Annotated in this window: 56 protein-coding genes (2 of these 56 only partly in view); 27 read left to right on the top strand and 29 right to left on the bottom strand. The window is 66.5% G+C overall.

The annotated features are described in order from the left end of the window. Positions 1-906 carry the 5' portion of a DUF4403 family protein gene (locus U1701_RS06360; RefSeq protein WP_332781702.1) on the bottom strand. It extends 582 nt beyond the left edge of the window, so 906 of the gene's 1,488 nt are visible here — the first part of the coding sequence; the start codon lies at positions 904-906; its stop codon lies off the left edge, out of view. A 32-nt stretch (positions 907-938) separates the two neighbouring features. Continuing rightward, positions 939-1,433 (bottom strand): SH3 domain-containing protein, encoded by a 495-nt coding sequence (locus tag U1701_RS06365; RefSeq protein ID WP_332781703.1) that lies wholly within the window; start codon positions 1,431-1,433, stop codon positions 939-941. An 87-nt stretch (positions 1,434-1,520) separates the two neighbouring features. Between U1701_RS06365 and U1701_RS06370 the strand changes: the two genes are divergently transcribed. Beyond that, a complete protein-coding gene (locus tag U1701_RS06370) occupies positions 1,521-2,519 on the top strand; it encodes a 2-hydroxyacid dehydrogenase (RefSeq protein WP_332781704.1) in 999 nt (332 codons plus the stop codon). Positions 2,520-2,567: 48 nt separating this feature from the next. Here U1701_RS06370 and U1701_RS06375 read toward each other — a convergent pair whose 3' ends face one another. From U1701_RS06375 to U1701_RS06385, 3 genes are all read right to left on the bottom strand, one after another. Beyond that, positions 2,568-2,825: a hypothetical protein gene (locus U1701_RS06375; protein WP_332781705.1), complete on the bottom strand. Its 258-nt coding sequence runs from the start codon at positions 2,823-2,825 to the stop codon at positions 2,568-2,570. A gap of 247 nt (positions 2,826-3,072) precedes the next feature. Further along, positions 3,073-4,476 carry an NAD(P)H-dependent flavin oxidoreductase gene (locus tag U1701_RS06380; RefSeq protein ID WP_332781706.1) on the bottom strand — a complete coding sequence of 468 codons (1,404 nt, stop codon included), beginning with the start codon at positions 4,474-4,476 and terminating at the stop codon, positions 3,073-3,075. Between the two features lie 68 nt (positions 4,477-4,544). Next, entirely contained in the window at positions 4,545-5,681 is a 1,137-nt protein-coding gene (locus U1701_RS06385) for a glycosyltransferase (protein WP_332781707.1), read from the bottom strand. 333 nt (positions 5,682-6,014) lie between these two features. On the opposite strand from U1701_RS06385, the gene U1701_RS06390 reads away from it, so the two are divergent. Next, complete coding sequence (locus tag U1701_RS06390) at positions 6,015-6,542, top strand: hypothetical protein (protein ID WP_332781708.1); 528 nt, start codon at positions 6,015-6,017, stop codon at positions 6,540-6,542. Between the two features lie 17 nt (positions 6,543-6,559). On the opposite strand, the gene U1701_RS06395 is transcribed toward U1701_RS06390, so the two are convergent. The 4 genes from U1701_RS06395 to U1701_RS06410 all read right to left on the bottom strand — a co-directional run bounded on the left by U1701_RS06395 (position 6,560) and on the right by U1701_RS06410 (position 9,708). Next, positions 6,560-6,712: a hypothetical protein gene (locus U1701_RS06395; protein ID WP_332781709.1), complete on the bottom strand. Its 153-nt coding sequence runs from the start codon at positions 6,710-6,712 to the stop codon at positions 6,560-6,562. Positions 6,713-6,808: 96 nt separating this feature from the next. Next, positions 6,809-7,918, bottom strand: coding sequence for a glycoside hydrolase family 130 protein (locus U1701_RS06400; RefSeq protein WP_332781710.1), 1,110 nt, complete (start codon positions 7,916-7,918; stop codon positions 6,809-6,811). Between the two features lie 114 nt (positions 7,919-8,032). Further along, entirely contained in the window at positions 8,033-8,785 is a 753-nt protein-coding gene (locus U1701_RS06405) for an SDR family oxidoreductase (protein ID WP_332781711.1), read from the bottom strand. Between the two features lie 32 nt (positions 8,786-8,817). Continuing rightward, positions 8,818-9,708, bottom strand: a complete 891-nt coding sequence (locus U1701_RS06410; RefSeq protein ID WP_332781712.1) for an alpha/beta fold hydrolase — start codon at positions 9,706-9,708, stop codon at positions 8,818-8,820. A gap of 37 nt (positions 9,709-9,745) precedes the next feature. Between U1701_RS06410 and U1701_RS06415 the strand changes: the two genes are divergently transcribed. The 7 genes from U1701_RS06415 to U1701_RS06445 all read left to right on the top strand — a co-directional run bounded on the left by U1701_RS06415 (position 9,746) and on the right by U1701_RS06445 (position 17,075). Beyond that, a complete protein-coding gene (locus tag U1701_RS06415; protein ID WP_332781713.1) occupies positions 9,746-11,104 on the top strand; it encodes a protein adenylyltransferase SelO family protein in 1,359 nt (452 codons plus the stop codon). 61 nt (positions 11,105-11,165) lie between these two features. Then, on the top strand, positions 11,166-12,578 hold the full coding sequence (astD, locus tag U1701_RS06420; protein WP_332781714.1) for a succinylglutamate-semialdehyde dehydrogenase: 1,413 nt from the start codon (positions 11,166-11,168) through the stop codon (positions 12,576-12,578). A gap of 204 nt (positions 12,579-12,782) precedes the next feature. Then, the gene (gene cobA / locus U1701_RS06425) at positions 12,783-13,574 is read left to right on the top strand and encodes a uroporphyrinogen-III C-methyltransferase (RefSeq protein ID WP_332781715.1); all 792 of its coding nucleotides are present in this window, start codon (positions 12,783-12,785) and stop codon (positions 13,572-13,574) included. Beyond that, positions 13,571-13,867, top strand: coding sequence for a DUF2849 domain-containing protein (locus tag U1701_RS06430; protein WP_332781716.1), 297 nt, complete (start codon positions 13,571-13,573; stop codon positions 13,865-13,867). The genes cobA and U1701_RS06430 overlap by 4 nt, the downstream gene beginning before the upstream one ends. 273 nt (positions 13,868-14,140) lie before the next feature. Beyond that, a complete protein-coding gene (locus tag U1701_RS06435; RefSeq protein ID WP_332781717.1) occupies positions 14,141-15,772 on the top strand; it encodes a nitrite/sulfite reductase in 1,632 nt (543 codons plus the stop codon). A 126-nt stretch (positions 15,773-15,898) separates the two neighbouring features. Next, positions 15,899-16,330, top strand: coding sequence for a DUF934 domain-containing protein (locus U1701_RS06440; protein WP_332781718.1), 432 nt, complete (start codon positions 15,899-15,901; stop codon positions 16,328-16,330). Continuing rightward, the gene (locus U1701_RS06445) at positions 16,323-17,075 is read left to right on the top strand and encodes a phosphoadenylyl-sulfate reductase (RefSeq protein ID WP_332781719.1); all 753 of its coding nucleotides are present in this window, start codon (positions 16,323-16,325) and stop codon (positions 17,073-17,075) included. The genes U1701_RS06440 and U1701_RS06445 overlap by 8 nt, the downstream gene beginning before the upstream one ends. Before the next feature lie 122 nt (positions 17,076-17,197). Here the strand turns inward: U1701_RS06445 and U1701_RS06450 are convergent, their stop codons facing one another. Next, positions 17,198-18,685, bottom strand: a complete 1,488-nt coding sequence (locus U1701_RS06450; protein WP_332781720.1) for a replicative DNA helicase — start codon at positions 18,683-18,685, stop codon at positions 17,198-17,200. A gap of 123 nt (positions 18,686-18,808) precedes the next feature. Between U1701_RS06450 and U1701_RS06455 the strand changes: the two genes are divergently transcribed. Genes U1701_RS06455 through U1701_RS06465 form a run of 3 tightly spaced genes read left to right on the top strand, consistent with a single transcriptional unit; the run spans position 18,809 to position 20,422 of the window. After that, complete coding sequence (locus U1701_RS06455) at positions 18,809-19,288, top strand: UPF0262 family protein (RefSeq protein ID WP_332781721.1); 480 nt, start codon at positions 18,809-18,811, stop codon at positions 19,286-19,288. A gap of 13 nt (positions 19,289-19,301) precedes the next feature. Continuing rightward, complete coding sequence (locus tag U1701_RS06460) at positions 19,302-19,976, top strand: GH25 family lysozyme (protein WP_332781722.1); 675 nt, start codon at positions 19,302-19,304, stop codon at positions 19,974-19,976. Then, positions 19,973-20,422: a cytidine deaminase gene (locus U1701_RS06465; protein ID WP_332781723.1), complete on the top strand. Its 450-nt coding sequence runs from the start codon at positions 19,973-19,975 to the stop codon at positions 20,420-20,422. The genes U1701_RS06460 and U1701_RS06465 overlap by 4 nt, the downstream gene beginning before the upstream one ends. A 67-nt stretch (positions 20,423-20,489) precedes the next feature. On the opposite strand, the gene U1701_RS06470 is transcribed toward U1701_RS06465, so the two are convergent. Continuing rightward, entirely contained in the window at positions 20,490-21,566 is a 1,077-nt protein-coding gene (locus U1701_RS06470) for an aldo/keto reductase (protein WP_332781724.1), read from the bottom strand. Between the two features lie 78 nt (positions 21,567-21,644). On the opposite strand from U1701_RS06470, the gene U1701_RS06475 reads away from it, so the two are divergent. Further along, positions 21,645-22,268 carry a TetR/AcrR family transcriptional regulator gene (locus tag U1701_RS06475; RefSeq protein WP_332781933.1) on the top strand — a complete coding sequence of 208 codons (624 nt, stop codon included), beginning with the start codon at positions 21,645-21,647 and terminating at the stop codon, positions 22,266-22,268. Between the two features lie 138 nt (positions 22,269-22,406). Beyond that, positions 22,407-22,961 (top strand): dCTP deaminase, encoded by a 555-nt coding sequence (gene dcd / locus U1701_RS06480; RefSeq protein ID WP_332781725.1) that lies wholly within the window; start codon positions 22,407-22,409, stop codon positions 22,959-22,961. A gap of 102 nt (positions 22,962-23,063) precedes the next feature. Here dcd and U1701_RS06485 read toward each other — a convergent pair whose 3' ends face one another. The 5 genes from U1701_RS06485 to U1701_RS06505 all read right to left on the bottom strand — a co-directional run bounded on the left by U1701_RS06485 (position 23,064) and on the right by U1701_RS06505 (position 26,165). Beyond that, positions 23,064-23,408: a tetratricopeptide repeat protein gene (locus tag U1701_RS06485; RefSeq protein WP_332781726.1), complete on the bottom strand. Its 345-nt coding sequence runs from the start codon at positions 23,406-23,408 to the stop codon at positions 23,064-23,066. Positions 23,409-23,586: 178 nt separating this feature from the next. Continuing rightward, the gene (locus U1701_RS06490; protein ID WP_443025998.1) at positions 23,587-24,015 is read right to left on the bottom strand and encodes an ExbD/TolR family protein; all 429 of its coding nucleotides are present in this window, start codon (positions 24,013-24,015) and stop codon (positions 23,587-23,589) included. Between the two features lie 33 nt (positions 24,016-24,048). After that, positions 24,049-24,528 carry an ExbD/TolR family protein gene (locus tag U1701_RS06495; RefSeq protein WP_332781727.1) on the bottom strand — a complete coding sequence of 160 codons (480 nt, stop codon included), beginning with the start codon at positions 24,526-24,528 and terminating at the stop codon, positions 24,049-24,051. Between the two features lie 90 nt (positions 24,529-24,618). Beyond that, entirely contained in the window at positions 24,619-25,410 is a 792-nt protein-coding gene (locus U1701_RS06500) for a MotA/TolQ/ExbB proton channel family protein (RefSeq protein WP_332781728.1), read from the bottom strand. Positions 25,411-25,484: 74 nt separating this feature from the next. Beyond that, positions 25,485-26,165, bottom strand: coding sequence for an energy transducer TonB (locus U1701_RS06505; RefSeq protein ID WP_332781729.1), 681 nt, complete (start codon positions 26,163-26,165; stop codon positions 25,485-25,487). Positions 26,166-26,341: 176 nt separating this feature from the next. Here U1701_RS06505 and U1701_RS06510 point away from each other — a divergent pair, with 176 nt between their 5' ends. Then, complete coding sequence (locus U1701_RS06510) at positions 26,342-27,256, top strand: hypothetical protein (protein WP_332781730.1); 915 nt, start codon at positions 26,342-26,344, stop codon at positions 27,254-27,256. A 17-nt stretch (positions 27,257-27,273) separates the two neighbouring features. On the opposite strand, the gene U1701_RS06515 is transcribed toward U1701_RS06510, so the two are convergent. Then, on the bottom strand, positions 27,274-27,546 hold the full coding sequence (locus U1701_RS06515) for a Rossmann fold domain-containing protein (RefSeq protein ID WP_332781731.1): 273 nt from the start codon (positions 27,544-27,546) through the stop codon (positions 27,274-27,276). Continuing rightward, positions 27,546-27,917, bottom strand: coding sequence for a dihydroneopterin aldolase (locus U1701_RS06520; RefSeq protein WP_332781732.1), 372 nt, complete (start codon positions 27,915-27,917; stop codon positions 27,546-27,548). The genes U1701_RS06515 and U1701_RS06520 overlap by 1 nt, the downstream gene beginning before the upstream one ends. Before the next feature lie 131 nt (positions 27,918-28,048). Here U1701_RS06520 and U1701_RS06525 point away from each other — a divergent pair, with 131 nt between their 5' ends. Genes U1701_RS06525 through U1701_RS06540 form a run of 4 tightly spaced genes read left to right on the top strand, consistent with a single transcriptional unit; the run spans position 28,049 to position 30,923 of the window. Beyond that, positions 28,049-28,561, top strand: a complete 513-nt coding sequence (locus U1701_RS06525; protein ID WP_332781733.1) for a GNAT family N-acetyltransferase — start codon at positions 28,049-28,051, stop codon at positions 28,559-28,561. Between the two features lie 39 nt (positions 28,562-28,600). After that, positions 28,601-29,167, top strand: a complete 567-nt coding sequence (locus U1701_RS06530) for a DUF1285 domain-containing protein (RefSeq protein WP_332781734.1) — start codon at positions 28,601-28,603, stop codon at positions 29,165-29,167. Beyond that, positions 29,164-29,751, top strand: coding sequence for a CoA pyrophosphatase (locus U1701_RS06535; RefSeq protein WP_332781735.1), 588 nt, complete (start codon positions 29,164-29,166; stop codon positions 29,749-29,751). The genes U1701_RS06530 and U1701_RS06535 overlap by 4 nt, the downstream gene beginning before the upstream one ends. After that, complete coding sequence (locus U1701_RS06540; RefSeq protein WP_332781736.1) at positions 29,748-30,923, top strand: CCA tRNA nucleotidyltransferase; 1,176 nt, start codon at positions 29,748-29,750, stop codon at positions 30,921-30,923. Before U1701_RS06535 ends, U1701_RS06540 begins: the two co-directional genes overlap by 4 nt. Positions 30,924-30,960: 37 nt before the next feature. On the opposite strand, the gene U1701_RS06545 is transcribed toward U1701_RS06540, so the two are convergent. Next, positions 30,961-32,610, bottom strand: a complete 1,650-nt coding sequence (locus U1701_RS06545) for a putative bifunctional diguanylate cyclase/phosphodiesterase (RefSeq protein ID WP_332781737.1) — start codon at positions 32,608-32,610, stop codon at positions 30,961-30,963. A gap of 74 nt (positions 32,611-32,684) precedes the next feature. Next, entirely contained in the window at positions 32,685-34,934 is a 2,250-nt protein-coding gene (gene parC / locus U1701_RS06550; protein ID WP_332781738.1) for a DNA topoisomerase IV subunit A, read from the bottom strand. 159 nt (positions 34,935-35,093) lie between these two features. Between parC and U1701_RS06555 the strand changes: the two genes are divergently transcribed. Continuing rightward, positions 35,094-35,339, top strand: a complete 246-nt coding sequence (locus U1701_RS06555) for a hypothetical protein (protein WP_332781739.1) — start codon at positions 35,094-35,096, stop codon at positions 35,337-35,339. A 69-nt stretch (positions 35,340-35,408) separates the two neighbouring features. Here the strand turns inward: U1701_RS06555 and U1701_RS06560 are convergent, their stop codons facing one another. The 3 genes from U1701_RS06560 to U1701_RS06570 all read right to left on the bottom strand — a co-directional run bounded on the left by U1701_RS06560 (position 35,409) and on the right by U1701_RS06570 (position 38,331). Continuing rightward, positions 35,409-36,830 carry a sugar porter family MFS transporter gene (locus U1701_RS06560; protein WP_443025999.1) on the bottom strand — a complete coding sequence of 474 codons (1,422 nt, stop codon included), beginning with the start codon at positions 36,828-36,830 and terminating at the stop codon, positions 35,409-35,411. A gap of 51 nt (positions 36,831-36,881) precedes the next feature. Then, complete coding sequence (locus U1701_RS06565; protein WP_332781741.1) at positions 36,882-37,169, bottom strand: hypothetical protein; 288 nt, start codon at positions 37,167-37,169, stop codon at positions 36,882-36,884. Positions 37,170-37,248: 79 nt separating this feature from the next. Further along, positions 37,249-38,331 (bottom strand): LacI family DNA-binding transcriptional regulator, encoded by a 1,083-nt coding sequence (locus U1701_RS06570; protein ID WP_332781742.1) that lies wholly within the window; start codon positions 38,329-38,331, stop codon positions 37,249-37,251. Between the two features lie 210 nt (positions 38,332-38,541). Between U1701_RS06570 and U1701_RS06575 the strand changes: the two genes are divergently transcribed. From U1701_RS06575 to U1701_RS06595, 5 genes are read left to right on the top strand one after another with little or no spacing between them, the layout of a single operon-like run. Further along, positions 38,542-39,657, top strand: a complete 1,116-nt coding sequence (locus tag U1701_RS06575) for a glycoside hydrolase family 43 protein (RefSeq protein ID WP_332781743.1) — start codon at positions 38,542-38,544, stop codon at positions 39,655-39,657. Continuing rightward, a complete protein-coding gene (gene xylB, locus U1701_RS06580) occupies positions 39,657-41,102 on the top strand; it encodes a xylulokinase (RefSeq protein ID WP_332781744.1) in 1,446 nt (481 codons plus the stop codon). Before U1701_RS06575 ends, xylB begins: the two co-directional genes overlap by 1 nt. 9 nt (positions 41,103-41,111) lie before the next feature. After that, positions 41,112-42,419 (top strand): xylose isomerase, encoded by a 1,308-nt coding sequence (xylA, locus tag U1701_RS06585; RefSeq protein WP_332781745.1) that lies wholly within the window; start codon positions 41,112-41,114, stop codon positions 42,417-42,419. A gap of 22 nt (positions 42,420-42,441) precedes the next feature. Further along, positions 42,442-43,557: a Gfo/Idh/MocA family protein gene (locus U1701_RS06590; RefSeq protein ID WP_332781746.1), complete on the top strand. Its 1,116-nt coding sequence runs from the start codon at positions 42,442-42,444 to the stop codon at positions 43,555-43,557. Next, a complete protein-coding gene (locus tag U1701_RS06595; protein ID WP_332781747.1) occupies positions 43,554-44,585 on the top strand; it encodes an SMP-30/gluconolactonase/LRE family protein in 1,032 nt (343 codons plus the stop codon). The genes U1701_RS06590 and U1701_RS06595 overlap by 4 nt, the downstream gene beginning before the upstream one ends. Positions 44,586-44,608: 23 nt before the next feature. On the opposite strand, the gene U1701_RS06600 is transcribed toward U1701_RS06595, so the two are convergent. From U1701_RS06600 to U1701_RS06620, 5 genes are all read right to left on the bottom strand, one after another. Beyond that, a complete protein-coding gene (locus U1701_RS06600) occupies positions 44,609-46,090 on the bottom strand; it encodes a tryptophan halogenase family protein (protein WP_332781748.1) in 1,482 nt (493 codons plus the stop codon). 15 nt (positions 46,091-46,105) lie between these two features. Then, positions 46,106-47,110, bottom strand: a complete 1,005-nt coding sequence (locus tag U1701_RS06605) for a cupin-like domain-containing protein (protein ID WP_332781749.1) — start codon at positions 47,108-47,110, stop codon at positions 46,106-46,108. 32 nt (positions 47,111-47,142) lie between these two features. Further along, on the bottom strand, positions 47,143-47,862 hold the full coding sequence (locus U1701_RS06610; protein WP_332781750.1) for a SapC family protein: 720 nt from the start codon (positions 47,860-47,862) through the stop codon (positions 47,143-47,145). A 126-nt stretch (positions 47,863-47,988) separates the two neighbouring features. Beyond that, the gene (locus U1701_RS06615; protein ID WP_332781751.1) at positions 47,989-51,189 is read right to left on the bottom strand and encodes a TonB-dependent receptor; all 3,201 of its coding nucleotides are present in this window, start codon (positions 51,187-51,189) and stop codon (positions 47,989-47,991) included. 214 nt (positions 51,190-51,403) lie between these two features. Then, on the bottom strand, positions 51,404-53,938 hold the full coding sequence (locus U1701_RS06620) for a glycoside hydrolase family 3 protein (RefSeq protein ID WP_443026000.1): 2,535 nt from the start codon (positions 53,936-53,938) through the stop codon (positions 51,404-51,406). 254 nt (positions 53,939-54,192) lie between these two features. Between U1701_RS06620 and U1701_RS06625 the strand changes: the two genes are divergently transcribed. Beyond that, complete coding sequence (locus tag U1701_RS06625; RefSeq protein ID WP_332781753.1) at positions 54,193-54,345, top strand: hypothetical protein; 153 nt, start codon at positions 54,193-54,195, stop codon at positions 54,343-54,345. 15 nt (positions 54,346-54,360) lie between these two features. Here U1701_RS06625 and U1701_RS06630 read toward each other — a convergent pair whose 3' ends face one another. Next, positions 54,361-56,013: an alkaline phosphatase D family protein gene (locus U1701_RS06630; protein ID WP_332781754.1), complete on the bottom strand. Its 1,653-nt coding sequence runs from the start codon at positions 56,011-56,013 to the stop codon at positions 54,361-54,363. 177 nt (positions 56,014-56,190) lie between these two features. On the opposite strand from U1701_RS06630, the gene U1701_RS06635 reads away from it, so the two are divergent. Continuing rightward, a protein-coding gene (locus U1701_RS06635) for a TonB-dependent receptor (protein ID WP_332781755.1) crosses the window boundary here: on the top strand, positions 56,191-56,406 show its start. It continues 2,172 nt past the right edge of the window; only the first 216 of its 2,388 coding nucleotides appear in the window; it begins with the start codon at positions 56,191-56,193; its stop codon lies beyond the right edge, outside the window.

Below are 56,406 nucleotides of genomic sequence, written 5' to 3' on the forward strand. Positions count from 1 at the left end.
CCGCAGTCCCCGGGGTCCGATCGCTCTGGCCAAGAGCGGCAGCGGTGTCGGAACGGGATCCGCGGGCCGATCTCCAACGAACGTTTCGGTCAACGCCTCCGCCGCCAGCATCAATTCGATCCGCCCGCCGCCGATCCGGTAGCCGCCGAACCCTAGCCGTCGCGGCGAAACCCGCATCCAGGCAGGCGGCCGATCGCGGTTGAGCTGGATCGTCGCGAACCCCTTGCGCCACACCGCCGCCAACTGTTCGCGCGTGCGCAGTTTGGCCAGCTCCTTGGGCAGATCGCGCTCGAGTCCGGCGATGACACCTTTTAGCTTGGCGTCCGCCTTGTCGGCGAAGCGAATCCGCTGGCCGAGAAAGTCGATCCCCGGTTCTTCGGTCCAGTCATAGGCGATGTCGACCTTGGCGATCGGCGACCAGTTGCGATCGACCGACAGTTTGGCGGTCGCGCGGACGATCGCCGCGCCGGTGGCGGTCTCCCGACCGATGATCCCGCCGACGTCGCGCGCGCTGATCGTCGCGCGGATCGGGAGGCGAATCGTCAGTACGTCGCCGCTACCGCCTAGTTCGATGGGGCCGCGCGTGACCTCGCCAACGATCCGGCAGCCGAGCGTCGGCGTCACCTTCACCGTGCGCCCGAGCACGCGCACCTGTTTGCCGGGCACGCAACGCGGTTCCGCCTTGTCGATCTGCCACAGCCGGCTCGGCGTCCGCGCATTGAGCTGCGCCGCCAGCAGCGACAGCGGCGACGACACCGGCACCACGATCGTCGAGCTCTGCATCGGCAGTCGCGCTGGCGTTTCGATCCGCGGCGGCGCCGGATTGCCGGTCTTGCGATTGCATCCGCCAAGCGCGGATACGAGTATCAGCGCGATGACGGGCGCGGTCCGACGCTGCAGACGCACGGATCGTGCACGAGCGATCCGCGCACCGGGGTTCACGGCAGCGTTTCGCCTGCTTCGACGCCCCACAGCGCCCCAATCGGCACGAACCCCGCCTGCCCCTTCACGTCGAGCCGGCACCAGCCATTGCCACACGCGCTGAGCCGTCCGACGACACCCGGCGCGGCACGCCACAACAGCTTGCCCGCCATGGTCGGCTGATCGCGCAGTTCGGCGGGTTCGGCGCCGCGCACGATCGCGGTGCGCGTGTTGCGCAGCAGATTGGCCTGCATCCAGCCTTCGGTGCCGTCGGGATCGGCGATCTTGCGCCACTCCTTGAACACCCCGACGACGCGGACCGGCAGGTCGGCACGCTGGTACAGCCAACTCGCCGGATAGGTTCGCGCGGGGCCGGTGCGCATCCGCGCGCGTCCCGCACCGATCGAGGCAAAATAGGGCGGCTTGCGCTTGTCATCGGCCGCGTCGGCGGGTTCGCTCGCGACCGCGACGATCGCAAGGGCCCCCAGTGCGTAAGCTGAAATGCGCGTCATCATGTCCTGTTGCCCCGAGCCTCCTCTACATACCCTCTACCGCCATGGATTGTTGACGCAACCGCGACGCTTCGCCAAGCCTTCCGCATGTCCGATACCCGCCGCTGCCCGAACCCGAAGGTCGTCGTCACGCGCGAACTCGCCGACGCGGTGTTGCAGCGTATGGCTGCGCTGTTCGACACCACCATCACGCGCGGCGAAAGCGCGATGACGCGCGATCAGCTCGCAGCGGCGGTGGCGGACTGCGACGTGCTGGTCCCTACCGTCACCGACGACATCGACGCCGCACTGATCGCAGGCGCCGGACCCAGGCTGAAGCTGATCGCCAATTACGGTGCGGGCGTGAACCATATCGATCTGAAGGCGGCGCGTGCGCGCGGCATCCTCGTCACCAACACGCCGGGCGTACTGACCGACGACACTGCCGATATGACGATGGCGCTGATCCTCTCGGTCCCGCGTCGCCTAGCAGAGGGCGAGAAACTGGTCCGCTCGGGGGAATGGAAGGGGTGGAGCCCCGGCGGGATGCTCGGCCACCGCATCGGCGGCAAGTCGCTCGGCATCGTCGGCATGGGGCGGATCGGTCAGGCCGTGGCGCTGAGGGCGCGCGCGTTCGGGCTGACGATCCATTATCACAACCGACACCGCTTGCCCGCGAGCCGCGAGGCCGAGCTTGGCGCAACCTGGCACGCGACGCTCGACGACATGCTCGCGGGGATCGACATCCTGACGATCCACACCCCGCTGAATGCCGACAGCCGGGACATGCTCGACGCGCGGCGGATCGCGTTGCTGCGGCCGCATGTCTATCTGATCAACGCCTCGCGCGGCGGGATCGTCGACGAGGATGCGCTGGTGGCCGCCCTAGAAGCGGGCCAGCTCGCCGGTGCGGGTCTCGATGTCTGGCGCCACGAACCGCGGATCGACCCGCGGCTGCTCGCGCTCCCCAACGTCGTGATGTTGCCGCACATGGGATCGGCGACGTTCGAAGGCCGCATCGCCACCGGCGACAAGGTCATCCAGAATATCCGGATGTGGGCCGACGGCCACCGCCCGCCCGATCAGGTGCTGGAGGGTTGGGCGTAACCGGACTCGTTACTCGGACCCAGCGTTTCCGTCAGGTCCGAAACCAGCCTAGCGCCCGCGGATCGCGCTGGTCCGTGTCACCGGCCCGGTCATCACCTTCGATCCGAACGCCTTGACGATAGCGGCGGCTTCGGTCGCGTTGGTCAGGACGACGCGCGTACCACCCGACGGGAGGGTCTCGATCGCGCTGATCACCACCTTGTGCTTCTTGCACACCGCGACGACTTGCGCCTCGGCAGCGCGCACATTGATCGCACGCGAAATCTGGACGGGTGCGACGGCATCTTCGTTGGCTTTGAGAGTCACTGGGCAGCGCTCGCAAACACGAGAACATAGGCATTGGTCATGGAAGCATCCCGATGGGAGCGGGAGCGAATAGCGTCTCTCAGTCGCGAGCCGGCTCGTACAGAAGCGCGCGATGACGGTTCTATGGTCCAAAAGCGCAAAATTTGCAACCGCCGCGACTACTCCCACCGCTTCAGGGTCCGCCGAACGGCATCGAACCGCGCCTCTGCGGGGGCACTTCGATACCGCTCGGCGCGAACGGGACCGCTCAGTCGCCCGTCAGGATCCGGTCCATCAGCTGTCCGACGGTCGGCACGAAGCCGTTGGAATAGAACGGATCTTTCTTGAAGTTATAGGCGGCATGTCCCGCGAACATCAGGTTCTGGTCAATATCGCCGCCATGCGCGATATCCTGCAGCGTCTTCTGGATGCAGAAGCTGCGCGGGTCGGCCAGCCGGCCGGTCGAGTTGGTCTCGGTATCCGCCCAGCTCGAGAACGAGCATTGCGACAGACAGCCCATGCAGTCGGATTGGTCCTTGCGGATCATGTCCTTCTCGGTCGGGTTGACGAACACCAGGGTGTTGTCGGGTGTCTTCAACGCGACCGTAAAGCCCTCGCCGAACCACCCGCGCGCGCGCAGCAGGTCGTTGCGGGTCACCCAGAAATTCTTGCCCTTCACGCCGACGTCGAGCTGGAAGACATGGTCGCCCGCCTCCTGCGTCGAGAACGCGATCTGACGCTCGGACCGCCCCTCGAGCATCCGCAGGAACGGGTTGCGCACCGCGCTCGAATAGAAACCGGTCGGCGAGAATTTGTGCAACAGCACGTCGCCGGGCTCGATCGTGGTCAGCGCATCCTTCCACTGCGTCGGGATCGGGCTTTCGCGCGTCAGCAACGGGCGTGTGCCGAACTGGAACGCGATCGTCCCCAGCTCGGGATTGTCGATCCAGTCGTTCCAGTCGCGCAGATACCAGACGCCACCCGCCATGATGATCGGCACGTCGTCGGAAATCCCGCCTTCGCGCATCACGTCGCGCAATTCCTTCACGCGGGGATACGGATCTTGCGGCTTGAGCGGATCCTCGGCGTTGGACAGGCCGTTATGCCCGCCCGCCAGCCACGGATCCTCGTACACCACGGCGGCGAGCCACTCCGCCGCTTTCGAATAGGCGCGCTTCCACAGCGCCCGGAACGCGCGGCCCGACGAGATGATCGGCAGATAATGGACGCCGTAGGACGCCGCGATCTCGGACAGCTTGTACGGCATGCCCGCGCCGCAGGTCACGCCGGCGACCTTGCCGCGCGTGCGATCGAGTACGCCGTGCAGGATCCGCTGCGCGCCGCCCATTTCCCACAGCACGTTGATGTTGATCGCGCCCTTGCCGCCGGCGATCTCGTACGCGCGCTCGACCTGCTGCACGGCACCCTCGATCGCGTACTGGACGAGCTCTTCGTGGCGGTCGCGACGCGTGAGCGCGCTATAGACCTGCGGGATGATCTTGCCGGCGGGGTCGTAGCTGTCCGCGTTGACCGCCGACACGGTGCCGATTCCCCCGGCCGCCGCCCAGGCACCGGCCGACGCATGGTTGGTCGCCGCAACACCCTTGCCGCCTTCCACCAAAGGCCAGACTTCCCGGCCATTATAAACGATCGGCTTCAGGCCCTTGAACACGACAATACCTCTCCCGGAAAAATACGGCCTCCTATAACGCAAGGATGCAACGCGCGAGCAAATACATCCTACGTTAACGCACCGTGCCGTCCGATCGCCCCTTCGTACAGCGTGCGGTAGCGGTCGATCATCACGCCCTCGTCGAACGCGGCGCGCGCTTTCGCCTGGTTCGCCGCCCCGACCGAGGCGCGGAGCGCAGGATCGGACACCAGGGCCTGCAACGCGTCGCGCAACAGCACCTCGTTCGCATGGTTGGTGATGAACGGCGCATTCTCGGGCGCGACCATCTTGGCGACGTCACCGACCGGATAGCTCGCGATCGGAAGGCCCGCGGCCATCGCCTCGACCACCGAGATCGGAAACTGCTCGCTGCGCGACGACAGCGCGAGAATGTCGAAATGGCCGATATAGCGATAGGGCCGGTCGAGGAATCCGGGCAGCACCAGCGTGTCGCGCAACCCCATCGCCGCCGCCGCCTGGACGATGTTCGCGCGTTCGGGCCCTTCGCCGACGATCACCAGTTTCACGCGGCCGGAGACGCCACCGACCGCGCGCACCAGGGCGGTCAGATCCTTGACGTCGCGAAGCCCCGCCAGCGCGCCGATGACGACCTGCTTGGCGTTGGGCACGAAGCCCGGGATAGCCTTGGGCTTGGGCTTCTGCGCGTAATAGGCCGTGCCGATGCCGTTGACGATCCGGTGGACGCGCGCACGCGGCTGTTTCCAGGTCTTGAGCGCAATGTCCTCGAGCACCTCGGACGGCACCGCCAGCGCATGCGCCGCACCCAGCGCCAACCGCCGGTAGAGGTTGCGTTCGATCTTCAGCCCGCCCGCCTCGTCGGCGTTGAACCCGTCTTCGTGATGCACCAGCGGCGGCGCCCCCTTCGCGAATGCGCGCCGCGCCATCACCCCGTCGATCGCACCCCAATTGTAGGTCAGCACCAGATCGAACCGCCGCATATACTGCGCGATCGCCTCGTAGCGCGCGACCGACGGCCGCCCGGTCAGCGGCGGCGGGGACTGCGCGATCTCATAGGCGATGCCCTTGGCGATCGAATCCCGCGCGTCGAGCGCGTCGGGCACGCCGGACACGATGGTATGCCGCGCCCGATCCCCGAACGCATTCATCAACCGAACCGCCCGCGCCTCCTTGCCGCCCAGGCTGAACGAGGAATGGAGATGCAGGATTTTCACGGGTGCGGGCATGACGGCCGCGATGCCAAGTTTCGCGGGGGCGTTCAAGGCGCAAGCCCTCCGGGGGGACGGTCCCGCGCGGCACATGCGAGTCGCGGCTCCGATTCGGTGGTGGAAGTTGAGGACCGTCACGCTACGTACCGCCTCGGTTGCCCTTTCCCGGCGCCGCTCGGCGCGATGCGCGGGCGGGCAAGACGGGCAAGCGCCCATGCCGCGTTCGTGCCAAGCAGGCGCATGTAGGACAGTGAGATCTTCGTGCGTCGGGGACGCGTCTTCACCCCGGCCAAGGCAGGGAGTTTGCTATCGCCCAATTGCGGACATCACGAGATCGGTTATCCTACTCCGATGAGACATCGTACGGCGCTTTTGGGAACCATCGCCGTCGCGCTGTCGATAGCAGATGGCTTTTGGGTATATGACCGCTTTTACCGCCTGAACGCATCTATCACCTATGTCGGTGCGGACTCTCTTGAATTGACCGTTCCAGCGTCACTCCAAGCAGCTACATTTCGGAACGGAAAGTGGGATTCAAATCCATCAACGAAACTTGATTTACCGTTTTATGACCCGCCGCGTGGGCAGAAAAGATTGAAGATGTCCTTTGTGAGTCTTGCGCCACAGGCAACCTACAGTCACGCATTATCTGTTTTTCACGATCTTAAAGCGCGTCAAATCTGTCACGTCGTAGTTCGCGAGAGTGGTAAGCCAACCCCTATCCAGATCGATTTCGGAAAGGGCCAAGAAGATGGCTTGGATCTTCCGGCCATAGTGCTTTGTGGAAGCGGCTACGGGGACTCGGGGTTCATAGGTCAGTTGCCGCCAGATCGGTTAATACATGTCGATCCTGATCATGAAGCGGCGAACGGCAGCTAACTACCAGATCGCGACATTCAGCCCGACTGACGGCGTACGGCAAGCTCGATTGGTATCACCACGAGGGCAATGATTGAGAGCGTGCCACCTTTGCTCAGGCCCAAAGCCGCGCCAGCGATGCCGACTACCGCCGCCAGCACATAAAGCCCCCACCGAAGCTGATTTGTCATGCCCGATGATAGGCCGCTGGGGCGGATTACGCCAACGTCTGCTTTCCTTTCTCGCTGCCCGAAAGCGGCCGGACCGCTCACCACCACAGACCGACATCAACCAGCAAACACATCCTTGCCGATATGCGTGATCCGGCATGCGAGATCGGCCTCGCCGCTCGCCACGACATAGAAGTCGCCTGCGTCGGCGATGCCCGTCGTGAACACGACGTTGTCGACGTACATGCTGTCCTTCAACGGCTCGGTCAGCGCCGGCGCCGCTTCCAGCAGCGGTGTGTGCTCGGTCGCCACCGTCACGCTCGGATCGTCGCGGCCTAGGATCGACCAATAGGTGCGATAGATGCCGACCACGCCCGACGGCTCGACGCCGTGCCACAGCGTTAGCCACCCGCGGTCGGTGAGGATCGGGGGCGATCCGCCGCCCATCCGTGCAGTCGAGACGGTCGCGGCATGCGGGCGGATGCCGGGTTTGTCGTGCGGCTTCCAGTGCAGCGCGTCGGGCGAGCGCGACAGGTTGATCGACGGTCCAGCGCGCCATTCGCTGCCCGGCGGATAGGCGAAATACAGGTCGCCGAGCGGCCGCGTCTGCGCCCAATATTGGCCGCCCACTAGCCCTTCGAAAATCAGCATGTCCTTGTTCTGGTGATCGAGCACGATCCCCTGCAGGTCCCAGTCGAGGCCGTTGTCGGACGTGTACAGCGTGGTCGAATGCCGCTCCGGGCTGACCGAACAGGTGGTCATCAGATAGCGGTCGCCGACCTTCGAAATCCGCGCATCCTCGACGCCGTAGCATTGGTACGACGTCCGCGGTGCGATCGCGCGATCGTAATGCACCGCGACGATCGAGCGCCCCTCGGCGTCGAGTTCGACCGGGAGCAGCCACGACAGCGACGTCAGCGCCATCACCTTCCACCCGCCGCCTGGGATCAAGAATTTGCGCGGATCCTTGGTGTCGACCATTTCGAGCGGCCAGCCGTCCAGGCAGTAGGCGCCGTCATCCCAACGAATTGCGTGGACCTTGCCGTCGAACACCGGCTTGCGCAGCGCTTCGGCGACGCGGACCATCAGCAGCAGATTGCCGTTCGCGAGCCGGGTCATCCCGGGGTTGAAAGCGCCGAGCACATAGGTCTCGGTGTTGATCTTGCCGGCGAGCGGGGAGCGCGCGAGGTCGATGTCGGCGGGGGTGAAAATCAGATGGTCGAGCATCTCTAATTCCTTACCGTTCTCCCGCGAAGGCGGGAGCCCAGGAGTCACGAACGTTGGCGCCTGTTGCCCTGGACTCCCGCCTTCGCGGGAGAACAGTGGGTTCGGGGGCGCCCCCTATTCTTCCAACCCGCGGGGGACGATCGTCAACTGCTGGACCACCGTCCGTGTCGGCTGCGTCAGCAGATAGTGGACGCCGGCCGCGATATCCTCGCCGCGCAGCATCTCGTCGGCGGCGATCATCGCGCGCTGCTTTTCGTCGGGCACATCGGGATATTGCATGTTCGATCCGGTCTTGCCCGGCTCGATCAGCGCGACGCGGATGCCCTTTGGCCCCAGCTCGCGGCGCAGCGCCTCGGAAAAGCCCGCGATCCCGGCCTTGATCCCCGCATAGACGGTGGAACTGGGCCCGAGCACATGCGCGCTCATCGATCCCATCAGGATCAGGTCGCTGACCGGCTTCATCCGCGCCGCCGCGGCATGCGCGCTGAGCAGATAGGCGGTGAAGTCGATCGCGATGATCCGCCGCAGGTCTTCCTCGCTGGTCTGCGTCAGCCCGCCGGCGGCGATCGCGGCGTTGATCACCGCGACATCGATCACGCCCAGATACGCCTCTGCCGCGTCGAAAAAGGCCAGCACGTTGTCCGGATCGGCGAGGTCGATGGTGATCCCGTCGCCCTCCCCCACGTCACGGATCTGCGCCAGCGCATCGGCGAGGTGATCGTCGTCATGCCCGCAGATGAACACCTTCACGCCCTGGGACGCGAGCAGCACCGCGATCGCGCGGCCGATCCCCGTGGTTCCCCCGCTGATGATCGCGCGACGGCCCTTGAGCGCGCGCAGCTGCAGCGCATCGGTGAAATTGGTCATGAACACTCCTGGATAATCCAAACCCCAGCGCGTCAGCCCGCCACGGGTTCCGCGACGCGCGCGAGCAACCGGTCGATCGGTTCCTGCACGACCGGTTCACTGAGCGTCGGCGCGTGGCCGACGCCGGGCACCGTCACCAGCTCGGCCTGGTTGAGCGCGGCGATCATCCGGTCCGCGACGCCGGCGGACAGCAGATCCGATCGCCCGCCGCGCACGATAAGCGTCGGCACGTCGCGCAGCGCGGCCAGCGCCGCCCACATATCCGGCCCCGCGCCGCCGCCCGGCACGCGGAACGGCTCGGCGATCTTCAGATCGTAATCGAGCACGATCCGGCCCGAACTGTTGAGTCGGTAAATCCGCTTGGCCATCGCCAGCCAGTCCTCGATCTCCCACTCGGGATAGATGTCGGCCTGGGCTTCCGACACCGCGCGCGCCGCATGCATCCAGGTCGGGAATATGCTTCCGCGCCCGACATAGCTGCGGATCCGCGCCAGCCCGGTGGGTTCGATATCCGGCCCGATATCGTTGAGGAGTGCGCCCGCGATCCGGCCGGGCTCGAGCCCCGCGAGCAGCATCGTCACGATCCCGCCGAGCGACGTCCCGACCGCGACGAACCGCCCAATCCCGAGCTCGCCCAGCAACGCCTCGACATCCTGGACATAGGTCAGCGGGACATAGGACATCGGGTCCTTGGCGTAGGCGCTCTCACCGCGGCCGCGCAGGTCGACCGCGATCACGCGCCACCGCCCCGCGAGCCGCGCGGCGAGCGCATCGAAATCGCGCGCGTTGCGCGTCAGTCCGGGCAGGCACAGGATCGGCGGGCGTGTATCGTCACCGCCCTGCCCCGCAACCAAGGGGTAATCGCGCGCGTGCAGGCGCAGCCCATCTTTGGACCACCAATATCGGTTTTCGTAAGCGGCCATGGTTGCGTCCTTCGGGTGGCGGACACCATATCGCCGGATGCCCACCCGCCCGCAAGCCTATCGCCCCGAAGCCCGCCTGTTGACGCTCGGAGATCAGTTCTACGACCGCGTCACCGCCGCCGACTTTCCCGAGACCCGCCTGCGTTTCCGGAACGACCGCGCCGCCGCCGAAGTCGGGCTCGACACGCTCGACGACACCGAATGGGTGCAGGCGTTCGGCCGCTTCGTCGCCCTGCCCGACACGCTGCCGCAGCCGTTCGCGCTGCGCTATCACGGCCATCAGTTCCGGTCGTACAATCCCGACATCGGCGACGGCCGCGGCTTCACCTTCGCGCAGCTGCGCGACGCGGACGGGCGGCTGATGGACCTCGGCACCAAGGGGTCGGGCCGGACACCGTGGAGTCGATCCGGCGACGGCCGCCTGACGCTCAAGGGCGGCGTGCGCGAGATCCTCGCGACGGAGATGCTGGAAGCACTCAACGTCCCGACCAGCCGGACGCTGTCGCTGATCGAGACGGGCGAGGCGCTCGAACGCGGCGACGAACCCAGCCCGACGCGCGGCGCGGTGATGGTCCGCCTCAACCACAGCCATGTCCGCATCGGCACGTTCCAGCGCCTCGCCTACGAACGCGACGACGCGGGGCTGAAGACCCTCGTCGGCTACACGCTGCGCAACCTCTACGACGAGGACAGCGATGACCCGGTCCACCTGCTCGATCTGGTGGTCGACCGTACCGCCACGCTCGCCGCCCGCTACATGGCGGCGGGCTTCGTCCACGGCGTGCTCAATTCGGACAACATCAACGTCACCGGCGAGAGCTTCGATTACGGCCCGTGGCGGTTCGCACCGACCTGGGACCCGGGCTTCACCGCTGCCTATTTCGACCATCAGGGGCTTTACGCGTTCGGCCGCCAGCCCGAGGCGATCCACTGGGACGTCATGCAACTCGCGATCAGCCTGCGCGGCATTGCCGACAGCGATCCGCTGGTGGCAGCGCTCGACCGCTTCGGCGACCGCTACATGGCGGCGGTGACCGACGCGATCCTATGGCGTCTAGGCGTCACGCCGCGCGGCGCGGAGGACGATCGCGCGTTGGTGCAACTGGTCGAACGCACGCTGCGCACCACCGGTATCGGCATCGACCGATTCTTCTTCGACGTGTTCGGGGGGGATCTTCCAGCAAGCTACGCCGAACCCTGGGCCGAAGTCCGCACCGCGATCGCGCCCTACGCCCCGCGCAAGGACCGGTCGCACCCCTATTGGTCGGGCGAACCGTGCAGCATGTTGATCGACGAGGTCGAACGTATCTGGTCCGCGATCGACGAGCGCGACGACTGGTCGGTGCTGGCGGCGAAGGTGGCGCGGATCCGCGAAATGGGCGAAGCGCTGGCCTGATATCCTCCCCGGCACGGGGAGGATTTGGTGACATCTTCGCGCTACGCGCTAAAGAACGCGCATGGCCGAAGAGCTCCTCTCCCACGAACCCGCCACCGGCGCGCTTCTATGGCGCCACCCCCTAAGCGACGTCGACGCCGAAGTCGCCGCCGCGCGCGGCGGTTGGGCGACCTGGGCGTCGAAACCGCTCACCTTCCGTGTCGAAGCGCTGCGCCGTTTCGCCAACATTGTCCGCCAGCGTGCCGAAGACTTTGCCGACCTGATCGCGCGCGAGACGGGCAAGCCGTTGTGGGAAGCCCGCACCGAGATCGACACCGTCGTCGCGAAGGTCGACATCTCGGTCACCGCCTATGCCGAGCGCACCGCACAGCGCCGGATGGACGCGCAGATGGGCAGTCGCGTCGCGCTGCGGCACAAGCCGCACGGCGTGCTCGCGGTGCTCGGGCCGTATAATTTTCCCGCGCATTTGCCCAACGGCCACATCGTCCCCGCGCTGATCGCCGGCAACGCGGTGGTGTTCAAGCCGTCCGAAAAGACCCCCGCGACCGGTGCGTTCCTGGTCGACTGCTACCGTGCCGCCGGCGTGCCCGAAGCCTGTATCCGGCTCGTCATCGGCGGCCCCGCCGAGGGCAAGGCGCTTGCCGCGCACCCCGATATCGACGGACTGCTGTTTACCGGCTCGGCGCGCACCGGCCTGGCGCTCAACCGCGCGTTCGCCGACAAACCCGACAAAATCCTCGCGCTCGAGATGGGCGGCAACAACCCGATCATCGTCTGGGACACGCCCGACCTGCACAGCGCCGCGGTGCTGGTGGTCCAGAGCGCCTTCACCACCGCTGGCCAGCGCTGCACCGCGGCGCGCCGGCTGATCGTCGACACCAAGCTCTATGACCCGCTGATCGACATGATCAACACGATGATCGGCCGGATCATCGTCGGCGAACCGCACGCCAACCCGGCGCCGTTCATGGGCCCGGTGATCGACAACGAAGCGGCGGACCAGCTGACCGAAAGCTTCCTTGCGCTGCTGATGCGTGGCGGCCGTGCGATCCGCCATCTCGAACGCCCGGTCGCCGACCGCCCGTTCCTGATCCCCGCGCTGATCGATGTCACCGCGATCACCGATCGCCCCGACCTCGAAATGTTCGGTCCGATCCTCCAGGTGATCCGTGCCGACGATTTCGACGCGGCGATCCAGGAGGCGAACAACACGCGCTATGGCTTGTCGGCGTCGCTGATCAGCCAGACGCCCGCGCTCTACGACCGGTTCTGGGCCAATGCCCGCGCCGGAATCGTCAACTGGAACAAGCCGACCAACGGCGCGTCGTCGGGCGCCCCGTTCGGCGGCATCGGCTGGTCGGGCAACCACCGCCCGAGCGCCTATTACGCGGCGGATTACTGCGCCTATCCAGTGGTCTCCAGCGAGGCCGAAAGCGCGCGCGCGAGCATCGGCATAGGCCTGCGCGACGCCTAGACGGTAAGACGCCGGGTCCGACTTGCGTCCCACCGTCACCCCGGACTCGATCCGGGGTCCCGCTTCTTCTTGCGACCGAAGGAAGCGGGACCCCGGGTCAGGCCCGGGGTGACGAGGTTTTAGCGGAGGCGACACAAGCTCTCCTACCCCCGCCCAAAGCATCATTCCGTTGCACCGCAGCGACCCCGCGCCCATCTCCCGAGCATGGCAAGTCTCCTAGATCCGACCGCCCGCGGGCGGGTGATCCTCGTTGGCGCGGGGCCCGGCGATCCCGGCCTGCTCACCGTCCGCGCGGTCGAGGCGCTGAAGACCGCCGACATCGTCGTCCATGACGGCCTGATCGACCCGCGCGTGCTGGACATCGCGCCGGCGGACGCACAGCGCATCTCCGTCGCCAAGCAGCGCGCGCGCCACACGCTGCCGCAGGACGCGATCAACGCGCTGATCATTGCGCATGTCCGAACCGGCGCGATCGTCGTGCGGCTGAAGGGCGGCGACCCGTTCGTGTTCGGGCGCGGTGGCGAAGAGGTCGAGGCGGTCCGTGCGGCGGGCCTGCCGGTCGAGGTCATCCCCGGCGTCTCGGCGGCGCTCGGCTGCGCGGCGGAAGCGATGCTGCCGCTGACGCACCGCGATCATTCCAGCGCGGTCAGCTTCGTCGCCGGCCAGTGCAAGGGACTCGCCGATCAGGACTGGTCGGGTCTCGCGGGACAGGGTCGCACGCTCGTGATCTACATGGGCGTCGCGACCGCGACCGACATCGCCGACAAGCTGATGGCCGACGGCGTCGCGCCCGACATGCCCGTCGCGGTGCTCGAACGCGGCACGTTGCAGGGCAGCCGCGCGATGCGGACTCTGCTCGCCGATCTGGGCGCGATGGTCGCCCGCGAACGCGTGCTGAGTCCGGCGATCATCGTCGTCGGCGAGGTCGTCGAACTCTCCGACGCACAGGACAAACTGGCCCGTTGGGCACGGGTAGCAGAGGCAGCCGCAGCATGAGACTTCTGACGGGCAACGACCTTCCGAGCGGTGACGTGATCTGGTGGACCGGCACCGGCTGGTCGCGCCATCTCGAGGACGCGGTCGATGTCGGCACCGCGGGCGAATCGATCCTGACCGCGGAGGAAGGCGCGCGTCGCGTCAACGTCCCCTATCTGATCGAAGCGACCGCCACCCCCGACGGCCCCCGCCCCGCCCACATCAAGGACCGAATCCGCGCGCTTGGGCCCACAATGCGGCCGGATCTGACGCTCAAGCCGGCGGATCCGAATGCGGGAAGCTGGGTGATATGATTCACGCAAAGCCTGTCCTGAGCGAAGCCGAAGGGACGCAAAGACGCGAAGAGAAGACGAAAGTGTTTCGCGCAGAGGCGCGGAGACGCGGAGGTGTCACCCCTGCCGCGCAGCGGCCCTCCCTATCGATCGCCGCGCAAGACTCGTCAGCCGCTAACGCGGGACAGTCCACCGCGCGCTACTCCTCTGCGTCTCTGCGCCTCTGCGCGAACCAATCTCTTCTCTTGGCGTCTTCGCGGCTTTGCGTGAACAATCCTTCTGTCGGACATACCAATGTATAAATACGACACCTACGACCAGGCCATCGTCGACCAGCGCGTCGACGAGTTTCGCGACCAGGTCCGCCGTCGCCTGTCGGGCGAGCTGACCGAGGACCAGTTCAAGCCGTTGCGGCTGATGAACGGCCTCTATCTGCAGCTCCACGCGTACATGCTGCGCGTCGCGATCCCGTACGGCACGCTCGACAGCCGCCAGATGCGCATGCTCGGCCACATCGCGCGCAAATACGATCGCGGCTACGGCCATTTCACCACGCGCCAGAACCTCCAGTTCAACTGGATCAAGCTCGCCGACACCCCCGACATCCTCGCCGAACTGGCGACCGTCGAGATGCACGCGATCCAGACCAGCGGGAACTGCATCCGCAACATCAGTTCGGACCAGTTCGCCGGCGCCGCCGCCGACGAGGTCGCCGACCCGCGCGCCTGGGCCGAGCTGATTCGCCAGTGGAGCACCTTCCACCCCGAGTTCACCTACCTGCCGCGCAAGTTCAAATTCGCGGTGATCGCCTCCGACGAGGACCGCGCGGCGATGCGCCTCCACGACATCGGCATCCAGCTGGTCAAGCGGGACGGCGAGCTGGGCGCGAAGATCTTCGTCGGTGGCGGGATGGGCCGCACCCCGATGATATCCCACGAGATCAAGAACTTCGTCGGGTCGGACGACCTGATGAGCTATCTTGAGGCCTGCCTGCGCGTGTACAATCGCTACGGCCGCCGCGACAATATTTACAAGGCGCGGATCAAGATCCTGCTCCACGAGATCGGCCCCGACGAGTATCGCCGCCAGGTCGAGGAGGAATTCGCCGCGGTCAAGACGCTCGGGCTCGACCCGCCGCGCGCCGAACTCGAACGGATCACCGCCTTTTTCGGCGCCCCCGAGTTCGACACCAGCCCCGCGCCCGCGATCGACCGCAGCGATCCCGACTTCGCGGTCTGGCTCGACCAGAACGTCCGCACGCACAAGCAGGATGGTTACGCGATCGTAACGATCAGCCTGAAGCCCGTCGGCGGCATCCCCGGCGACGCGACCGCCGACCAGATCGACCTGATGGCCGATCTCGGCGAACGCTACAGCTTCGACGAACTGCGCGTCAGCCATGCGCAGAACATCGTCCTGCCGCATGTTCGTACGCGTGACCTTCACGACCTTTGGACCGCGCTTGCGGCCGCGGGGCTCGCCGAACCCAATCTCGACCTGATCAGCGACATCATCGCCTGCCCCGGTCTGGATTATTGCAGCCTCGCCAACGCACGCTCGATCCCGCTCGCGCAGAAGATCGCGACGCGTTTCTCCAGCCTCGAACGCCAGCGCGACCTCGGCGAACTGAAGCTCAAGATCAGCGGCTGCATCAACGCCTGTGGCCACCATCACGCCGGCCATATCGGCATCCTCGGCGTCGACAAGAAGGGCACCGAGAATTACCAGCTCTCGCTCGGCGGATCGGGCGCGGAGGATGTCAGCCTCGCCAAGATCACCGGCCCCGGCTTCTCCGAAGACGGCGTGGTCGACGCGATCGAGCGCGTCACCGATCGCTATCTCCAGGTCCGCGAAGGCGGCGAACGCTTCCTCGACACCTATCGCCGCGTCGGCTTCGAGACGTTCAAGGAGGCGATCTATGGGTAACGCACCCTGCCTCGTCACCCCAGCCTCCTCCCTCGTCACCCCAGCGAAGGCTGGGGTCTACCCGTGGAGCGCACCTGGCCCGAACCGAGAGATGCCAGCCTTCGCTGGCATGACGGATATAATCCAATGAGCGACTTCACCCTCCTCCGCTTCCGCGACGACGAGCCGCATGACGAGCCCGCCGTCACGCTCGACGCGTTCATCGGCCAGAGCAACGCGACCGCGGTCCGGCTCGAAGCCGGCGACGACGCGCGCGCCATCCTCCCGCAGATTGATCAGCTAGCGCTGATCGAGGTCAGCTTTCCGGGTTACCGCGACGGCCGCGGTTATTCGTCGGCGCGCATCCTCCGCGAGGCCGGTTATACCGGGGAGCTGCGCGCGGCCGGCGACGTGCTCGTCGACCAGATCCCGCTCATGCGCCGCTGCGGGTTCGACAGCTTCGCCCCCGAGGCACCGATCGATACCGACGTATTGCGCGCGAGCCTCGCTCGCTACGACACGCCGTACCAGAAGGCGGCGGACGACCGCGTGCCGATATGGAAGCTTCGGCATGGGTAACGCCCAGCGCAAGCTCGACACGATCGATGTCACCCCCGCCTTCACGATCGTCGACGCCGCCGCGATGGAAGTCCGCTTCGCCGGCCGTCCCGCGCAGGAGATGCTGCGCGAACTGCTGACTGGCCAGCTTGCCGGCCGCACCGCCGCGGTGTCGTCGTTCGGCGCGGAGTCGGCGGTGCTGCTTCACATGGTGTCGGAAATCGATCGCGACACGCCCGTCGTCTTCACCAACACGCAGAAGATGTTCGGCGAGACGCTGGCCTACCGCGACGCGCTCGCCGAGCGCCTCGGCTTCACCGACCTGCGCGTCTTCCGCCCCGATCCGCGCCTGCTCGCGATCAAGGACAAGGCGGGCGAGCGCTGGTCCTACGACCCCGACGGCTGCTGCGACCTGCGCAAGGTGGAGCCCTTGCGGCGCGCGCTCGCGCCGTTCGACGCCTGGATCTCGGGGCGGAAGGGGTTCCAGTCCGGCACCCGCGCCGCGCTGCCGCGGTTCGAGGAAGATGAGGGCCGGCTCAAGATCAACCCGCTCGCCGACTGGGACAAGGCCAAGCTCGACGCCTATTTCGCCGAACACGATCTGCCGCGCCATCCGCTCGAGGCGCAGGGTTATCTCTCGATCGGCTGCGCACCCTGCACGACCAAGGTCGCGCCCGGCGAAGACCCGCGTGCAGGCAGATGGCGCAGCTTCGACAAGGTCGAATGCGGCATCCACGCCCCCGGGGGCTACGATCCGGTGATCTGACACTTTTCACCCCTCCCTGGAAGGGAGGGGCCGGGGGTGGGTCGGCTTGGGGCGGGCGTTACGTTCCCTAGCGGGCCAACCCACCCCCACCCCCTCCCTTCCAGGGAGGGGAGCAACTAAGCTCAATACTCCGCCAGATCCGAGAATTTCGTGATCGTCGGATCGAACTTCATCCGCACCTTGCCGGTCGCGCCGTGGCGCTGCTTGGCGATGATCAGCTCCGCCAAACCGTAGACGCGCTCCATCTCCGCCGCCCAGGCATTATGATCCTCGAAGATCTTCGCGCTGTCGCCCTCGGTGGGCCGCTTGGGTTCTTTCGAAGCGACGTAATAATCCTCGCGGTACACGAACCACACCATGTCCGCGTCCTGCTCGATCGACCCCGATTCGCGCAGATCCGACAGCATCGGCGTCTTGTCCTCACGGCTTTCGACCGCGCGGCTCAGCTGCGACAGCGCCAGCACCGGCACGTTCAGATCCTTCGCCAGCGTCTTCAACCCGCGGGAAATCTCGGAGATTTCCTGGACGCGGTTGCCGTCCTTGCTCTTGCCCGACCCCGACAGCAGCTGGAGATAGTCAACCACCACCAGCCCGATCTCGTTGTTGTGCCGCCGCTGCAGCCGCCGCACGCGCGTATGGAGCGCGCCGATCGAGAGACCGCCGGTATCGTCGATGAACAGCGGCAGATTCTCCAGCTCCGCCGCGGCGGCTGCCAGTTGCGCGAACTCGGTCCGGCTGATCTTGCCCATGCGCAGCGACTCGGACGAAATCTGCGACTGCTCGGCCAGGATACGCGTCGCCAGCTGGTCGGCGGACATTTCGAGGCTGAAGAACGCGACCTTGGCGCCCACCGAATCGGCCGGCGCGATCCCGTCGGCCATGTCGCGCATCCAGCGCCGCGCCGCGTTGAACGCGATGTTGGTCGCGAGCGAGGTCTTCCCCATGCCCGGACGGCCGGCGAGGATCATCAGATCGCTGTGATGCATGCCGCCGATCTTGGCGTTGATCGAATCGATGCCGGTCGTCACGCCCGACAGGTTGCCACCCGAATTGAGCGCGCGCTCCGCCATCTTCACCGCCGCGGTGGTTGCCTGCGCAAAGGTCTTGACCGCATTCTCGGTGCCACCGTCCGCCGAGACCTTGAACAGCTCCTCTTCTGCCAGCTCGATCTGCGCGCGCGGATTGACCTCTTCCGACGTGTCCATCGCGCGCTCGACCAGCGTCCGGCCCACCGTCACCAGCGAGCGCAGCATCGCCAGGTCATAGATCTGCGTCGCGAACTGCCGCGCGCCGATCAGCCCGGCGCCGCTCCCGGTCAGGCTCGCCAGATAGGCCGGACCGCCCAGCTCGCGCATCCCCTCGTCCGCCTCGAACATCGGGCGCAGAGTCACCGGCGTGACCAGCATGTCGTTGCCGCGAAGCGTCTTGATCGCAGCGAAGATGCGGCCGTGCACGGGCTCGAAGAAATGCGCGGGCTCCAGCCGGTCGACCAGATCGTCGGCGAGCCGGTTGTCGATCATCATCGCGCCCAGCATCGCGGCTTCCGCCTCGACGTTGCGCGGCAGCTGGGGGCCTTCGGGGACGGGAGCGGGGAATGCGAGCGTTGCCATTCGCTTCGTGTACGCACGCCACCCTCGCGTTCCAAGCAGGCTGCGGCGGAATGATGGGGATAAGTCGGGCCACACGCTTCTCTCCACAAGTGACACGCGTGACGCCCGTCGCTATCGCGGGCCATGGCCGACCCGCGGATCATCGATATCGAGCTCGACGAGCGCACCATCGCGTGGCGGTCGGCGGATATCGAACAGGAGCGCCGGATCGCGATCTTCGACCTGCTTGAAGGCAATCATTTCGCGCCCCAACGCCCGCAGGCCGATGGCTATGCCGGTCCCTACCGGATCAAGCTGGAAACCGAGGAAGGTCGGCTGGGCATCCACATGTACCGCGAGGACGGTACGCACATCGAGACGCTGGTGCTCGCGCTCGGCCGCTTCCGCCGCCCGATCAAGGACTATTTCGCGATTTGCGACAGCTATTACCAGGCGATCCGTCAGGCGACGCCGCAACAGATCGAGACCGTCGACATGGCGCGGCGCGGGCTGCACAACGAGGCGGCCGAGCTGCTCCGCGAGCGGCTCGCCGGCAAGATCGACGTCGATTTCGATACCGCGCGCCGGCTGTTCACGTTGCTGTGCGTGTTGCACCTGCGGTGATGGGCGCGCGCTGATGTACGGATTGTGGAAGATCGCCGGCGTGATGATCGCGCTCGGCCTGCTCGCGATCGCGGGCTGGAGCTATGCGACCGGCTGGCACCCCGCCGCCGCGCGCTATCCCTTGCAGGGGATCGATCTCGGCGAGAATCCGGGTCCGGTCGAATGGGGCACCGTGCGCGCACGCGGCGCGGACTTCGCCTATATCGTCGCCACCTCGGGCGCGGACCGCCGCGACCCCGCGTTCGAAGCGAATTGGGCGGCGCTACCCGAGGCTGGCCTGCGCCGTGGTGCCGTGCATGTCTATTCGCTGTGCCAGCGCGCCAGCGACCAGGCCAACGCGTTCAACACCTTCGTGCCGCAGGCCGATGACGCGTTACCCGCGGCGATCGACATCGCGTTCCACGACGATTGCACCGCGCGACCCGAGCGCGAGACGCTGATCGCCGAGATTGCGCAGCTCGCCGCGATGATCGAGACGCATACCCGCAAACCCGTGCTGCTGCGCATCGCCAAGCCGGTCGAGACAATTTATCGCCTGTCCGAAGCGCTGCCCCGCCCGGTCTGGGCGGTGGCGAACGTGATCACGCCCGACTATGCGGCGCGGCCGTGGCGGATGTGGCGTGCGAGCGACTTTCGCCGCGTTGACGGCATCGAAGGACCGGTAAACTGGAACGTGGTAGCCCAATGAACGACCAAGCAACGACCCTGATCGCCGCCGCACGTGACGCCGCGCGCCATGCGCATGCCCCCTATTCGCGCTTTGCGGTCGGCGCGGCGGTGCTGCTGAACGACGGCAGCATCGTCACCGGCGCCAATGTCGAGAATGCCAGTTACGGCCTGTCGCTGTGCGCCGAGACCGTCGCGATCGCCACCGCCAGCGCGGCCGGCCGGTTGCGCGACGTCGTCGCGATCGGGGTGATCGGTGGCGCGATGGGTGCCGACGGCACCGCGACCGGCCTGACCCCGGTCAGCCCCTGCGGCCGCTGCCGCCAGGTGCTCAACGAAGCCGCGCAGATGGCGGGTATCGACCTGCCCGTCCATTGCGGCGCCGCGCAGGGGGATGCGGTCCGGACGTATCGGCTGTCGGACTTGCTCCCCGATGCGTTCGGTCCCGCGGATCTGGGGATCGGCTAGGCACCGCCCCGCGGGAGGCGATGCCCGCGGGGCGGGCCGCTGAACAAAAGGGGCGCGCCCGCCCGCGTTACTCGCCCCAGCCTGCGACGTCGTGCCCGCCGAAGATCATGCGGCGGATGAAGGGCTGAGCCAGCGACGCGCTAAAGCCCTGTGGCGGCATGCTGGCGGCGTCCAGGCGCCGCATCTGTTCTACGCTCAGCCGGATGTCGGTAGCGGCGATGTTGCTCTCCAGCTGCGACAGTTTGCTGGCGCCGACCAGCGTCGCGGCAACCCCGGGACGCGCCAGCGTCCAGGCGAGCGCGACCTGCGCGGCTGGTCGATCGAGCTCGCCCGCCACGGCCTTCACGGCCTCGAGAATGTCCCAGTTGCGACCCGTGAACTTGCTGTCGCCAAACGGGTTCGCGCCGCTCAGCCGGCCGGTGTCGGCGGTATTGCTGCGGCTATATTTGCCGCTCAGGAAGCCGCCCGCGAGCGGGCTCCACGGCATGACGCCCATGCCACCTTCGCGGGCCGCGGCGAAATGCTCGCTCTCGACGTCGCGCGCGACGAGCGAATATTCGAGCTGCATCGCGATCGGACCGGGAACGCGGCGCTCGCTGGCGATTGTCGCCGCCTTCATCGCGAGCCAGGCCGGCATGTCAGACAGACCATAATAGCGGATCTTGCCCGCCCGCACGAGGTCGCCGAGCGTCTGGACGATCTCCTCGATCGGGGTGACGCCGTCCCATATGTGCATCCAGTACAGATCGACATAATCGGTGCCGAGCCGCCTGAGCGACGCGTCGAGCGCGCGGTGGATGTTCTTGGCCCCCGCGCCGCCGGCGTTCGGATTGCCCGCCCCGGCCTGGGTCGCGGCGAGCGGACTGGCCGAACCGTTGAACGCGAATTTGGTCGCCAGCACGATCTCATCACGCGCGCGGCTGTCGGCGATGAAGCGGCCGACCAGCGTTTCGCGCTCGCCCCCCGAATAGATGTCGGCGGTGTCGATGAAGTTGCCGCCCGCGGCGCGATAGGCATCGAAGATTGCGCGCGAGGTTGCTTCGTCCGCGCCCCATTCGCCCGGCCCGAAGGTCATCGTTCCCAGCGCGAGCGGGCTGACCACCAGGCCCGATCGGCCAAGCGTGCGAAAGTCGGTAAGGGACATGGATGTACTTTCCTAGCGTTCGATATGAAACCCTGTTAGTAATGGCGCGAGAAGTCAACGCATTTACGAGTGATCACTATGAAAGAGCATCACGACGCGCGTCCGGCGCGGCGCAAGACCGGGCGGCCGTTGTCGTTCGACCGCGAGGTTGCGCTTGAGCAGGCAATGTTGACCTTCTGGCGCCATGGGTATGAATCGACCTCGATCGTCGATCTGACCACCGCAATGGGGGTCACGGCGCCGAGCCTGTACGGCGCGTTCGGCGACAAGCGGCAGCTGTTTCTGGAAGCCGCCCGGCGGTACGCCGGCGATCCCGACGCGATGGCACGGCGCATCGCCGACGCATCGACCGCCTATGCGGCGGCGAGCGCAATGCTGACCGGGGCCGCGGTCGCCTATACGGGGGAGACGACGCCCAGAGGGTGTCTGCTCGCCAGCGCGACCGCAAGCGGGTCAGCGGCGGCGTGCGACGTCCAGGCTGCGGTGGCGGACATCCGCCGGTCGATCGCCGCGTGCATCGAGGCGCGGATCGCGGTCGACGTCGCGAACGGAACGCTTCCCAACGCGACGCTGCCCTCAGCACTCGCCGGCCTTGTCATGGCTGTCGCGCAAGGCATGTCGGTGCTGGCACGCGATGGAGCGCCGCGGGAATCGTTGCTGTCCATCGTCGACGCAACCCTGGCGGGGTGGCCACGCGTCTGATCGCGACGCCGCGGAGGCATCTGGGAATGCTGGCTATTGCGGCGCAGGCCCGGCCCTCATCCCACGCGCGCCGCGTTCGAAGATGTTCTTGCTCCCGCCCGGCATCCGCGCGAAAGCGCAGCGCGAAGGGGAGCTACCATGTCCATCCTGTCCGACCGCTGGATCCGTGAGCGCGCGCTCGCCGATCAGATGATCGAGCCGTTCCACGAGGCGCAGCGGCGTGACGGCTGCATCAGCTATGGATTGTCCTCCTACGGCTATGATGCGCGCGTCGCCGACGAGTTCAAGATCTTCACCAACGTCGACAGCGCGATCGTCGATCCGAAGGATTTCGCCGCGAACAGCTTCGTCGATCGCAAGACCGACGTCTGCATCATCCCGCCCAACAGCTTCGCGCTCGCGCGTACGGTCGAGTATTTTCGCGTCCCGCGCGACGTGCTGGTCATCTGCCTCGGCAAATCGACCTATGCGCGCTGCGGGATCATCGTCAATGTCACGCCGCTCGAGCCCGAATGGGAGGGGCATGTAACGCTCGAATTCTCGAACACCACACCGCTGCCGGCAAAGATCTACGCCAACGAGGGCGCATGCCAGTTCCTGTTCCTGCAGGGCAACGAGCCGTGCGAGGTGAGCTATGCGGACCGCGCCGGTAAATATATGGGTCAGCGCGGCGTGACGCTACCGCGCCTCTGAGGCGATTTCATCGACCTCGCCAATCTCTGAAGAACGCAGGAGCCCAGTGTCCCGGACGCCATGTCCGGATCGCTGAGCTCCCGCATTACCAGGCGCGCCGGCTTAGCGGGTCGCCATCTGCGTCGAGAACCGCGCAAGTGCGCGCTGCGCGAGATCGTGCGACGACACCACTGCGCCGGATGCCGTGTCCAACGCCACCGCCGGCCGATCGAGCACGGCGATATACAGCGCGCGCGCCTGCGAGTCGCGGCCGGTGTTCCGGTACACCGCGGCCAGGTTCAGCATCAGCTCGGGACGATCGGGGAAGATCCGCCGCTCGGCGACGATCCGCTGCTCGGCAACCGTCATGTTGCCCGCCGCAATCGCGGTGTAACCGGTACGATCCGCCGCGAGTGCCGGCGTCGCCGCCACTGCCATCGCGAGGGCCATCAGGGGCACGGTACGCATATCCTGTCTCCTTGCGCCCTTCCTTTCTGGGAAGGTTTCACTTTTGTGACACTGTTGTGTCACTTTAGTGACTTGAGCGCAAGCGGACTCTGTACGTTCGAAAACGAAGAAAGTGCGCGAAACGAAAAAGGGCGGCCCCGCAGGACCGCCCTTCTCGTATTCGAAATTCCCGCCCGACTTAGAAGTCGTTGCGATACTGCTCGTTGCCGATGAAGCCGAGCTTGGTAATCGCGGAGCGCTTCACCACCGCCAGCGTGCGGTCCACGACCTCATACCGGGCCTGCGGATCGGGCTGGAAGTGCAGCTCCGGCTCGGGGTTCATCGCCGCGGACTGGTCGAGATACTGACGCAAGGTCACCTCGTCCACCTGCGAACCGTTCCACGACACGACACCGGCCGGGTCGATCGAGATCTTGTTCTTTTGCGGGTCCACCGGATTCTGCGGCTGGTTCGGGCTGTTGACCGGAAGGTCGACCTTCACCGCGTGCGTCTGGATCGGGATGGTGATGATGAACATGATGAGGAGAACGAGCAGGACGTCGATCAACGGCGTCATGTTCATTTCCATCATCGGCCCGTCGTCTTCTTTGCCGCCGCCCATTGCCATTTCAAGCTACTCCTAAATACGTCCGAGCGAACGTCAGCGTTCGGTCGTGCCGCCGGGGGGCGGCTGAGAGATGAAGCCAACGCGGGCAAAGCCTGCGCGCTGCATCGTATAGATCGTGCCGCCGATGCACTTGTACGGCGTGTTCACGTCGCCGCGGATGTGCGCCTCGGGCAGTTCGAGCCCGGCAGCGTTGACGCCACCCTGACGTTCGATCTCGGCCTTCAGCTTGGCAACGCCGCGATCGAGCAGCTCGGTCGAGGTCACCGGGCTCATGCCCCAGTACACCGCGCAGCTGCCGTCCGGATTGGTCGTCACCGACAGCGACACATTCTCTGGCTTGGTCGTCGTCGGATCGAACTTAACCTCGGGCAGCTTCAGCTGGACCGCCTGGACCGCGACGGTCGTCGTCACCAGGAAGATGATCAGGAGCACGAGCATGACGTCGACCAGCGGCGTCGTATTGATGTCCGATATCGATTTCTCGGTGGAATCGCCACCAACACTCATCGCCATATGCGAACTATCCTATTCATATAATCGCCACCGGAACCGCCGGTGGAAAGGAAGCGGGGCCGCAAACCAGCAGCCCCGCCTTCTCGCGTCTTAGTTGGCGCGGGGCACGCCACCGGTCTGGCCGGCGGTCGCGGTCGTCGCGACCGGCTTGGCCGGCACTGGCTTGACGCCGGCAGCGATCGGGCGAACCGCGCCGTTCGAAGCCAGGAAGCCGAGCACGTCGTTCGAGAAGGCCGAGAGGTCCTCTGCGATCGACTTGTTGCGACGCTGCAGCCAGTTGTACGACAGCACGGCCGGAACCGCGACGACGAGACCGAGAGCCGTCATGATCAGTGCTTCACCGACCGGCCCTGCGACCTTGTCGATCGAGGCCTGACCCGAGGCGCCGATCTTCACGAGCGCGCGGTAGATGCCGATAACCGTACCGAACAGACCGATGAACGGCGAAACCGAACCCACCGTCGCGAGGAAGGCGAGACCGCCACCCAGCTTCGAGTTGATCGCGGCTTCCGAACGCGCCAGCGAACCGTGCAGCCAGTCATGCGCCTCGACCGGATCGGTCAGCTTCGAATGCTGCTCCTGCGCGGCCAGGCCGTCGTCGACGATCTGCTTGTACGCCGAGTTCTTCTCGAGCTTGGCCGAACCCTCGCGAAGCGAGTTCGACTGCCAGAACGCCTGACGGACGCGCTTGCCCTGACCGATGATCTTCTGCTGCTCGAACAGCTTCGAGAACAGGATGTAGAACGAGACGACCGACATCAGCACCAGGATGCCGAACACGGTCTGTGAGATCAGGCCGCCTTCGCGGAGTGCGGCTTGGAGGCCGTACGGGTTGTCGCCGGGAGCGGCGGCACCCGCCGCGGCAAGAATGGTCGTGATCATGGTCGGTTGGTCCTCTGATAAGTCAATTTCGTTCGTGACGACGAAGATATTGGAAGCGTGTTACAGCAACGCATTTATTGCGGCGGCATCCGCCAGGTCACGCGCCGCGACGACGACGACCGGATCGGGTTGCCCGACTGGTCGAGTGCCGGCGAGTAGCGCCCACGACGGGTGATCGCCGCGCAAGCTGCACGATCGAGCGCCGAGGAGCCGCTGGATGACGTCACCCGGCAATTCTCGACACGGCCAGCCGCGTTGATATCCCACGCGATCGCGGTGGTACCCTCTTCCTGGGCACGCAGCGAACTCGGCGGATAATCGTCGGTCGACACCCACTCGGCTGGGTTGCCCTTGGCACCCGCAGCCTTGTTGATGACCGGCGGGGACGGCGGAGCCGGCGAAACGGCGGGCGACGGCGGCGTCGGCGGCGCGGTCGGCTGACGATCCGGGATCGTCGTGGTCGTCTGCATCTGCGGCGCAGGTACAGGCGTCACGACAACCGGCGGCGGCGTCACGACCGTGGTCGGCGGCGGCGGCAGGTTTGGCTGCTCGGGCGGCGGCGGCGGGGGCTCGTCGGGCGGAGGCGGCGGCGGCGGCGGCTCCACGTCGAACGTGTTAAGCTTTTCTTGGGCCTTTTTCACGTACTGATACGCAAGGCCGGTGACGAAAGCATAGCCCAAGGCCGCATGAATCAGCGCGACGATCACGATCGCGGCGATCTTGCCTCCGGACATCTTTTGGTCAGTATAGGCCATTCAGAAACGTCACTCCCTTTATCTGCCTGTCCCCGACGCGGCTCGGCACGTCGAAGGCGCAGACCTCAAAACGTCTTCCGTGGGCCGGAATATCCACGGGGCAGCGTGCAAGTCCTATCGCCACGCCTTGCGACACGCAAACGCTTTGTCGGACGCAACAAACGTACAACCGCATCATGACCGAAATATTTCTGTTTCGTTCATGCCGGCTGGCGTACCCCGTGCCCATGATCGCCAACCGCAAAACCTTCGCCGCGCTGGTAGCGCTCGCAACGCTTGCCGCACCGGCAATCGCGCAACTCCCCTCCCCAGCCGGCGGATTCCAAGCCGGGGCTTCCCCCGTGACCGCGGTCCCTGGCTATGCCGATCTTGCCGATCTCGTCCTTGCAGCGCCGGTGGTTGCGGATGCGACGGTCCGCTCCGTCAGCCGTATCAAAGGGGCCGAGGCGACCGGGCTCGCGCCCGATGCGGCAAGGCTTTACGTCACGGTCGACGTCGGCGCACTGATCCGCGGCGCGCAGGGATTGCCCCCACGGATCGGTTATCTGATCGACGTGCCGCTCGATTCGCGCGGCCGGGTACCGAATCTGAAAAAGGCGCGCGTGCTCGTGCTTGCCCGCCCCGTCGCCGGTATGGTGGACCAGGTCCAGCTCGTCGCCAACGACGCGCAGCTGGTTTGGACACCCGAGACGGATTCGCGGCTGCGCACGATCGTCCGTGAGATCCTCGCCGCCGATGCACCACCGGTGATCACCGGCGTGGGCAACGCGTTCCATGTTCCGGGTGCGCTGCCCGGCGAGGGCGAGACGCAGGTGTTCCTGACGACCGCCGATCAGCGTCCGGTCTCGCTGTCGGTGCTGCGGCGTCCGGGGGAGCAGCCCCGCTGGGCTGTCGCGCTCGGTGAGATCGTCGACGAGGCGGCGGGACCACCGGCGCGCGACACGCTGCTCTGGTATCGGCTCGCCTGCGCATTGCCTGCGACGTTGCCGGCGCCGAGCACGTCCGCGCTCGAGGCGACGGACGCGCAGCGCGCACAAGAGGATTACCGCTTCGTGATCGACGCTTTGGGGCCATGCGGCCGGACGCGGTGATTCCCGCCCCTGCCCGGTCAGCCGATTTCTAGAACCTGTCCGGTCGTCGACCGCGCACCGTCTAGAAACTTAACCGCGGCATCGACATCCGCGGCCGCTGCCCCCGGCTTCGAGATCACTGCATTGACCCGCCTGCCGGGCGCGCACTCGACCGCCAACGGCCCGATCGCTGCCCGCGCCTGGGCCATCGCAAGCGGCGCGCGCGGAGCGATTACCACGACGACCGATTCGTCCGTCGCGTCGCGCACCAACGCGACGGGGTCGTCCGCGACCGCGACGTCGATCCGCATCAGCGCCGGTGCCGCACCAGGGTCACGCCGATCGATTCGCCGGCCTCGGCGATCGCCAGCTTCACGATCTTCACCGCCACCCGCAGAACGCGCGAATCCTGCAGGAACAGCGTCTCGCAGATATGATCCGCGACCGCCTCGATCAGCGTGAAATGCACCCCCGGGGGCAACGCCGCAGTGGCGGCGTGCTTCAGCTCCATGTAATTCTTCGAAGCCGACAGCGGCGTATCGGGTGCGAAATGCGGCGGGCACGCCAGATCGACGGTCAGCGATATCCGCAGCGGTTGTGGCAGATGCGTCTCCTCCGAATAGATACCGGTCAACACCGGCACTTCGATGTCGTGTACTTCGAGCTGGAGACTGTCTTGCATCCGCGCGCTCTAGGATCCCGCGTGCGCCGCCGCAATGGTTCCGCTTGCGTTCCTAGCCGCCGGCGGTAAAGCGCGCGGCCCTCGGCGTCGTCGCCCGGCTGTACGAAAATGGCCGTACGAATGGAGTATCGGTGATCGCAATCGTACGCCTGGACACCGTTCCGCAAGCCGATGTCGAAGCGTTGCTCGATCGTGCGTTCGATCCCGGCCGCCACCGCCGCACCGCCTATATCGTTCGCGGCAACGCGCATGCGATCCCGACGCTCAGCTTCGCCGCGGTCGATGACGGAACGCTGATGGGCACGATCCAGTGCTGGCCGGTCGCGCTCGTCACCGAAACCGGGCTCACGCTCGCGCTGGTTATGATCGGACCCGTCGCGGTCGATCCCGCGCATCAGGCGCACGGCATCGGCCGGCTGCTGATGACCGCCGCGCTCGATGCCGCCGCCGCGCACGGGCTCGACGATGCGATGATGCTGATCGGCGATCCGGAGTATTACGGCCGCTTCTTCGGCTTCACGGCAGAGCGTACCGCGCACTGGGCGCTGCCCGGCCCCGTAGAGCGTCACCGCCTGCTCGCGCGCGGTCCAGGCGTTCCGGACCTGCCCGGGATGCTCGGTCCGCGGGTCGCCGCCGCCGCCTGAAGCCTTTACGCCCGCGGCTGCCCGCCCTACCTCGCGGCTATGCCCATGGACCCCATCCCCGATATCGCGGCGCTGAGCCTCGCCGAGATCGCCCAGCTGGTCGCGGACGCGAAGCTGCCGCCGGTCGATGCCTGGAACCCGGCGCATTGCGGCGACAGCGAGATGCGGATCGCCCGCGACGGCACCTGGTATCACCAGGGCTCGCCGATCGGCCGTCCGGCGATGGTCCGGCTGTTCGCCACCATCCTGCGCCGCGAACCCGATGGCAGCCACGTCCTCGTCACGCCGATCGAGAAACTCGACATCGCGGTCGAGGATGCGCCGTTCGTCGCGGTCGAGATGAAGGCCGAGGGCGAAGGTGCTGCGTCGCGACTCGCCTTCCGGCTCAACACCGGCGACCTCGTCACGGCAGGACCCGCGCATGGCCTGCGGTTCGTGGCCGACGACGATGGCCCCCGTCCCTATCTCGCGGTGCGCGGCGGCATGGAGGCGCTGGTCGCGCGGTCGGTCTATTACGAGCTCGCCGACCGCGCGATCGCCGGTGGCGATACCCCCGCGGGCGTCTGGAGCGACGGCGCGTTCTTCCCGCTGGAGCCGGCGGCATGAGCCTGGCGGACCGGCTGGCGACCGCGCTGGCTCGCGATGTCGATCCGCGCCGTGCGATGATGCGCGGCGACGATGTCGATGCGGAGGAGGCCGCGCTCCACGAAGCCGCCGTCCTGGTCGCGATCACCGATCGCGACGAACCCGGCGTGATCCTGACCAAGCGGACCGAAACGCTGCGTCGTCACCCCGGGCAGGTCGCCTTTCCCGGCGGGCGAGTCGATCCCGGCGAGGACGCGGTCGCGGCAGCGCTCCGCGAAGCCGACGAGGAGATCGCGCTGTCTCCGGGCACGGTCATCGTGATCGGCACGGTCGACCGGTATCGGACCGGCACCGGCTACCACATCACGCCAGTCGTCGGCGTCGTGCCGCCCGACCTGACGTTGCGTCCCAGCGAAGCCGAGGTGGCGAGCGTGTTCGAAGTGCCGCTCGCCTTCCTCGTCGATCCTGCCAACCACGTCGCCGCGAGCGCCGAATGGCAGGGCCGGACGCGGCATTTCTACGAGATCCAGTGGCAGGACCGCCGCATCTGGGGCGCGACCGCAGCGATGATCGTCAACCTGTCGCACCGTCTGGCCGCCGCATGACGATACTGCCCGACGCGCCTTGGCGTACCCGCGCGAGCCTCGACCATCTGGCGGCGGTGATCGGCGCGGGCGACGGCCAGGCGCGCTTCGTCGGCGGCGCGGTGCGCGACACGCTGCTCGGCATCGACGTCGCGGATATCGACATTGCCACCAGCCTGCCCCCCACGGAAGTGCTCGCACGGCTTCAGGACGCGCGGATCAAGGCGGTGCCGACCGGCCTCGCGCACGGCACCATCACCGCAATCGTCGACGGCGCCCCGGTCGAGGTGACGACGCTGCGCCGCGACGTCACGACCGACGGCCGCCATGCCGTCATCGCCTATACCGACGACTGGCGCGAAGACGCCGCGCGGCGCGATTTCACGATGAACGCGCTTTACGCCGATCCGGCAACCGGCGAGGTGTTCGATTATTTCGACGGCCTGGCCGATCTTGCGGCACGGCGCGTGCGGTTCATCGGCGATCCGTTGCAGCGGATCGCCGAGGATCATCTGCGGATCCTGCGCTTCTTCCGGTTCCACGCCCGCTTCGGCGACGTCGTCGACGCGGCGGGACTCGAGGCCTGCACCACGCGCGCCAACGACCTGATGGCCCTGTCGCGCGAACGCATCGCCAGCGAGGTGTTGAAGCTGCTGGTCGCGGCAAACGCCGTCCCGGTCGTCCGCTTGATGGTGGCGAACGGCATCTTCCGCGCGGTCCTTCCCGAGATCGACGAGGCCGGCGCGGACCGTCTCACCGCCCTGGCCGAACGCGAGCACGCCGCCGGGATTGTCCCCGACCCGATCCGTCGCCTCGCCGCGATCATCCCGGCGGCGGATGCCGAAGCGGTCGGCGCACGGCTGAAACTGTCGAACGCGGATCGCAAGCGCCTGATCGCCGCGACCGCGGGCGCCGGCCACGAAGGCCCGCGGGCGCTCGCCTATCGCGCCGGCCCGGTCGGCGCGATCGACCGCCTGCTACTGATTGGCGAGGACGTCACGCCGATCCGCGACTGGACCCCGCCGCCGCTTCCGATCAACGGCGGTGCTCTGGTCGCGCGCGGTCTGCGCAAGGGGCCCGACGTCGCCGCGATGCTGCGGCGAATCGAAACGCAGTGGATCGCCGAGGGCTTTCCGGACGCGCATCGCCTGGCGACGATCGCCGACGCGATGGTCGCCGAAGCCCTGGTGTAGCGCGCGCCCCGTCGGTGCGGCGAGCAGCCCGGCAGCGCTAGGCGCGTTCGCCTAAGCCCAGCATCGCGAACGCCGCATCGGAGTCGAGCGGCCGCGCGATGAAATACCCCTGGCCATAGGTGCAGCCGAGCGCCGCGAGCGTCTGCGCGAGTTCGTTCGTCTCGATCCCCTCGGCCGTCGTCTTCATCCCCAGCGCCTGCGCCAAGCTCAGGATCGCGCGGACGATCGCGACCTTGTCGCGATCGGCCAGCATGTCGGTGACGAAACTCCGGTCAATCTTCAGCACGTCGATCGGCAGTTGCTGGAGGTACGCGAGGTTCGAATAGCCCGTGCCGAAATCGTCCAGCGCGAGCGTAGTGCCGAGCGCCTTCAGCGCGTGCATCGCCGAGGCGATCCGGTCGGGATCGCTGACGAGTGCGCTTTCGGTCAGCTCCAGCGTAAAGCGCTCGCCCGTCAGACCGGTTGCGGCCAGTGCCGCCTCGACGACCGGTGCAATGTCATCGCGTTGCAACTGAATCGCGGACAGGTTGACCGCCATCTTGACCCCGCAATCGCCCCCGGCCGCCGCATCCCATGCGGCAAGCGTTCGCGCGGCCGCTGCGATCGCCCAGCGCCCGAGCGCCACGATCAGCCCCGATTCCTCGGCCACCGGAATGAAATCGGCCGGGGCGTAGTCGCGCCCGACGTCGTCGGTCCAGCGTGCCAGCGCCTCGAACGACACCACCCGGTTCGTCGCGAGATCGCAGATCGGCTGGTAGGCGAGTTGCAGCTGCCCGTTCTCGATCGCGCGGCGCAGCGCGGTTTCCATCGCGAACGCGTCGCGCGCGACCGCGAAATCCTCAGGCGTATAGGTTTCGGATCGGCCGCTCACCTTGGCGCGCTTCACCGCGAACTGCGCGTGACGGACGAGTTCGCTGACGTCGTCCGCCACATCAGCGCCATAGGCAATGCCAACCGAGCAATCGACGCTGATCTCGTAGGTCGTCAGGCGGAATGGCGTTGCCAGCGTTTCACGGATGCGCCGTGCGAGCTCGTGCGCCTCGGTACGTGAAACGTCGAGTCCCATCAGGATCCCGAACTGGTCGCCCTGAAGCCGCGCCAGCGTGTCGCGGGCGCGCAGCGTGCCCTTCAGCCGACGCGCGACGGTGATCAGCAATTCATCCCCCGCCAGGGTTCCGAGACACGAATTCAGTCGGCCGAACCGTTCCAGATCGATCGCCAGCACCGCATAGTTGTCACGGTGGCGCGTGCGTTCGACGATGTCCTCGAACCCCTCGCGATTGGGCAGCCCGGTCAGGCTGTCGGTGGTCATCTCGCGGCGCACGCTGCGTTCGGCTTGGACTTGCGAGGTATGATCGACGAAGGTCGTTATGCAGCGATCGTCGACCGCGGTCGAAGATCGGGCAATCGTGACCCGGTAATAGCGGCAATCGACCGTGCTGCCGAACGTCCAGTCGAAGTCGGTCCGAACCTGATCGCCATCGAGGAACGATTCGACCAGGTCGCCGAGATCGGCGATCACCGGAGCGTGATCGGCGTTGCTCCCGAGATGGGACAGCCGGTATGCGTGGTTCGCGGCCAGCAGCGAGAGCGTTCCGTCCGATCTGCATAGCAGCGCGGCCGGTATCGGCACGAGTTCCAACCCGCGCGTCACGAGCTCGTTCCAAATAATGGGGAGGGTATCCATTTCTAGGGCGGTCGATGACATACCCTCGCCTAACCCCCCGATCGTTAAAACGTCCTGAAGGACCTCATTTGCTTCTATCCGAAGCGATTGTCGCGCGGGAATCCCGTCGGCGGCATCCGTCCGGCTGCGCCGCGCGCCGCGCGCCATGGCCCCAGATCGGATTCGGTGCGCACCCGTCCAGTACCGCCGCCCATCGGCCAGCTCAGCCCATTCGCGAACGCGAAGGTGAGCGCGTCCGCCAGGCCACCATCGCGGTAGCGCTGCATCTGCAGCCCCTGCCCACGAGTCATCTCGACCAGTTCGGCGAGCGGAAAGACCAGCATCTTGCGGTTGTCGCCGATCACCGCGACATAATCGTCGGTCGCGGCGATCGGCCGGACCAGCTTCAGCATCTCGCCTGGCCGCGGCGTCATCACCGTTTTGCCCTTGCGCGTCTCCGCGACGACGTCGGCAGCATTCACCACGAAGCCACGCCCGTCGGTCGCCGCGACCATCAGCCGGGTCTGCTTCGTCGCGGGTAGCAGCGCGACGATGCCGATGCTGCCGTCGAGGTCGATCATCGCGCGTACCGGCTCGCCGAACCCGCGCCCGCCCGGCAATTTGTCGGAAGCGAGCGTGTAGAACCGGCCGTTCTCGGCGGCGAGCAACAGCTTGTCGGTGGTTTGCGCGTGAAACGCGAACGCCGGGCCATCGCCCTCCTTGAACTTCAGCGCTTCCGGGCTCGTCAGATCATTGTGCCCGCGCATCGCCCGGATCCATCCGCGCTGCGACAGAATGACCGTGATCGGCTCGCGCTCGATCATCGCCTCCAGTGGGATGTCGCGGGTCGGCGCGGCTTCCTCGATCGTCGTGCGCCGCTTGCCGAGCGCGGTCTCCAGGCCATAGCGATCGCGGATCTTGCCCAGATCGCGCTTCATCCGATTCTGCTGCTTCTTCGGCGAATCGAGCAACGCCGCCAGATCGGCGCGCTCCTTGTCGAGCTTGTCGCGCTCGCCGCGAATCTCGAACTCCTCGAGCCGCCTGAGCGACCGCAGCCGCATGTTGAGGATCGCCTCGGCCTGCCGGTCGGTCAGCGCGAACTCGGCGATCATCACCTGCTTCGGCTCGTCCTCGGTGCGGATAATGGCGATCACCCGATCGAGGTTCAGATACGCGACCAGATAGCCTTCGAGCAGCTCGATCCGGTCGGCGATCTTGGCGAGGCGATGCTCGGTCCGCCTGCGCAGCACCACGAACTGATGCTCGACCCAGGCCGACAGCGCCTCGCGCAAGGACATGACCCGCGGCGTGCGATCCTTGTCGAGCACGTTGAGGTTCAGGCTCACCCGCGTCTCGAGGTCGGTCAGCCGGAACAGCCCCTCCATCATAACCTGCGCATCGACCGTCCGGCTGCGCGGTTCGAGCACGATCCGCACCTCCGCATCCGATTCGTCGCGCACGTCCGCCAGGATCGGCAGCCGCTTGGCGTTGATCAGCTCGGCGATCTGCTCGATCAGCTTGCCCTTCTGCACGCCGTACGGAATCTCGGTGACGATGATCTGCCAGCCGCCGCCCTTCTCGCGCTCGACCTCGAAGCGCGCCCGCACGCGAAAGCCGCCGCGCCCGGTCGCATAGGATTCGCGCATCACCGCCGGCGGATCGACCACCAGCCCGCCGGTCGGGAAGTCGGGGCCCTTCACATGCTCCAGGATCATCGCGTCGTCGGCATCGGGCCGGTCGACCAGCATGATCGCCGCCTCGAGCAGTTCGGCGGCGTTGTGCGGCGGGATGCTCGTCGCCATCCCCACCGCGATCCCACTCGCGCCGTTGGCGAGCAGATTGGGGAATAACCCCGGGAACAGCTCGGGCTCGTGATCCTCGCCATTATAGGTCGGGCGATAAGCGACCGCGTCCTCGTCGAGCCCGTCCATCAGGTCCATCGCGACCTGGGTCAGTTTGGCCTCGGTGTAGCGGTAGGCGGCGGCGTTATCGCCGTCGATGTTGCCGAAATTGCCCTGCCCGTCGACCAGCGGATACCGCATCGCGAACGACTGCGCCAAGCGCACCATCGCGTCGTAGACCGACTGGTCGCCGTGCGGGTGATATTTGCCGATCACGTCGCCGACGACACGCGCGCACTTCTTGTACCCTTGCGCGGGATCCAGCTTCAGGAGGCGCATCGCCCAGAGAAGACGTCTGTGAACCGGCTTCAGCCCGTCGCGCACGTCGGGCAACGACCGTGCGGTGATCGTCGACAGCGCATAGACAAGATACCGCTCGCTGAGCGCGCTATCGAACGGAGCGTCGACGATGCTGTCGAACGGGTCTTTGAAGTCGGTGGCCATTGCGTGCCACGCTAGCACCCGCGCCCGTAACGATCAAAGCCTGTCGGCGACACGCGTCACCTTTTGTTCCGCGCCGTCGCCGCCCGCGCGAGGCGCCATCACGCCGTCTCCTCCAACGCGGTCGAGGCCGACACGCTCGCGCAACGCGATCGTCTCGCCATGACGCCGATGACCTTCCTCTACCGGACCGGGCGGGGAACCGCACTGGTCGACCGCGTTCGCGACGCCGGGGATACCGCAGCCGGTTCCGTCGGACTGACGGCAACGGCCTTGCTCTGGGTATTGGCTGCGCTCGGCCCCCCGTTGGTCGTGCTCGCGCTGCTGTTCCTGCTCTGGCGGCGCTGGGGGCGGCGCTGGGGGCGTCGCTGGTGGATCGCGCTGCTGCAACGCGCGGACCGGGGCTGACGCGGACAGCAAAAAGGGCGGCACGGCTTCCCGTACCGCCCCTTTTCGAGCCTTACATGAAGCGGGGGATCAGCCCGCCATGTCTTCCAGCTCGCGCCCCGCGGTCTCGTTGACCAACGCCTTCACGAAGAAGAACGAAAGCGCCGCGAAGAACGCGTAGCCCGCGTAGGTTACCGCCAGGCCCGGCGACACCGCGAGCGCCGGGAAGCTGACCGAGATCGCCGCGTTGGCAATCCACTGTGCGAAGCCCGCGACCGCGAGGCCCGACCCGCGGATCTGGTTCGGGAACATCTCGCCCAGCATCACCCACATCACCGGGCCCCAGCTGGCGTTGAAGAAGATCACGTACAGATTGGCCGAGACCAGCGCGATCAGGCCGTTGTTGCCGGGCAGCGACACCGCGCCGTCCGCGCCGGTGACCGCGGTCGAGAACGCATAGGCGACCACCGCCAGCGTCACCGCCATGCCAGCCGAACCGACCAGAAGCAGCGGCTTGCGACCGATCTTGTCGACCGTCGCGATCGTGAACAGGCACGCTGCGATCGACAGCACGCCCGACAGGATGTTGATCTGCAGCGCGTTGTCTTCGGTGAAGCCGACCGCTTCCCACAGCACCGCGCCGTAATAGAATACGACGTTGATGCCGACGAGCTGCTGGAAGATCGCCAGACCGATACCCGCCCACAGGATCGGGCGAATCTTGCCGGTGGTCTTGTCGACCAGATCGCTGAGCTTGGGCTTGTGATGATCAGCGGCGAGCGAATTGCGGATCTCGACGACCTTGCGGTCGGCCTCGGCAGAGCCGAACAGGCGAGTCAGCACGGTACGTGCCTCTTCGTCACGACCCTTGGCGACCAGAAAGCGCGGGCTCTCCGGGATCGTCAGCAGCGCAACGAAGTAGATCGCCGCCGGGAGCGCCTGAAGCCAGAACATCCAGCGCCACGCGGCATAGCCCAGCCAGAAATCAGCCGTCGAACCGCCGGCATAGCGTGCCAGCGCGAAGTTCGCGACGAACGCGCCGGTCAGGCCGGAGATGATCATCACCTGCTGCACGCTCGACAGTCGTCCGCGGATCGACGCCGGCGTGACTTCGGAAATGTAGACCGGCGAAATGACGCTGGCCGCGCCGACGCCGAGACCGCCGATGATACGCGCGAAGATGAAGATCGCCGACCCCGTCGCAGCGCCTGCCAGCAGCGCGCTGAACAGGAACAGCCCCGCCGCGATCATCATCACGTTGCGGCGACCGATCGCGTCGGCCAGCCGGCCCGCGGTGAACGCGCCGACCGCGGACCCGACCAGGATCGCGCCGACATTGACGCCGATGCCGAGCCGGCCGAGGCCGAACGCCGCCTCGAGCCCCTTCTGCGTGCCGTTGATCACGCCCGAATCATAGCCGAACATGAATCCGCCGATCGTCGCCACCACGACGATGGCGGCGATGAAGCCGTGGTTGACCGCGGCTCCCCCCGTTACGCGTGTATCCGTCATCATCCCTCTCCCCTACCGTTATGTCGGCCGTTTGGTACGTAAGTCAACAAATCAGTGATTGTGCCGCGGCGTCTTAGCGGCGATCCCACGATACTTCACAGCGAAATCGAGCACCTCGCCATCGGCGAACTGCGCGGTCTTTTCGCGGTACAGTTCCTCCCCGGGCGTGTTGCTCGGCGGGGTCAGTGGCGGCGGCGGCGCGTCACGACGACGCGCGATCTCGGCATCGTCGACTGGCGCATCGCAACGCCCGGCCCTGTAGAGCGCGGTCATGTCGGACCGCGCGGGGTCGGCGAACCAGTCGCGCGAGCGGAATGGACGAACCGGTTGGCGTTGCACGCGAAACTCTCCTTGCGGAGCATCACCGATCAGTCGGCCCGCACCTTGACTGTTATCGCTACCATCAATTTCGGTCGCGTCAAGCGGGCCGCACCGTGGGTCGCCGCCGCGGCGCCGCGTCCGACTGGCGCCGGATCAGTGTATAATCGAGCAGCCGGTGGCGTTCGGGCACGTCGGCGCCCTTCGTCCGCCGAATCGCCGACACCAGCATCTCGACCGCAGCACGCGACATATCCGCGATCGGTTGATGGATGGTCGTCAATTCGGGCCAGATCGCGGTCGAGAGCGTGGTGTCGTCGAACCCGCAGACGGTCAGGTCGCCCGGTACGTCCAACCCGCGGCGATGCGCCACCGCCACCGTTGCCGCTGCCATGTCGTCGTTCGACGAGAAGATCGCGGTCGGAGGATCCGCCAGCGCCAGCAACTGCTCGGCGGCGTCCAGTCCGGAGCGATAGGTGAAGAGCCCGTGCGTGATCAACGCATCGTCGACCGCGACCCCCGCTTCCTGCAGCGCGGCGGCATAGCCTTCCAGCCGGCGCGCGCTGGCCGAGAGATTGGGGTTGCCGGTGATGAACCCGATCCGTTGGTGCCCGAGCGCCATGATATGGCGGGTCATCGTCAGCGCCGCTTCGCGATCGTCGATCCGAACCGCCAAAATGTCGTCGGACGGCAATCCGCTGGCCACCGACACGGTCGGTACCCGCGCCGCCGCCAGAAGTGCCAGAACCGCGTCGGCTTCGCACAGCGGTGGCGGCAGAACGATGCCGTCGATGCCGCCGTCGATCAGGTGCTTCGTAACCTCGATCTCGTGCTGGCCCAGTTCGCATTTCTCGACGATGATCTGCACGTCGCTGCGCGACGCCTGATCGAGGCTTCCCAGCAGAAACTCGCTGAGAAAGCCCGCGCTGGGGTTGCTGTAGAGCAGACCGATCCGGATCTGGCCCGCGCCGGCCAGGCTGCGCGCGGCCGAATTGGGGGCGTAGCTGAGAGTCGATATGGCGGTGTTGACCAGCTCGCGGGTCGCCGGGCGAACGTTGCTCTCGCCGTTGATGACACGCGATACGGTCATAGGCGACACACCGGCAAGTCGTGCGACGTCGCTGATCGTCGGGGCGTTGCCGGCACGGCGGGAGGGTCGGGTACTGGTCACGGGAGCATTCATAAGCTGATAACGTTAGCGCAACGGTTACCGCCGGCAAGCCCTGGATGCGGGTAAAGCCGGTTGAAAGCCTTGCCGGTCCAGGCGGTTTACTGGCTGTACGCCGTCCAGGGCTCTTGCCGGAACCCGCAGGGTTGATATGGTAGCGCTATCCACTGCTGTGGGATTCACGATCTCGTAGAAGATCGCTTTATTAGGAAGGATCCAAGGGTCATGCGCCTCCGTCTCCCCATCGTCTGCGCTGCGCTACCAGCCTTGCTGGCTTGCACCGTCGCGACCGCGCAGAGCGCCGGCGCCCCCGCCAAGGCCGAGCCGCGCAGCCCCGAGGGCAAGCGCTATCTGTCGCAGCCGCTCGTCACCAGCATCTACACCGCCGACCCCTCGGCGCACGTCTTCAACGGCAAGATCTACGTCTATCCCAGCCACGATATCGACGTAACCAAGGCCGACGACGATCTCGGCAACCAGTATGCGATGCGCGACTACCGCGTGTTGTCGATGGACCGGATCGGCGGACCGGTGAAGGTCAACCCCGTCGCGCTCGACGTGAAGGACGTGCCCTGGGCGTCGCAGCAGATGTGGGCGCCCGACGCCGCGTATAAGAACGGCACCTATTTCCTCTACTTCCCGGTCCGCGACAAACAGCTCGACAAGAACGGCCTGGGCACGTTCCGCATCGGGGTCGCGACCTCGAAGAGCCCGGTCGGCCCGTTCAAGGCCGATCCCAAGCCGATCGCCGGCAGCTTCTCGATGGACCCCGCGGTGTTCACCGACGCAAACGGCACCAGCTACATGTATTTCGGCGGCATCTGGGGCGGCCAGCTGCAGCGTTGGAAGGACGGCAAGTTCGATCCCAACGGCTCCGACACCGATCTCGGCAAGGACGACCAGCCCGCGCTGTCGGGCAAGATCGCACGCCTGAACCCCGACATGAAGAGCTTCGCCGAGACCCCGCGTGACGTCCAGATCCTCGACGAGGCCGGCAAGCCGGTCCTCGGCGGCGACCATGAGCGGCGCTTCTTCGAGGCGTCGTGGGTCTTCAAGCGCGGCGGCAAATATTACTACACCTACTCGACCGGCGACACGCACTTCCTGAACTACGCGACCGGCGACAACCCGTACGGGCCGTTCACCTACAAAGGCCATATCCTGAAGCCCGTGCAGGGCTGGACCAGCCATCACTCGATCATCGAGTGGAACAACAAATGGTGGTTGTTCTATGCGGACACGCAGATGAGCAACAAGAACCACCTGCGCAACGTCAAGGTGACCGAACTGAAGTTCGCGGCCGACGGCTCGATCCCGACCATCGATCCGTTCGTCAACTGATGTTCCTCGGAATCGATATCGGGACGTCGGGCGTCAAGGCGGTCGTGCTCGACGAGACGGGCAGCGTCGTCGGTCAGGGTACCGCCGCGCTGACCGTCCAGCGCCCGCATCCGCTCTGGTCCGAACAGGATCCCGGCGCATGGTGGCGCGCGACGACCGCTGCGGTGCAGGCGATCGACCCCGCGGTCCGCCGCTCGGTCCGCGGTGTCGGGCTCGCCGGGCAGATGCACGGCGCGACCCTGCTCGACGCCGACGACCGCCCCTTGCGCCCCGCCATCCTGTGGAACGACGGCCGCAGTTTCGCCGAGTGCGAAGCGATGGAGCGCGCGGTGCCGAACCTGCGCGCGATCGCGGGCAACATCGCGATGCCCGGATTCACCGCGCCGAAGCTGCTCTGGGTCCGCGACCATGAGCCGGAGGTGTTCGCGAAGATCGCGACCGTGCTGCTGCCCAAGGACTATGTCCGCCTGCTGATGACCGGTGACAAGGCGTCCGACCTGTCGGACAGCGCCGGCACCTTGTGGCTCGATGTCGCCGGGCGCTGCTGGAGCGACGAACTGCTGGCCGCGTGCGGGTTGACGCAGGCGCAGATGCCCGCGCTCTACGAAGGGTCGCAGATCACCGGCACGCTGACCGCCGAGGTCGCCGAACTCTGGGGCATGCCGCAGGTCCCCGTCGCGGCCGGCGGTGGTGACAATGCCGCCGGTGCGGTCGGCGTCGGCGTGGTCGCGGACGGCGATGCGCTGCTGTCGCTCGGCACCTCGGGCGTGATCTTCGTCGCCACCAAGGACTTCCGCCCCAACGCCGATAGCGCCGTCCACGCCTTCTGCCACGCGCTGCCGGGCATGTGGCACCAGATGTCGGTGCATCTGTCGGCCGCGTCCTGCATCGACTGGGTCGCCAAGATCACCGGCGCGAGCGGCCCGGCCGAGCTGTTCGCACGCGCCGAGGCGGCCGGCCCGGCCAGCGGCCCCGAGCTCTTCCTCCCCTATCTCTCGGGCGAGCGGACCCCGCACAACGATGCCGAGGTGCGCGGCGCGTTCCTGCGCCTCGACAACGACACCGACGCGGGCCGCCTGTCCCAGGCAGTGCTAGAAGGCGTGGCGTTCGCGCTCGCCGACGGCGTCGACGTCCTGCGCGACGCCGGGACCACCATCGATCGCCTCGCGGTGATCGGCGGCGGCGCACGCTCGCGCTATTGGGGCGAGACGCTCGCTGCCGCGATGGAGGTCGAACTCGTCTATCTCCAGGGCGGCGAGGTCGGCCCCGCTCTCGGTGCCGCGCGTCTTGCACAGCTGGGCGTCGATGGCGGCGATCCCGCTACCATCTGCGTCGCGCCCCCCGTATCGCACCGTATCGCACCCGATCCGGCTCTCGTTTCGGCGCTTGCCGAAAAGAAGGCCGCCTTCCGCAACGCCTATTCGCGCATTACCCCCAAATCCTAGGAATTGCCCATGTCCGACTTCTTCGCCGACATTCCTCAGATCAAATTTGAGGGCCCCGACAGCACCAACGAGCTGGCCTATCGCTATTACGACAAGAACCGCGTCGTTCGCGGCAAGACCATGGAAGAGCATCTGCGCTTCGCTGCATGCTTCTGGCACACCTTCTGCTGGCCCGGTTCCGACGTGTTCGGCGGCGGCACGTTCAACCGCCCGTGGCACGCCGGCGCCAACGACAGCGCCGCCGCCGCGCAGAAGCGCGAGGTCGCGTTCGACTTCTTCCAGAAGCTCGACGTCCCCTATTACTGCTTCCATGACGTCGACGTGATGGCCGACGCCGCCAATGTCGGCGAGCATCGCCGCTTCTTCGCCGAGGCCGTCGACCATCTGGAGAAGCTCCAGGCCTCGTCGGGCCGCAAGCTGCTTTGGGGCACCGCCAACGCGTTCAGCCACCCGCGCTACGCCGCCGGTGCCTCGACCAACCCCGACCCCGAAGTGTTCGCCTTTGCCGCAATGCAGGTCCGCGACGCGCTCGAGGCGACGCATCGCCTGGGCGGCCAGAACTACGTACTGTGGGGCGGTCGCGAGGGTTACGAGACGCTGCTCAACACCGACATGAAGCGCGAGCTCGACAATTTCGGCCGCTTCCTCAGTTTGGTGGTCGAGCACAAGCACAAGATCGGCTTCACCGGCACGATCCTGATCGAACCCAAGCCGCACGAGCCCACCAAGCACCAGTACGACTTCGACACCGCCACGGTGTACGGCTTCCTCAAGCGCTACGGGCTCGAGAACGAAGTCCGCGTCAACATCGAGGCAAACCACGCCACGCTGTCGGGCCACACCTTCGAGCACGAGATCGCGACCGCCAACGCGCTCGGCATCTTCGGCTCGATCGACGCCAACCGCGGCGACCCGCAGAATGGCTGGGACACCGACCAGTTCCCGAACTCGGTCGAGGAGCTGACGCTGGCGATGGTCGAGATTCTCCGTGGCGGTGGCTTCACCACCGGTGGGTTCAACTTCGACGCCAAGGTGCGGCGCCAGAGCATGGACCCGGCTGACCTGTTCTACGGCCATGTCGGCGGCATCGACGTCGTCGCCAAGGGGCTGTTGTCGGCTGCCGCGATCATCGAGGACGGCCGCGTCGATGCGATCAAGGCCAAGCGCTATGCCGGCTGGGACGGTGATTTCGGCGGCACGATCGGCGGTCTCGACCTCGCGGGTATTGCCGACTTGGCGGTCGAGCGGGCGATCGATCCGAAGCCGGTTTCCGGCCAGCAGGAACGTCTCGAGAATTTGATCAACCGCTTTCTGTAATTCACGAGCAAGGAGAAGGCCCATGAGCATCGAGGACACCAGCCGCCGCGACATCCTCATGGGCCTGGGCGCCGGGCTGGTCGCGATGTCGACCGGTCCGGCGACCGCGCAGACCGATCCGAAGCGGAAGCTCGGCTACGCGATCGTCGGGCTCGGCAGCTATGCGACCAAGCAGATCATGCCGCAGTTCGCCAATTGCGCGCATTCGCGTCTGGTGGCCCTGGTCAGCGGAACCCCCGCGAAACTGGCGAAATACGGGGCCGAGTACGCCATCCCGGCGCGCAATCGCTATTCCTACGCCAATTTCGACACGATCCGCGACAACCCCGACGTCGATATCGTCTATGTCGTGCTGCCCAACAGCCTTCACGCCGAATATGTCGTCCGCGCGGCCAAGGCCGGCAAGCATGTGATGTGCGAGAAGCCGATGGCGACCAGCGTCGCCGAGGCGCAGACGATGATCGCGGCCTGCCGCACGGCCAACCGCCTGCTGATGATCGGCTATCGTTCGCGCTTCGAACCCTACAACCGGTGGGCGATCGAACTGGCGCGCCGCGGCGATGTCGGGCCGACGCGGATCATCACCGCCGAACATGGCTTCGACGCGCAACCCAACCAGTGGCGGCTCGATCGGCCGATGTCGGGGGGCGGGTCGCTGATGGACATCGGCATCTACAGCCTCAACGCCGCGCGCTATCTGACCGGCGAGGAGCCCGTGCAGGTCAGCGCGATCGAATCGACCGACCGCAGCGACCCCCGCTTCCGCACCGTCGAGGACCGCATCGATTTCATGCTTCGCTTCCCATCGGGGATCATTGCGAATTGCGTGTCGAGCTACAGCTCGAACCACAATGGCTACCGCGTGGTCGGCACCAAGGGCTCTATCGATATGGAACCCGCCACCTCGTATGAGGGGCAGCGGATGACGATCCGCAAGGATGGCCAGACCGCGCCGCGGGTGTTGCCGCAGACGGGACCGAACCAGTTCGTCGGGCAACTCGACCATCTGTCGGAATGTGTGAAGACCGGGCGCAAGCCGATCGTGCCCGGCGAAGAGGGGCTTGCCGACATGCGCGTGATCGAGGCGATCTACCGTGCCGCGCGCGAAGGCCGCACCGTCACGCTGACCGCCGCATGACCATCCTTTCCCGCCGCCAGATCCTCTCTGCCGCCGCGGTGCTCCCGATCGCCGCCGCAACGCACGCAGCCTTGCCGGCACGCCGCCGGATCGGCAGCATACAACGGCTCGATCCCGCGCTCGACGCGATCGTCGATCCGGCCGCTCCCATCGAGGTGCTCGGCGAAGGCTATCGCTGGGCGGAGGGTCCCGTCTGGGTGCGGCGCAAGAACTGGCTGTTGTTCAGCGACGTCCCCGGCAACACCATCTGGCGCTGGCGTGCGGACAAGGGGATGGACGTGTTCATGCGGCCGTCGGGCCTGGCCGGGCCGGTGCCGGCCGCGTTCAACGAGGCCGGCGCGAACGGGCTGGCGATCGACCCCGCCGGACGGCTGGTCATGGCCGACAGCGGCAGCCGCGCGATTGCCCGCGTCGACCTGGATACGCGCAAGAAGACGATCCTCGTCGATAGCTACCAGGGCAAGCGGTTCAACAGCCCCAACACCGTCATCGTCGCCCGCAACGGCACGATCTACTTCACCGATCCGCCCTATGGCCTGAAGGACCAGGACCATTCGCCGCTACGCGAACTGGACTTCCAGGGCCTGTATCGGCTCGACCCCGACGGCACGCTGGCGCTGCTCGACGGTACGCATCGTCGCCCCAACGGCATCGCGCTCTCACCCGACGAACGGACGTTATACCTCGCGCTGTCGGACGAAACCCGGCCCGAGGTGCTCGCCTATCCGCTCGACGCCCGCGGCGCCGTCGGCAAACCGCGGCTGTTCAGCGACATGCGCGCGCAGCAGGCCGCGGGCGGATCGGGGCTACCCGACGGCATGGTCACCGACCGCGCCGGGCGCCTGTTCGTCGGCGGCCCCGGTGGTGTTCATGTGCTGACACCCGAGGGTCGCCTGCTGGGAATCATATCGACCGGGAAAACGATCGCGAACTGCTGCTTCGGCGGACCAGACGGGTCGACCTTGTTCATGACCTCGCACGACATGCTCGCCTGCGTGAAGACGCGAACCCGCGGCATTCTGCGCTGACGGGCTGCCGTCCGCCCTTGGCGTCAGGCCGGGGCGCAATAGCGGTCGAGGAACGCCTGGTGCTGCGGCAGCTTCGCGACCGCGGCGCCGATATTGGTCCGGATATCGCCTAGTGCGCGGGCGAGTTGCTCGGCCGGCATGATCCGCGCCATCGGGTGGTGCGTCCGCGGCTGGAGGCCCTGCCCCAGCATCACCTGAAGCCAGGAATCGACGCGGAACAGATCGTCGCCGGATTGATAGGCCTGCGCCGCTTCCTCGAACAACGCGATCCGCGCGCGCAGGCTGTCCGGAATCGTCATCTCGCGCCGCTCGCGCCAGAACGGCTCGTCGCGCTGGTTGAGATGATAGTGGAGGATGATGAAGTCGCGCACCGACTCCAGCTCGCGCTGCGATTGCGCGTTATAGCGGGCGACCACCGCCTCGCTGATCCCCTCGGACGGGAATTGCTGCATCAGCCGGGTCAGCCCGGTCATGATCAGGTGCAACGTGGTCGACTCGAGCGGCTCGACGAACCCGCTCGCCAGGCTCAGCGCGACGCAGTTCTTTTCCCAGACGCGCAGCCGCCGCCCGGTGCGATAGCGGATCTGCCGCGGTTCGATCAGCACCTCGCCCTCGACCGCGTCCAGCAACCGCGCGCGCGCGTCGTCGTCGGACAGATGCGCGCTGGCATAGATCAGCCCGTTGCCGACACGGTGCTGTAACGGAATCTTCCACCGCCACCCGGCATCGTGCGCAATCGCGCGCGTGTACGGCCGCGCGGGCTCGACCGCGGCGGTCTGCACCGCGAACGCGCGGTCGGTCGCGAGCCAATGCCCCCAATCCTCGTAGCCGACTCCCAGCGTCTTGCCGATCAGCAGCGCCGCGAACCCCGTGCAGTCGATGAACAGATCGCCCTCGATCCGCGCGCCCGACTCCAACAGCAGCGCGCGGATGTCCCCGGTCTCCGAATCCTGTTCGACGGTCGCGACCTTGCCTTCGACCCGCTTCAGCCCGTCCGCCTCCGCGCGAGATCGCAGGAAGCGCGCATAAAGGCCGGCGTCGAGGTGATAGGCGTAGTTGATCGGCGATTGCGCGTCGGTCGCGAACCGGCCGGCTTCCGCTGCCTGCAGTTCGAAACAATAGTCGCCGAGATCGCCGGCGTCGCCGCGCGCGCGCGCGGCGAGCCAGAAATGCTGGAAGTCGCCCATCCACGTCGATTTGCCGACCTGCCCGAACGAATGGACGTAGCGGTCTTCGGGTCGCGTCCAGCCTTCGAACGCGATCCCCAGTTTGAAGCTCGCCTTGGTCTCGCGCATGAACGCGCGCTCGTCGACGCCGAGCAGGCTCTGGAACGCGCGCATCGTCGGGATCGTCGCCTCGCCGACACCGATCGTCCCGATCTCTTCCGATTCCACCAGCGTGATGTCGAGCAGCTTGCCGAGTTGGCGTGACAGCACCGCGGCTGCCAGCCAGCCGGCGGTCCCGCCCCCCGCGATCACGACGCGCTTCACCGCCTGGTTGGTCATCCTACGATCCTCGCTTCAACGATTGAGCCGGCGCAACAGCTCACCGCGGAGCCTGCGCGCGCGGTGCGCATCCAACGGTGCCAGATCGCCCTGCGCCGCCTCGGGCAGATGCCGTGTCGGCCGGTTGGCCTCCCCGAACACATAATAATCGAACAGCGCCCGCCACGCCTGCTTCTCGTGCTCTGGCCGGTCGCGCAGGCTGAGCAGACCGTGCAGCAGCGTGGTCTGGGGCGTGTCCATGAAGCGCGGCGTCGGGTTCCACCAATAATTGATCATCGCGTTGAACGGATCGAGCGCCTCGACCTGGTGCCACCACAGAGCGGGGTAGATCAGCGCGTCGCCCGGTTCCATCTCCGCTACTTCGGCCGCCGCCAGTGCCTCGGCGAACCCGGGATGCCGTTCCAGATCGGGGGCGTCGAAATCGACCATCGAGACGACCTGGCCCGCGGGGGTCGGATCGAGCGGGCCGGGATAGAGATTGGCGATCTGATCGGGCGGGAACAGCGTGAAACGCCGCCGACCGACCAGGGTCACGGCGATGTTGTTCGACATGTCGTAATGCGCCGACGCGATCGTCTTGTTGCCGATCCAGATGCTGACGAGTGGCGGATGCTCCAGCAGTTGTGGATCGCCGAACGGCAGCACGGCCTGTTCCCGCAGGCCGGGCAGATACTGGTCGATGTCGGTGGAGCCGATATAGATGGCGGGCGCAGCGGGATCGTCCACGCCCGCGAGCAGCTGATCGAGATAGTCCGAGAGCGACCCGCGTTCCCGCGCGAAATTGAGCGCGGTGCAGTCGCCGGTGTAGCCGAACCGTCCGCCGATCGAGTGGTCGCCGACATAGGCCGTCACCGGGCGACCGCCGTCGAACTGCTTGAGCCAGGCGATCGCCGCATCCGCACCTTGACGCCCCGCGGCGACCAACGGCACGTCGCGCGCGATCCCGCGCAGGATCGCCGGGCGCCCTTCCGCGATCAGCGCGGCGACGGGCAGCGTTCGCGCGTCCGCTGCTTCGATCACGCGCGTGCGGCGGGTGATGGGGGGCGCCACGATCAGCCGGCGGCTTCGAGCAACTGTTGCTTGCGGGCAATCAGCTGCTGGATATTGCCGAGCGACGACGCGGCCAGGATGGCGAGCCGCAAGATACCCGTGCGATGAAGTCGCTCGAGCGGTTCTCCGGTCAGCGCCGCCAGCCGCTCGATATCCACCACCAGCACGTCGGGCACGGTATAACGGCGCTCCTCGCTGACATCGATGGTCAGCGTCACCGGGGCGAGCAGGCCAGCCTCGTCGAGCGCGGCATAAGCCGTCGGCGCGGTCTCCATCCCCTCGTACATCAGCCGCAAGACGCCGGTGATGCGCTCCAGATACGGCGTGTTGCCGCCATGTTCGAGGAACAACGGCAACCCCGCCTCATCGCCAACCCGCGGGTCGTCGATGTCGATGTGGAGCATCGGCTCGCCAACGTCCTCCCCGGCGGAGCGAATCAGGCCTATCGAGAACGGGCCGCGCTGGTGGCTAGCCGGCACATAGCGGCTCGCCCAATAGTCGCCGGACAGAAACACATTCTCGTCACGGTCCAGTCCCAACAGGACATAGGCCTGCAGTCCTTCGTCGCGGCGACGAAAGATGATGGCGAATTCGCGCTGCAAGTCCTCGAACTCGGCCGGAAACACGAGCGCCTGGTTGGCGGCGTCGCCATGAGCGGCGCCCGCGCGCGGGCTGACGCGGAGATCGGCGTGATCGATATTGTTGATCTGTACGGGGGTCATCCGCTCCGGTCCTGGTGATGCGGCAAGTCTATCAGCGGGTTGGCGGCGGACAAAGAAAAAGGCCGCCGCACAAACGGCGGCGGCCTTGATAGTTTCGGACTACGTTCTGCCCGATCCCGACCGCGATCAGAAGCGATAGCGTGCGCCGAGATAGAAGCGTGGCTTGAGCTCCTGCACATAGACCAGGTTGGTCTTGGTGCGGGCATATTGCCGGAACGACTCGCTGGTCAGGTTGACGGCTTCGAGCGAGATCGAGAAGTTCTGCGCGATGTCGTAGCTCAGGCTGGCATCCAGCGTGCCGAACGCCGCGGTGAACAGCGGGTTGCGGTTACCGCCCTGGTTGGTGCCCGACAGATATTTGTCGCGCCAGTTGTACGACACGCGGGCAGAAATCCCGCCCTTGTCGTAAATCCCGGTAAAGTTGGCGCTATCGCCCAGGCCCGTGAGCGCGAAGATGTTGACGTTCGGGTCGGCATAGGGGTCGACGTTCACGTCACCCGTCACCTTCGTGTACGAAGCGGCGAAACCGAAACCCGACTGGCCGAAGAAGTTGGTCCAGGCGAGTTCGAAGCCGTGGATGTTGCCCTCGCGGTTGTTGACCGGCCCGCTGATCGCGAAATTGAACAGCGGATCGTTGGGATCGGCGACGATATCGACCGCGTTGGCAAGATCGACGACGAACTGTGTCCTGAGCCCCCCCGTCGCGGGATCGATGTTGCTCTGGAACGCGGCAGACGCCGCAGCCTGGTTGCCGTTATTCTGCGTCAGCAGCGCGGTGTAGGAGAACAGGTTGATGTCGCTGAGCGGAAGGTTGTTATTTCGCAGATACGCCAGCGCGATGCCGGAGCGCGAACCTGCGGCGCCCGAGCCTGGATCGCGCAACCCGAACAGATTGCCGTTGGTGACCTGGTTACCGACGAAGTTCCGGACGTCCTTGTTGAAGAAACCGACCGACACGAAGCTCGTCGGCTTGTAATACCATTCGAGCGACACGTCGAAATTGTCCGACACCAGCGGCAACAGCGCGGGATCCTGCCGGTTTGCACCGGCCGGCGCCGCGCCGAGCGCGGTCGGGCGGTTGGGTGCCCCGGCGCTGACCGAGGCGAACAGATTGCCGTAGTCGGCACGGGCCAGCGTCCGGCTGAACGAGGCGCGCGCGACGACGTTGTCGATCGGCTCGATGTTGAAATCGAGCGACGGCAGCAGATTGTCGTAGCTCGCCCGGACCGTGACGGCCCCGCTCGGCGGCCCGCCATCGACCGCGAAATCATTGTCCTGCGACCAGCGGATCGCGCTGGGCACCGATTGGACGCCGATCGACTTGACCCGGGTCTTTTCGTAGCGGACCCCGATCAAGGCATTGGCGCGGCGCCCTGCGATGTCGCCGGCCCAGGTCATTTGGCCGTAGACAGCCCAGGTCTTCTCTCCAACCGTATCGTCCGACGAGGGGCTGGGCGAGACGGCGTTGCCGCGTGCGACGTAATAGGGTTCGAAAATGTCGAGCAGATCGACCGCATTCGCGCGGAAGGCCACCAGCGAGGAGCCCGACGAATTCGGGTTATATTTGTCGAACTTGCAGGTCATGCAAAAGGTCTTGACCAGGTCGCCGGCCAATTCCGCGACACGACCGGTGTCGGTGATACCCCAGTCGCCCAACGTCTGGATGGTGTTGACGGTGGTCGAGCGCATTTGCGCATCGACATAGTTGCCGCCGAAGTTGAAGCGGCTTCCTCCGCCCAGATCCCAGGCGATGTCGCCGCCATATTGGTTGATGCGGGCTTCCTGGTTCGACGTGATCTTGCGCGCGACCTGGCTGCCCAGATCGCCGAGGTCGAGCTGGTTGTTGCAGTTGCCGCCGCGGTTGCCGTTGGTCGCACGGCAATCGTTGATCGTCTCGGATTGCTGCGGGAAGCCACTGGTGAAATCGACCTGATGGGTTGCGCGGACCGGGGCGCCGATCGAGATCGTCGTTGCCGAGGATCCGTTCGCATTGTCCGGATCGGTCGTCGACTTGGCGTGGTTGGCATCCAACGTCAGCTTGAAATTGTCGGCGAATTCCCATTTCAGATTGCCGCCGACCGAATAGAGTTGGGTCTTGGTCGCGAAGCGCTGCTGCTCGTAGCCCTTATCCGCCTGGATCGCCTCGGCCAGGATGACCGCGCTTTGCATCTGCTTGTCGTCGTCGAAGGTGACGGCGGTGAACGGCCGCTGGAACCAGTTGGTTTGCTCGCTGCGCTCGTCGCTCAGCTTGTTGCGGGCGTACAGCCCGTCGACGGTGATTTCGAGACGATCGGTCGGCTTGAACTGGATATTGGCCTGGCCGTTCAACCGCTCGCGACGGTTCTCGGAGAACTGGTAGCGGCTGTCGTTGGGGATCTGGACGTATGGCGTCGTCGGACGATTGGTGATCGTCGTCGTCGGCCTGATGTACGATCCGGCGGTGTTGAGGAAATCGGCCAGCGGCACGATGTTCCAATAGTTCGGATTGGACTGGACCGAGGCGGATTCGCGCAGCTGATAGCTGCCGAAGATATTGACGCCGAACGTCTCGTCGGTGTTCTTGTAGTTGATCAACCCCGACAGCTCGGGCGTGATCTTCTTCAAGTTGGCCTCCGCCTTCTCGACCGAGCTGTCATAGAGCGCCTTGGCGCCGATCGAGCCCGACAGGCCACCCTCGGTGGCATCGAGGGGGTGGCGGGTCACGACGTTGATCGCCGCGCCGATGCCGCCGGAGGGAATGTTGGCGCGACCGGTCTTGTAAACCTCCAGCGTCGCGACGCCTTCGGACGCCAGGTTCTGGAAGTCGAACGACCGGCCGGTGCCGGTCGCGAACGCGTTGCCGGTGCTGGTGTCGATGCTGGTGGCCGGAAGCTGTCGGCCGTTGAGGGTTACCAGGTTGAAGCCGCCGCTGAACCCGCGGACCGCGACCTGCGACCCTTCGCCGTTGGCGCGGCTGATCGACACGCCGGTGATCCGTTGCAGCGATTCGGCCAGGTTGGTGTCGGGGAACTTGCCGATGTCTTCCGCGGAGATCGCGTCGACGACACCGGCCGAGTTGCGCTTGATGTCGATCGCGCGATCAAGGCTTGCGCGGATGCCGGTGACGACGATCTCGTCGCTCTCGGGCTGCGTCGTCGCTTGTGGATCCTGGCTGGCGACCTGCGCCCCCGCCGCATCGGTCGCAGGGGCGGTGAGCGTGGTCGGCTGCGCATTGGCCGCGTCCGCGCCCGGCGCTGTCTGCGCCGCCACCATGCCTGGCGCCATCAGACACGTAACGATTGCGATCGCCGAAACCGAACGCGCGAGCGTCCCCGATAACCCCTGCATACACCCCTCCTCGCAAACGAACTCTTCGGTTCGTCTGTACGATTATGCACGCCCCCGATGAACTGTGCGGTGATAGGGCTACCATAACGCGGAATGTTGTCAAACCAGATGACGCTCATCTACGACCATTTTGAGTAGATTCTCGAAAATGGTCGTAGTTGCTATAAGTCAGGTAATGTTACCTTTCTACTCTAGTCGAAGTCGTGGCCGGCCATCATGAGGCACCGCAGCGATCCATCGCGACGTCGGCGCGCGTCACGCGGATATCCGAGATCGAGAGCGTCATCTTGCCCGCCGTCGCCAGTGCAAACGGCTGCGTCACCTTCGAGGGGTCGACGCCGGTCGCGACGAAGCATTTGAGCGGGATCGCCAGCGTCTGCCACTGACCGACCGGCGCCGCGCGCAGGACGCCGCCGATCGCCACCTGCCCGGGTTTGCCCTCGCTACCCAGCGTGACGGAGACCGGCGCAGTAGGCTTGGCGTCGACCCGGTACTGGACGACCAGGCTGAGTTCGCCGTTCGCTTCGCGCGACAGGTCGAGCGCGCTGTTGGGTTCGATGCGGACATCGGCCTCGCGTGCACCGGTCCAGGTGAACCGGCGGGCGTCTTCCTGCGCGTTGCGGTCGACGCCGGCGACGCTGAGCGTGCCGGCGGGGCTGCGGCCGGTATTGGCAACGATCCGGGTCGATCCGGTGCCCTCGCCCAGCGATAGGCTCCAGGCGTCGACAACGCGACCCTTGGCGAAGAACACACCGCCCGAATCGACCACCATGCCGGCAGGACGCGCCTCGTCCAGCTTGGGCACGACGACGTGATCGGCATAGGTCAGGCCGTAGCCGAACGCGAACAACGGGTCGTAGTTGGGGTCGCGGCGGTTGAGCACATATTGGTCGGGCCGCTTTGGCCAGGAGAATGACAGTTTGCCCCGGAAGTCATGCGCCGGTTTGCCCGCCGTGTCGGCGAACAGCACGTCGGCAACGCCCGCGCCTTCGCTGCCCGGCAGGAACGCCGCGACGAACGCATCGGCCGCGTTCAGTTCCGCGTTGACCCACATCGGCCGGCCCGACAGGAAAACCGCGACCACCGGGATATCCGCCGCCTTCAACTTGCGCAGCAATTCGAGGTCGCTCTTGTCGCCCGGCGAGAATTCGAGGTTCGGGCGGTCACCCATGAACTCAGCATAGGGAGTCTCGCCGAACACGACGATCGCGGCGTCGGGTTTGGCCGTGTAGGCACCGGTCGGCGCATAGGTCGCGGTGCCGCCGCCCGCGCGCACCGCCTGATCGATGCCTTTCCAGATCGAGGTCGCGTTGGGAAAGGCGCTGTTGGGCACGCCCGCGCCTTGCCACGTGATCGACCAGCCGCCGGCTTGCTGCGCGATGCTGTCCGCGGCGATGCCAGCCACGAGGATGTTCGCGGCGGGCTTCAGCGGCAGGAGGTTCCCATTGTTCTTCAGCAGCACCAGCGACTCGCGCACCGCCTGACGGCCGATCGCGTGGGCGTCGGGCGAACCGATCAGGCCGAACTTGCCCGCGACCGCGCGCGACGATGGCCGCCCCGTCTCGAACGTGTGCGCCAACAGCTTTGCGCGCAGGATGCGGCGGACCGCGTCGTCGAGCCGTGCGGGCAGGATTTCGCCCGACTTCGCCTGCATCAGCGTGTTGGCGTAAAGCTTCTTCCAGTCGCCCGACATCATGAACATGTCGAGCCCCGCGTTGATCGCCGCGGCGCAGCTTTCGTTGGTGCACCCGGCGATCTGCCCGTGCGCGTTCCAGTCGCCGACGACGAAGCCGTTGAACTCCATCCGGCCCTTGAGCACGTCGGTCAGCAGGCTCTTGTTGGCGTGCATCTTCTCGCCGTTCCAGCTCGAGAAGCTGGCCATCACGCTGAGCGTGCCGGCCGCGATCGCAGGCGGATAGCCGGCGGCATGGACGTCGCGCAGTACGGTTTCGGAAACGCGGGTATCCCCCTGGTCGCGGCCGCCGGTGCCGCCGTCGCCGACGAAATGCTTGGTCGTCGCGATGACGTGGCCGGGGCTCAGGAAGTCGGACGTCCCGACCTGGCCCTGGACGCCGCTGACGACATGGCCGGCATAGCTCGCGACCACCGCGGGATCCTCGGAATAGCTTTCATAGGTGCGCCCCCAGCGATCGTCCTGGACCACCGCGAGCGTCGGCGCGAAGCTCCAGTCGAGCCCGGTCGCAGCGGTTTCGAGCGCGGTGACCCGACCGATCCGTTCCATCAACGCGGGATCGCGCGCCGCACCGAGACCGATATTGTGCGGAAACAGCGTCGCGCCGACGACGTTGTTGTTGCCATGGACGGCGTCGGTGCCCCAGATCGTCGGGATCTTCGGCCGACCGTCGCTGCGCGTCATCGACGCGTCGTAATAGGCGTCGGCGAGTTTCAGCCATTCGGCGGGCGGCGCGAGTTCGTCGTTGTTGGGCGCGGAATTGCCGCCGTTCAGCACCGAGCCGAGCTTGTAGGTTCGCAGATCCTCCGGCTTCACCGTGGCGATGTCCGCCTGAATGATCTGGCCGACCTTGTCCTCGATCGACATGGCGCGCAGCATGGCGGTGATCCGTGCTTCGATCTTGGGGTCGAGCGCAGGCCTTGCCGCCACTTTGGGCCAGGATTCGGGGTGTGCCACCGGCGACAGCGTCGTCGCGGAGTCGGGCGCACCCTGCGCCGAGGCAACCGTACCCAACAACGCCAACACCGTGGCGACCGAAACATGTACCCGCATCATTCTCTCCCAGCGCCCGTACGTCGAGCTTGCCGCGTTTGAATGCGAACCCCGCCCCCGCGTCAACGACTATCCGCGATGCGGCGTGCGCACAGGCGCGTGGGACGGCGCGCCGGACCAGACAATCGGTATGATCGAGAGCAACTCCTGGCTCCGTTCGGCAAGCCCCGCGTTGGACGCACAGGATCAGCAGCACGGAGGTCGCAATGCAGCAAGTCTAGCAGACGCCGTCCGATGTCACCGCCGAAGAGGGCGAGGTGCAGATCGACGGCCCCGATGGCGTGGCCCTAGCCATGACTCCCGAAGCCGCGGTCGAAACCTCCGACCGATTGCTGGAGGGCGCGACCGAGGCGCAGGGCCAGAAGCGCTTCGCCGACCGGCTCGACCGCGAGCGCAAGGGGCTGGTGTAGCCCCTCGCCCCTCGATCAGCCGATCTCCGCGATCGGCTGATCGATCTTCGTGGCGACGCGGAACCGCTTGGCGGTGGCCTGGGTGAACGGCTTCGCTAGCACCGTCGAGACGGTGCGGAAGTCGGCGACCGCGTCCTGCTGGGTCAGCGTCAGCAGAAGATAGCCCTTGTTGTCCTGGTCGCAGAAGCGGACCTCTTCGTTGGCATCCGCGATGTAACGACCGATGCCGGGCAGCAGCGAGCCATAGGACGGGCTGGTGACGGCGGTCGCGCCGAATTCCGCGGCGACCAGAGCGCCCGACGCGTCATGCAGATCGTTGGCCCAGGCGGCGTGGCTGTCGCCCGACAGCACGATCGGACGCGACTTCGCGCGCCGGAACGCAGCGTAGAGCCGCTCGCGCGCGGGCGGGTAGCCGTCCCAGCTGTCGAAGTTGAACGGCAGTCCGGCCCGGTAGGACGCGATGCCCGCCATCAGCCGATCGCGCCACATCGCAGGCAACCGCGCCATCATCGCACCGAACTTTTCGGCCCCCATCTGCTTTTCGAGGTCGGGACCGGCGACCCGGGCCATGACGACCTGGTTGCCGAGCACCTGCCACGGCCGCCCCGCGGCGACCGAAGCGGCAAGCGTGCGTTCGACCCAACCGAGCTGCGCGGGGCCGAGCAGTTCCCGCTCCGGCTGCGCGCGCTCGGCCATCATCGGGGCGTAATCGGCAGGAGCGATCCCCTCCCCCTTGCTCGCCACCTGCTTGCTCCGCGCGAGCAACCGCGTCTCGACCATCACGATGGTCGCGAGATCGCCGAAGTCGAAGCTACGGTTGATCGCCTCCCAAGGCTGGCCCGGCTTCGGGTCGCGGATCGGCATCCATTCGAAATAGGCCTGCATCGACGCCGCCTTGCGCGCCTTCCAGTCGCCCTCGGTCTTGGGATCGTGGTTCTCGGCGCCGCCCATCCAGTCATCGTTGGCGACTTCGTGATCGTCCCAGACGCAGATGAACGCGGCACGGGCGTGCGCGGCCTGCATGTCGGCGTCGCGTTTCACCTGCGCATGGCGGGCGCGGTAGTCGGCGAGCGTCAGGATTTCGTGGGCAGGTTCGACCAGACGACCGATCTTCTTGGCGACATCGGCGCCGAACCCGTCGGTGCCATATTCGTAGATATAGTCGCCAAGGTGGAGGACCGCGTCGAGCCGGTCGAGCTGCGCGATCGATTGATAGGCGTTGAAGAAGCCGCCGCCGTACAGCTGGCAGGACACGACGGCCATGACGACGTCGGCGGTCTTGCCCTTGGGCAGCGTGCGCATGCGACCGGCGGGCGAGCGTTCGCCTGAGGGCCCAGTGAACCAGTAATGATAGTCGCGCCCGGGCTGGAGCCCGGTCGCCTCGACCTTGGCGGTGAAGTCGCGCGCGGCGCGGGCGGTCACACGGCCCGAACGGACCGGCTTGCCCTCCGCGGTTTCGGCGACGTGCCAGTCGAGCGCGATATCCCCGGCACCGCTGGCCGGCGTCGCACGGGTCCACAGTATAGCGCCATCCGCGCTGGGATCGCCGCTCGCGACACCGTGCGCGAACGCGACGGGCGCCGCCGCCGCGGCAAGCGGCAAGGCGGGCAAGCTGATCGCAGCACCCGACCCGATGAGAGTGAGCGCGTCGCGGCGGTTGATGGTCATGGTGGCAGGCCCCTTGAATGTCACCGCCAGCTAGCCACGACGCGCTACAGTTCGATGGCGCCAGTATGACAGACCCGTCATATTTCAGTCATTCTGGTTTCATCGTTCCGACACCAACGCGTCACGCACCCGTCCTAGTGCCCCGGGAACGACACGGGGGACTCAATGAAAAGACTGATGACGCGGCTCGCACTGGCGACGTTCGCTTTGGGGAGTTCGACGACGGCCTTGGCACAGGCCATCGTGGCGCCCGATGCGCCGCAGGACGGTGGCGGTTATGAAGCCGGCGAAGAGATCGTCGTCACCGCGCAGAAGCGCGAACAACGGATCGCCGACGTGCCCGTCACCGTCACCGCGCTCACGGGCCAGCGGATGGCCGCGATCGGCGTCAAT

Origin of the sequence: Sphingomonas rhamnosi (assembly GCF_036663615.1) — a bacterium.
Taxonomy (GTDB): Bacteria; Pseudomonadota; Alphaproteobacteria; order Sphingomonadales; family Sphingomonadaceae; genus Sphingomonas.

Bases quoted from the DNA above. Each gene is read 5' to 3' on its own strand.
- U1701_RS06365 (WP_332781703.1), bottom strand. From the start codon at position 1,433: ATGACGCGCATTTCAGCTTACGCACTGGGGGCCCTTGCGATCGTCGCG.
- U1701_RS06370 (WP_332781704.1), top strand. From the start codon at position 1,521: ATGTCCGATACCCGCCGCTGCCCGAACCCGAAGGTCGTCGTCACGCGC.
- U1701_RS06385 (WP_332781707.1), bottom strand. From the start codon at position 5,681: ATGCCCGCACCCGTGAAAATCCTGCATCTCCATTCCTCGTTCAGCCTG.
- U1701_RS06390 (WP_332781708.1), top strand. From the start codon at position 6,015: ATGAGACATCGTACGGCGCTTTTGGGAACCATCGCCGTCGCGCTGTCG.
- U1701_RS06395 (WP_332781709.1), bottom strand. From the start codon at position 6,712: ATGACAAATCAGCTTCGGTGGGGGCTTTATGTGCTGGCGGCGGTAGTC.
- U1701_RS06400 (WP_332781710.1), bottom strand. From the start codon at position 7,918: ATGCTCGACCATCTGATTTTCACCCCCGCCGACATCGACCTCGCGCGC.
- U1701_RS06405 (WP_332781711.1), bottom strand. From the start codon at position 8,785: ATGACCAATTTCACCGATGCGCTGCAGCTGCGCGCGCTCAAGGGCCGT.
- U1701_RS06410 (WP_332781712.1), bottom strand. From the start codon at position 9,708: ATGGCCGCTTACGAAAACCGATATTGGTGGTCCAAAGATGGGCTGCGC.
- U1701_RS06415 (WP_332781713.1), top strand. From the start codon at position 9,746: ATGCCCACCCGCCCGCAAGCCTATCGCCCCGAAGCCCGCCTGTTGACG.
- astD (WP_332781714.1), top strand. From the start codon at position 11,166: ATGGCCGAAGAGCTCCTCTCCCACGAACCCGCCACCGGCGCGCTTCTA.
- cobA (WP_332781715.1), top strand. From the start codon at position 12,783: ATGGCAAGTCTCCTAGATCCGACCGCCCGCGGGCGGGTGATCCTCGTT.
- U1701_RS06430 (WP_332781716.1), top strand. From the start codon at position 13,571: ATGAGACTTCTGACGGGCAACGACCTTCCGAGCGGTGACGTGATCTGG.
- U1701_RS06435 (WP_332781717.1), top strand. From the start codon at position 14,141: ATGTATAAATACGACACCTACGACCAGGCCATCGTCGACCAGCGCGTC.
- U1701_RS06440 (WP_332781718.1), top strand. From the start codon at position 15,899: ATGAGCGACTTCACCCTCCTCCGCTTCCGCGACGACGAGCCGCATGAC.
- U1701_RS06445 (WP_332781719.1), top strand. From the start codon at position 16,323: ATGGGTAACGCCCAGCGCAAGCTCGACACGATCGATGTCACCCCCGCC.
- U1701_RS06450 (WP_332781720.1), bottom strand. From the start codon at position 18,685: ATGGCAACGCTCGCATTCCCCGCTCCCGTCCCCGAAGGCCCCCAGCTG.
- U1701_RS06455 (WP_332781721.1), top strand. From the start codon at position 18,809: ATGGCCGACCCGCGGATCATCGATATCGAGCTCGACGAGCGCACCATC.
- U1701_RS06460 (WP_332781722.1), top strand. From the start codon at position 19,302: ATGTACGGATTGTGGAAGATCGCCGGCGTGATGATCGCGCTCGGCCTG.
- U1701_RS06465 (WP_332781723.1), top strand. From the start codon at position 19,973: ATGAACGACCAAGCAACGACCCTGATCGCCGCCGCACGTGACGCCGCG.
- U1701_RS06470 (WP_332781724.1), bottom strand. From the start codon at position 21,566: ATGTCCCTTACCGACTTTCGCACGCTTGGCCGATCGGGCCTGGTGGTC.
- U1701_RS06475 (WP_332781933.1), top strand. From the start codon at position 21,645: ATGAAAGAGCATCACGACGCGCGTCCGGCGCGGCGCAAGACCGGGCGG.
- dcd (WP_332781725.1), top strand. From the start codon at position 22,407: ATGTCCATCCTGTCCGACCGCTGGATCCGTGAGCGCGCGCTCGCCGAT.
- U1701_RS06485 (WP_332781726.1), bottom strand. From the start codon at position 23,408: ATGCGTACCGTGCCCCTGATGGCCCTCGCGATGGCAGTGGCGGCGACG.
- U1701_RS06490 (WP_443025998.1), bottom strand. From the start codon at position 24,015: ATGGCAATGGGCGGCGGCAAAGAAGACGACGGGCCGATGATGGAAATG.
- U1701_RS06495 (WP_332781727.1), bottom strand. From the start codon at position 24,528: ATGGCGATGAGTGTTGGTGGCGATTCCACCGAGAAATCGATATCGGAC.
- U1701_RS06500 (WP_332781728.1), bottom strand. From the start codon at position 25,410: ATGATCACGACCATTCTTGCCGCGGCGGGTGCCGCCGCTCCCGGCGAC.
- U1701_RS06505 (WP_332781729.1), bottom strand. From the start codon at position 26,165: ATGGCCTATACTGACCAAAAGATGTCCGGAGGCAAGATCGCCGCGATC.
- U1701_RS06510 (WP_332781730.1), top strand. From the start codon at position 26,342: ATGACCGAAATATTTCTGTTTCGTTCATGCCGGCTGGCGTACCCCGTG.
- U1701_RS06515 (WP_332781731.1), bottom strand. From the start codon at position 27,546: ATGCGGATCGACGTCGCGGTCGCGGACGACCCCGTCGCGTTGGTGCGC.
- U1701_RS06520 (WP_332781732.1), bottom strand. From the start codon at position 27,917: ATGCAAGACAGTCTCCAGCTCGAAGTACACGACATCGAAGTGCCGGTG.
- U1701_RS06530 (WP_332781734.1), top strand. From the start codon at position 28,601: ATGCCCATGGACCCCATCCCCGATATCGCGGCGCTGAGCCTCGCCGAG.
- U1701_RS06535 (WP_332781735.1), top strand. From the start codon at position 29,164: ATGAGCCTGGCGGACCGGCTGGCGACCGCGCTGGCTCGCGATGTCGAT.
- U1701_RS06540 (WP_332781736.1), top strand. From the start codon at position 29,748: ATGACGATACTGCCCGACGCGCCTTGGCGTACCCGCGCGAGCCTCGAC.
- U1701_RS06545 (WP_332781737.1), bottom strand. From the start codon at position 32,610: ATGGATACCCTCCCCATTATTTGGAACGAGCTCGTGACGCGCGGGTTG.
- parC (WP_332781738.1), bottom strand. From the start codon at position 34,934: ATGGCCACCGACTTCAAAGACCCGTTCGACAGCATCGTCGACGCTCCG.
- U1701_RS06555 (WP_332781739.1), top strand. From the start codon at position 35,094: ATGACGCCGATGACCTTCCTCTACCGGACCGGGCGGGGAACCGCACTG.
- U1701_RS06560 (WP_443025999.1), bottom strand. From the start codon at position 36,830: ATGACGGATACACGCGTAACGGGGGGAGCCGCGGTCAACCACGGCTTC.
- U1701_RS06570 (WP_332781742.1), bottom strand. From the start codon at position 38,331: ATGAATGCTCCCGTGACCAGTACCCGACCCTCCCGCCGTGCCGGCAAC.
- U1701_RS06575 (WP_332781743.1), top strand. From the start codon at position 38,542: ATGCGCCTCCGTCTCCCCATCGTCTGCGCTGCGCTACCAGCCTTGCTG.
- xylB (WP_332781744.1), top strand. From the start codon at position 39,657: ATGTTCCTCGGAATCGATATCGGGACGTCGGGCGTCAAGGCGGTCGTG.
- xylA (WP_332781745.1), top strand. From the start codon at position 41,112: ATGTCCGACTTCTTCGCCGACATTCCTCAGATCAAATTTGAGGGCCCC.
- U1701_RS06590 (WP_332781746.1), top strand. From the start codon at position 42,442: ATGAGCATCGAGGACACCAGCCGCCGCGACATCCTCATGGGCCTGGGC.
- U1701_RS06595 (WP_332781747.1), top strand. From the start codon at position 43,554: ATGACCATCCTTTCCCGCCGCCAGATCCTCTCTGCCGCCGCGGTGCTC.
- U1701_RS06600 (WP_332781748.1), bottom strand. From the start codon at position 46,090: ATGACCAACCAGGCGGTGAAGCGCGTCGTGATCGCGGGGGGCGGGACC.
- U1701_RS06610 (WP_332781750.1), bottom strand. From the start codon at position 47,862: ATGACCCCCGTACAGATCAACAATATCGATCACGCCGATCTCCGCGTC.
- U1701_RS06615 (WP_332781751.1), bottom strand. From the start codon at position 51,189: ATGCAGGGGTTATCGGGGACGCTCGCGCGTTCGGTTTCGGCGATCGCA.
- U1701_RS06620 (WP_443026000.1), bottom strand. From the start codon at position 53,938: ATGATGCGGGTACATGTTTCGGTCGCCACGGTGTTGGCGTTGTTGGGT.
- U1701_RS06630 (WP_332781754.1), bottom strand. From the start codon at position 56,013: ATGACCATCAACCGCCGCGACGCGCTCACTCTCATCGGGTCGGGTGCT.